The 55,413-nt window shown below is 71.9% G+C and carries 58 protein-coding genes (2 of these 58 only partly in view); 37 read left to right on the top strand and 21 right to left on the bottom strand.

What is annotated here, in order from left to right; genetic code table 11:
• Positions 1-536, bottom strand: partial view of an FKBP-type peptidyl-prolyl cis-trans isomerase gene (locus ACQPY0_RS27695; protein WP_432994268.1) — the 5' portion only. Its footprint begins 157 nt before the window's first position; only the first 536 of its 693 coding nucleotides appear in the window; its start codon is at positions 534-536; the stop codon falls past the left edge of the window.
• Between the two features lie 66 nt (positions 537-602).
• On the opposite strand from ACQPY0_RS27695, the gene ACQPY0_RS27690 reads away from it, so the two are divergent.
• Positions 603-923 (top strand): hypothetical protein, encoded by a 321-nt coding sequence (locus ACQPY0_RS27690; protein WP_432994266.1) that lies wholly within the window; start codon positions 603-605, stop codon positions 921-923.
• On the opposite strand, the gene ACQPY0_RS27685 is transcribed toward ACQPY0_RS27690, so the two are convergent.
• From ACQPY0_RS27685 to ACQPY0_RS27675, 3 genes are all read right to left on the bottom strand, one after another.
• Entirely contained in the window at positions 889-1,983 is a 1,095-nt protein-coding gene (locus tag ACQPY0_RS27685; RefSeq protein WP_432994264.1) for a glycosyltransferase, read from the bottom strand. The two genes, ACQPY0_RS27690 and ACQPY0_RS27685, sit on opposite strands and share 35 nt — an antisense overlap.
• Positions 1,984-1,985: 2 nt before the next feature.
• Complete coding sequence (locus ACQPY0_RS27680; protein ID WP_432994262.1) at positions 1,986-2,570, bottom strand: TetR/AcrR family transcriptional regulator; 585 nt, start codon at positions 2,568-2,570, stop codon at positions 1,986-1,988.
• A 102-nt stretch (positions 2,571-2,672) separates the two neighbouring features.
• Complete coding sequence (locus ACQPY0_RS27675) at positions 2,673-4,331, bottom strand: protein kinase domain-containing protein (RefSeq protein ID WP_432994260.1); 1,659 nt, start codon at positions 4,329-4,331, stop codon at positions 2,673-2,675.
• A gap of 213 nt (positions 4,332-4,544) precedes the next feature.
• On the opposite strand from ACQPY0_RS27675, the gene ACQPY0_RS27670 reads away from it, so the two are divergent.
• The 11 genes from ACQPY0_RS27670 (at position 4,545) to ACQPY0_RS27620 (ending at position 13,024) form a co-directional block, all read left to right on the top strand.
• The gene (locus ACQPY0_RS27670) at positions 4,545-5,042 is read left to right on the top strand and encodes an O-acetyl-ADP-ribose deacetylase (protein ID WP_432995413.1); all 498 of its coding nucleotides are present in this window, start codon (positions 4,545-4,547) and stop codon (positions 5,040-5,042) included.
• A 136-nt stretch (positions 5,043-5,178) separates the two neighbouring features.
• On the top strand, positions 5,179-5,685 hold the full coding sequence (locus ACQPY0_RS27665; protein ID WP_432994258.1) for a SigE family RNA polymerase sigma factor: 507 nt from the start codon (positions 5,179-5,181) through the stop codon (positions 5,683-5,685).
• Positions 5,682-7,106 carry a hypothetical protein gene (locus ACQPY0_RS27660; protein ID WP_432994256.1) on the top strand — a complete coding sequence of 475 codons (1,425 nt, stop codon included), beginning with the start codon at positions 5,682-5,684 and terminating at the stop codon, positions 7,104-7,106. Before ACQPY0_RS27665 ends, ACQPY0_RS27660 begins: the two co-directional genes overlap by 4 nt.
• 136 nt (positions 7,107-7,242) lie before the next feature.
• Positions 7,243-7,575 (top strand): YciI family protein, encoded by a 333-nt coding sequence (locus ACQPY0_RS27655; RefSeq protein WP_432994254.1) that lies wholly within the window; start codon positions 7,243-7,245, stop codon positions 7,573-7,575.
• Positions 7,572-8,792, top strand: coding sequence for an RNA polymerase sigma factor (locus ACQPY0_RS27650; RefSeq protein WP_432994252.1), 1,221 nt, complete (start codon positions 7,572-7,574; stop codon positions 8,790-8,792). Before ACQPY0_RS27655 ends, ACQPY0_RS27650 begins: the two co-directional genes overlap by 4 nt.
• Positions 8,793-8,913: 121 nt before the next feature.
• Positions 8,914-9,264 (top strand): hypothetical protein, encoded by a 351-nt coding sequence (locus tag ACQPY0_RS27645; RefSeq protein WP_432994250.1) that lies wholly within the window; start codon positions 8,914-8,916, stop codon positions 9,262-9,264.
• On the top strand, positions 9,261-9,368 hold the full coding sequence (locus ACQPY0_RS27640) for a hypothetical protein (RefSeq protein ID WP_432994248.1): 108 nt from the start codon (positions 9,261-9,263) through the stop codon (positions 9,366-9,368). The genes ACQPY0_RS27645 and ACQPY0_RS27640 overlap by 4 nt, the downstream gene beginning before the upstream one ends.
• A gap of 126 nt (positions 9,369-9,494) precedes the next feature.
• Complete coding sequence (locus ACQPY0_RS27635; RefSeq protein ID WP_432995377.1) at positions 9,495-10,319, top strand: transposase family protein; 825 nt, start codon at positions 9,495-9,497, stop codon at positions 10,317-10,319.
• 42 nt (positions 10,320-10,361) lie between these two features.
• The gene (locus ACQPY0_RS27630; protein ID WP_432995411.1) at positions 10,362-10,508 is read left to right on the top strand and encodes a DUF4839 domain-containing protein; all 147 of its coding nucleotides are present in this window, start codon (positions 10,362-10,364) and stop codon (positions 10,506-10,508) included.
• Between the two features lie 747 nt (positions 10,509-11,255).
• A complete protein-coding gene (locus ACQPY0_RS27625) occupies positions 11,256-12,086 on the top strand; it encodes an SDR family oxidoreductase (protein ID WP_432994246.1) in 831 nt (276 codons plus the stop codon).
• Positions 12,087-12,481: 395 nt separating this feature from the next.
• Positions 12,482-13,024, top strand: a complete 543-nt coding sequence (locus tag ACQPY0_RS27620) for a dihydrofolate reductase family protein (protein ID WP_432994244.1) — start codon at positions 12,482-12,484, stop codon at positions 13,022-13,024.
• A gap of 516 nt (positions 13,025-13,540) precedes the next feature.
• On the opposite strand, the gene ACQPY0_RS27615 is transcribed toward ACQPY0_RS27620, so the two are convergent.
• Complete coding sequence (locus ACQPY0_RS27615) at positions 13,541-14,002, bottom strand: SRPBCC family protein (RefSeq protein ID WP_432994242.1); 462 nt, start codon at positions 14,000-14,002, stop codon at positions 13,541-13,543.
• 301 nt (positions 14,003-14,303) lie between these two features.
• Between ACQPY0_RS27615 and ACQPY0_RS27610 the strand changes: the two genes are divergently transcribed.
• From ACQPY0_RS27610 to ACQPY0_RS27600, 3 genes are all read left to right on the top strand, one after another.
• Positions 14,304-14,687 carry a hypothetical protein gene (locus tag ACQPY0_RS27610; RefSeq protein WP_432994240.1) on the top strand — a complete coding sequence of 128 codons (384 nt, stop codon included), beginning with the start codon at positions 14,304-14,306 and terminating at the stop codon, positions 14,685-14,687.
• A 128-nt stretch (positions 14,688-14,815) separates the two neighbouring features.
• Entirely contained in the window at positions 14,816-15,625 is an 810-nt protein-coding gene (locus ACQPY0_RS27605; RefSeq protein ID WP_432994238.1) for a hypothetical protein, read from the top strand.
• Between the two features lie 1,053 nt (positions 15,626-16,678).
• Complete coding sequence (locus tag ACQPY0_RS27600) at positions 16,679-17,329, top strand: DUF4240 domain-containing protein (RefSeq protein WP_432994236.1); 651 nt, start codon at positions 16,679-16,681, stop codon at positions 17,327-17,329.
• Between the two features lie 188 nt (positions 17,330-17,517).
• Here the strand turns inward: ACQPY0_RS27600 and ACQPY0_RS27595 are convergent, their stop codons facing one another.
• Together ACQPY0_RS27595 and ACQPY0_RS27590 are read right to left on the bottom strand one after the other, a co-directional pair.
• Positions 17,518-18,039, bottom strand: coding sequence for a hypothetical protein (locus ACQPY0_RS27595; protein ID WP_432994234.1), 522 nt, complete (start codon positions 18,037-18,039; stop codon positions 17,518-17,520).
• A 122-nt stretch (positions 18,040-18,161) separates the two neighbouring features.
• Positions 18,162-19,175, bottom strand: coding sequence for a PQQ-binding-like beta-propeller repeat protein (locus ACQPY0_RS27590; protein ID WP_432994232.1), 1,014 nt, complete (start codon positions 19,173-19,175; stop codon positions 18,162-18,164).
• Between the two features lie 525 nt (positions 19,176-19,700).
• On the opposite strand from ACQPY0_RS27590, the gene ACQPY0_RS27585 reads away from it, so the two are divergent.
• Both ACQPY0_RS27585 and ACQPY0_RS27580 read left to right on the top strand, forming a co-directional pair.
• On the top strand, positions 19,701-19,835 hold the full coding sequence (locus tag ACQPY0_RS27585; protein WP_432994230.1) for a hypothetical protein: 135 nt from the start codon (positions 19,701-19,703) through the stop codon (positions 19,833-19,835).
• Positions 19,836-19,972: 137 nt separating this feature from the next.
• The gene (locus tag ACQPY0_RS27580) at positions 19,973-20,155 is read left to right on the top strand and encodes a hypothetical protein (RefSeq protein ID WP_432994228.1); all 183 of its coding nucleotides are present in this window, start codon (positions 19,973-19,975) and stop codon (positions 20,153-20,155) included.
• Between the two features lie 2 nt (positions 20,156-20,157).
• Here ACQPY0_RS27580 and ACQPY0_RS27575 read toward each other — a convergent pair whose 3' ends face one another.
• Both ACQPY0_RS27575 and ACQPY0_RS27570 read right to left on the bottom strand, forming a co-directional pair.
• The gene (locus ACQPY0_RS27575; protein WP_432994226.1) at positions 20,158-20,433 is read right to left on the bottom strand and encodes a YggT family protein; all 276 of its coding nucleotides are present in this window, start codon (positions 20,431-20,433) and stop codon (positions 20,158-20,160) included.
• Positions 20,424-21,665: a wax ester/triacylglycerol synthase domain-containing protein gene (locus tag ACQPY0_RS27570; RefSeq protein WP_432994224.1), complete on the bottom strand. Its 1,242-nt coding sequence runs from the start codon at positions 21,663-21,665 to the stop codon at positions 20,424-20,426. Before ACQPY0_RS27570 ends, ACQPY0_RS27575 begins: the two co-directional genes overlap by 10 nt.
• A 144-nt stretch (positions 21,666-21,809) precedes the next feature.
• On the opposite strand from ACQPY0_RS27570, the gene ACQPY0_RS27565 reads away from it, so the two are divergent.
• Positions 21,810-22,445: a hypothetical protein gene (locus ACQPY0_RS27565; RefSeq protein WP_432994222.1), complete on the top strand. Its 636-nt coding sequence runs from the start codon at positions 21,810-21,812 to the stop codon at positions 22,443-22,445.
• Positions 22,446-22,508: 63 nt separating this feature from the next.
• Here the strand turns inward: ACQPY0_RS27565 and ACQPY0_RS27560 are convergent, their stop codons facing one another.
• Positions 22,509-24,116: an FAD-binding oxidoreductase gene (locus ACQPY0_RS27560; RefSeq protein WP_432994220.1), complete on the bottom strand. Its 1,608-nt coding sequence runs from the start codon at positions 24,114-24,116 to the stop codon at positions 22,509-22,511.
• A 441-nt stretch (positions 24,117-24,557) separates the two neighbouring features.
• Here ACQPY0_RS27560 and ACQPY0_RS27555 point away from each other — a divergent pair, with 441 nt between their 5' ends.
• The 11 genes from ACQPY0_RS27555 to ACQPY0_RS27505 are packed head-to-tail and all read left to right on the top strand — an operon-like array spanning position 24,558 to position 34,859.
• Entirely contained in the window at positions 24,558-25,457 is a 900-nt protein-coding gene (locus ACQPY0_RS27555; RefSeq protein ID WP_432994218.1) for an ABC transporter substrate-binding protein, read from the top strand.
• A gap of 1 nt (position 25,458) precedes the next feature.
• On the top strand, positions 25,459-26,280 hold the full coding sequence (locus ACQPY0_RS27550) for an ABC transporter ATP-binding protein (RefSeq protein ID WP_432994216.1): 822 nt from the start codon (positions 25,459-25,461) through the stop codon (positions 26,278-26,280).
• Entirely contained in the window at positions 26,277-27,065 is a 789-nt protein-coding gene (locus tag ACQPY0_RS27545; RefSeq protein ID WP_432994214.1) for an ABC transporter permease, read from the top strand. Before ACQPY0_RS27550 ends, ACQPY0_RS27545 begins: the two co-directional genes overlap by 4 nt.
• Complete coding sequence (locus tag ACQPY0_RS27540) at positions 27,062-27,745, top strand: cysteine hydrolase family protein (protein WP_432994212.1); 684 nt, start codon at positions 27,062-27,064, stop codon at positions 27,743-27,745. Before ACQPY0_RS27545 ends, ACQPY0_RS27540 begins: the two co-directional genes overlap by 4 nt.
• On the top strand, positions 27,742-28,896 hold the full coding sequence (locus tag ACQPY0_RS27535) for a M24 family metallopeptidase (protein ID WP_432994210.1): 1,155 nt from the start codon (positions 27,742-27,744) through the stop codon (positions 28,894-28,896). Before ACQPY0_RS27540 ends, ACQPY0_RS27535 begins: the two co-directional genes overlap by 4 nt.
• A complete protein-coding gene (locus tag ACQPY0_RS27530; protein ID WP_432994208.1) occupies positions 28,883-30,331 on the top strand; it encodes an amidohydrolase family protein in 1,449 nt (482 codons plus the stop codon). The genes ACQPY0_RS27535 and ACQPY0_RS27530 overlap by 14 nt, the downstream gene beginning before the upstream one ends.
• A 31-nt stretch (positions 30,332-30,362) precedes the next feature.
• Entirely contained in the window at positions 30,363-30,941 is a 579-nt protein-coding gene (locus ACQPY0_RS27525; RefSeq protein ID WP_432994206.1) for a 2-hydroxymuconate tautomerase, read from the top strand.
• Positions 30,942-30,992: 51 nt separating this feature from the next.
• Positions 30,993-32,162, top strand: coding sequence for a mandelate racemase/muconate lactonizing enzyme family protein (locus ACQPY0_RS27520; RefSeq protein ID WP_432994204.1), 1,170 nt, complete (start codon positions 30,993-30,995; stop codon positions 32,160-32,162).
• Positions 32,159-33,259: an NAD/NADP octopine/nopaline dehydrogenase family protein gene (locus ACQPY0_RS27515; RefSeq protein ID WP_432994202.1), complete on the top strand. Its 1,101-nt coding sequence runs from the start codon at positions 32,159-32,161 to the stop codon at positions 33,257-33,259. Before ACQPY0_RS27520 ends, ACQPY0_RS27515 begins: the two co-directional genes overlap by 4 nt.
• Positions 33,256-34,146: a dipicolinate synthase subunit DpsA gene (locus ACQPY0_RS27510; protein ID WP_432994200.1), complete on the top strand. Its 891-nt coding sequence runs from the start codon at positions 33,256-33,258 to the stop codon at positions 34,144-34,146. Before ACQPY0_RS27515 ends, ACQPY0_RS27510 begins: the two co-directional genes overlap by 4 nt.
• Complete coding sequence (locus tag ACQPY0_RS27505; RefSeq protein WP_432994198.1) at positions 34,143-34,859, top strand: FadR/GntR family transcriptional regulator; 717 nt, start codon at positions 34,143-34,145, stop codon at positions 34,857-34,859. The genes ACQPY0_RS27510 and ACQPY0_RS27505 overlap by 4 nt, the downstream gene beginning before the upstream one ends.
• 41 nt (positions 34,860-34,900) lie before the next feature.
• Here ACQPY0_RS27505 and ACQPY0_RS27500 read toward each other — a convergent pair whose 3' ends face one another.
• Entirely contained in the window at positions 34,901-35,791 is an 891-nt protein-coding gene (locus ACQPY0_RS27500; protein WP_432994196.1) for a M48 family metalloprotease, read from the bottom strand.
• Between the two features lie 41 nt (positions 35,792-35,832).
• Between ACQPY0_RS27500 and ACQPY0_RS27495 the strand changes: the two genes are divergently transcribed.
• Together ACQPY0_RS27495 and ACQPY0_RS27490 are read left to right on the top strand one after the other, a co-directional pair.
• The gene (locus ACQPY0_RS27495) at positions 35,833-36,213 is read left to right on the top strand and encodes a BlaI/MecI/CopY family transcriptional regulator (protein WP_432994194.1); all 381 of its coding nucleotides are present in this window, start codon (positions 35,833-35,835) and stop codon (positions 36,211-36,213) included.
• 46 nt (positions 36,214-36,259) lie between these two features.
• Complete coding sequence (locus ACQPY0_RS27490) at positions 36,260-36,775, top strand: PadR family transcriptional regulator (RefSeq protein WP_432994192.1); 516 nt, start codon at positions 36,260-36,262, stop codon at positions 36,773-36,775.
• Positions 36,776-36,839: 64 nt separating this feature from the next.
• Here ACQPY0_RS27490 and ACQPY0_RS27485 read toward each other — a convergent pair whose 3' ends face one another.
• Positions 36,840-37,598: a hypothetical protein gene (locus ACQPY0_RS27485; protein ID WP_432994190.1), complete on the bottom strand. Its 759-nt coding sequence runs from the start codon at positions 37,596-37,598 to the stop codon at positions 36,840-36,842.
• 173 nt (positions 37,599-37,771) lie between these two features.
• On the opposite strand from ACQPY0_RS27485, the gene ACQPY0_RS27480 reads away from it, so the two are divergent.
• Positions 37,772-40,189, top strand: coding sequence for a phosphoketolase family protein (locus tag ACQPY0_RS27480; RefSeq protein WP_432994189.1), 2,418 nt, complete (start codon positions 37,772-37,774; stop codon positions 40,187-40,189).
• On the opposite strand, the gene ACQPY0_RS27475 is transcribed toward ACQPY0_RS27480, so the two are convergent.
• The 4 genes from ACQPY0_RS27475 to ACQPY0_RS27460 all read right to left on the bottom strand — a co-directional run bounded on the left by ACQPY0_RS27475 (position 40,190) and on the right by ACQPY0_RS27460 (position 44,534).
• A complete protein-coding gene (locus ACQPY0_RS27475; RefSeq protein ID WP_432994187.1) occupies positions 40,190-40,666 on the bottom strand; it encodes a (2Fe-2S)-binding protein in 477 nt (158 codons plus the stop codon).
• A 4-nt stretch (positions 40,667-40,670) separates the two neighbouring features.
• The gene (locus tag ACQPY0_RS27470; protein WP_432994185.1) at positions 40,671-41,528 is read right to left on the bottom strand and encodes an FAD binding domain-containing protein; all 858 of its coding nucleotides are present in this window, start codon (positions 41,526-41,528) and stop codon (positions 40,671-40,673) included.
• Complete coding sequence (locus ACQPY0_RS27465; protein ID WP_432994183.1) at positions 41,525-43,738, bottom strand: xanthine dehydrogenase family protein molybdopterin-binding subunit; 2,214 nt, start codon at positions 43,736-43,738, stop codon at positions 41,525-41,527. Before ACQPY0_RS27465 ends, ACQPY0_RS27470 begins: the two co-directional genes overlap by 4 nt.
• An 82-nt stretch (positions 43,739-43,820) precedes the next feature.
• Positions 43,821-44,534, bottom strand: a complete 714-nt coding sequence (locus ACQPY0_RS27460; RefSeq protein ID WP_432994181.1) for a hypothetical protein — start codon at positions 44,532-44,534, stop codon at positions 43,821-43,823.
• A 221-nt stretch (positions 44,535-44,755) separates the two neighbouring features.
• On the opposite strand from ACQPY0_RS27460, the gene ACQPY0_RS27455 reads away from it, so the two are divergent.
• Positions 44,756-45,286: a hypothetical protein gene (locus ACQPY0_RS27455; protein ID WP_432994179.1), complete on the top strand. Its 531-nt coding sequence runs from the start codon at positions 44,756-44,758 to the stop codon at positions 45,284-45,286.
• A 140-nt stretch (positions 45,287-45,426) separates the two neighbouring features.
• Entirely contained in the window at positions 45,427-45,816 is a 390-nt protein-coding gene (locus ACQPY0_RS27450) for a hypothetical protein (protein WP_432994177.1), read from the top strand.
• A 51-nt stretch (positions 45,817-45,867) separates the two neighbouring features.
• Here the strand turns inward: ACQPY0_RS27450 and ACQPY0_RS27445 are convergent, their stop codons facing one another.
• The gene (locus ACQPY0_RS27445) at positions 45,868-46,500 is read right to left on the bottom strand and encodes an NADPH-dependent F420 reductase (protein ID WP_432994175.1); all 633 of its coding nucleotides are present in this window, start codon (positions 46,498-46,500) and stop codon (positions 45,868-45,870) included.
• A gap of 56 nt (positions 46,501-46,556) precedes the next feature.
• On the opposite strand from ACQPY0_RS27445, the gene ACQPY0_RS27440 reads away from it, so the two are divergent.
• Together ACQPY0_RS27440 and ACQPY0_RS27435 are read left to right on the top strand one after the other, a co-directional pair.
• Positions 46,557-47,351, top strand: coding sequence for an MEDS domain-containing protein (locus tag ACQPY0_RS27440; protein ID WP_432994173.1), 795 nt, complete (start codon positions 46,557-46,559; stop codon positions 47,349-47,351).
• Positions 47,348-48,289 carry an anti-sigma factor RsbA family regulatory protein gene (locus ACQPY0_RS27435; protein ID WP_432994171.1) on the top strand — a complete coding sequence of 314 codons (942 nt, stop codon included), beginning with the start codon at positions 47,348-47,350 and terminating at the stop codon, positions 48,287-48,289. The genes ACQPY0_RS27440 and ACQPY0_RS27435 overlap by 4 nt, the downstream gene beginning before the upstream one ends.
• Positions 48,290-48,293: 4 nt before the next feature.
• On the opposite strand, the gene ACQPY0_RS27430 is transcribed toward ACQPY0_RS27435, so the two are convergent.
• Entirely contained in the window at positions 48,294-50,663 is a 2,370-nt protein-coding gene (locus tag ACQPY0_RS27430) for a putative bifunctional diguanylate cyclase/phosphodiesterase (RefSeq protein WP_432994169.1), read from the bottom strand.
• Positions 50,664-50,859: 196 nt separating this feature from the next.
• Positions 50,860-51,561, bottom strand: a complete 702-nt coding sequence (locus ACQPY0_RS27425) for a hypothetical protein (protein ID WP_432994167.1) — start codon at positions 51,559-51,561, stop codon at positions 50,860-50,862.
• A 120-nt stretch (positions 51,562-51,681) separates the two neighbouring features.
• On the opposite strand from ACQPY0_RS27425, the gene ACQPY0_RS27420 reads away from it, so the two are divergent.
• Entirely contained in the window at positions 51,682-52,863 is a 1,182-nt protein-coding gene (locus ACQPY0_RS27420; RefSeq protein WP_432994165.1) for a chitosanase, read from the top strand.
• A gap of 40 nt (positions 52,864-52,903) precedes the next feature.
• On the opposite strand, the gene ACQPY0_RS27415 is transcribed toward ACQPY0_RS27420, so the two are convergent.
• Together ACQPY0_RS27415 and ACQPY0_RS27410 are read right to left on the bottom strand one after the other, a co-directional pair.
• Entirely contained in the window at positions 52,904-53,152 is a 249-nt protein-coding gene (locus ACQPY0_RS27415; RefSeq protein ID WP_432994163.1) for a mersacidin/lichenicidin family type 2 lantibiotic, read from the bottom strand.
• A gap of 12 nt (positions 53,153-53,164) precedes the next feature.
• A protein-coding gene (locus ACQPY0_RS27410; RefSeq protein WP_432994161.1) for a type 2 lanthipeptide synthetase LanM family protein crosses the window boundary here: on the bottom strand, positions 53,165-55,413 show its 3' portion. 568 nt of this gene lie beyond the right edge of the window; 2,249 of the gene's 2,817 nt are visible here — the last part of the coding sequence; the start codon falls outside the window, past its right edge; the stop codon is at positions 53,165-53,167.

Here is a 55,413-nt window from a genome sequence, read left to right as displayed (position 1 = left end):
TTGCCGCCGCCGAGCTTGAAGCTGAACGCCTGCTTGCCGTTCCAGGACGCGTCGAACTCCTTGCCGTCGGCGTAGGTGACGCCCACGTAGTTGACCGTGATCGTCTGGCCCTGCTGGGTCTGCGGGCCCTTGCCCTCGATCAGCGTGGTCTTCACGAGGTTGGCCAGGCTCCCGCCGCCGGCCTTCACCTCCGGCCTGGTGGACAGGGCCGGGTCGGCGTCCGCCGGGACCGGCGGGAACGGCGCCTCGGTGGCCGCGGCGGTGTCGGCGGCACTGGACGGTGCGGCGGTGCTGTCCGCCGGCGACGACGAACCGCCGCCCCGCACCACCAGCACCACCACGAGGGCGATGACGGCGACGGCGGCCACGGCCGCGCCGGTGACGGCCAGCACCTGGCGGCGTTTGGCCGCGGCGGCGGCCCGCGCCTTGGCGGCCTTGGCGGCGGCGCGCTTCTCGGCCTTGGACAGCGGGCTCGAACCGGCGTCGGGGCGCGGACGGGCGGTCGTGCGATCGTTCACCGGTACACCGTACGACATCACCGCCGCCCCTGGACGTATCCCTCGCAGCGCATCGATCCGTCACCGACGGCGAGGCAGTCTCGCGTGCTGGAGACTGGGGCGGTGGACTGCGACACCGGGGCGCTGCTGGCCGTGCTCGCCGACGTGCGAGCGATGCTGGCCAGGCCGGACAACGACTACGCGTGGTCGTCCTTCCGCGACACCGACGCGGCGCTCGCCGAGCTCGACGAGCTGGCCGCGGCCGTCCGCGCCGGCACGGTGCCGGCCGCGCTGAACATCCTGTTCGCGCCGACGGGCCCGATCCAGGAGGTCGCGATCTCCAGCGGCTGGGGCGCGGAGTTCCTGGTCCTGGCCGATCGCTTCGACGCCGTCAGGAGAGCGGAACCACCGACTCGAGGAGGGTGACCGCGGTGTCGGCGCCGTCGCGGGTGCGGATCTGCGCGCCGAGGCGGACGGCGGCCTCGCGGTGCGGGCCGTCGGCCAGCAGGTCGGTCACGGCGGCGCGGATCGCCTCGGGCCGGGCCGAGCGGGGCAGCATCCGGCCGGCGCCGTGGCGGGTCAGGGCGCGGCCGATCGCCGACTGGTCCATCAGCGGGTGCATCGGCAGGACCAGCAGCGGGATGCCGTGGGCGAGGGCGCGGGCCGTGGTGCTGTGGCCGCCGTGGCCGATGACCAGCGACGTCGCCGGCAGGACCGAGCCGTGGTCCAGGTGCCGGTGCACGGTGGCGTTGGCCGGGGCACGCAGCGCCGCCGGGTCGATCGTCGGGCCGGTGGTCACGACCGCCTCGACGTCGAGGGTGGCGAGCGCGTCGAGGATGCGTTGCAGCGTCTTGTCCTGCCCCGGGAACCGGGTCGTGCTCAGGCTGACCAGCACGCGCGGGCGGCCGGGCACGGGCTCGGCCGCCCGGGGCGGGTCCTGCCAGACCGGTCCGACGTGGCGGACGCCCGGGGGCAGCGGCGGGCGGCCCGGGGGCTCGAAGTCGGCGCGGACGGTGACCAGGCTGAGGGCCGCCGAGTGCAGGACCGGCCGCATGCGTACCCCGCGCAGGCGCAGCAGGGCCCCGACGGGTCCGCGGGCCTCGCCTTCGAAGAAGCTCCACAGCGTGTGCACGAGCGAGACGGTCGGGCGGCCGGAGCGCACGAGCACGTCCAGCGCGCCGAGCAGCAGGCAGTCGACGACCACCAGGTCGGCGGCGATGCGCAGCGCGTCGGCGCCGATGCCGCGGTCGGCGAAGACCGCGGTCAGGTCACGCAGGCCCGAGACGGTGCCGCGCGGTGCTGCCGCGTCGTAGGGCCGGCCGTCGCGGACAGCGGTGAACGAGAAGCCGGCGCGCTCCACGGCGGCGCGCTGCGGCTCGTGCCCCAGGAACTCGGCGGCGCCGCCGCGCCGGACGATCTCGCGGGCGATGCCGAGCGCGGGCGGCAGGTTGCCGCCGCCGTCGACCGTGACGAACAGGGCGCGCATCGTCAGCCTCCGGCGAGCAGTGCGGTGACCAGGGTCTGCATCCGGGCCCGGGTGGTGTCCGGGTCGAGGCCGCGGTCGCGGCGCAGCAGCTTCCACGTGTAGAGGTCGGTGGCGACCACGAGCAGGTCGGCCAGCGCCTCGCGGGCGTCGGGCGGCCGGGCTTCCAGCTGCGGCCGGAACGTCTCGCAGACCCAGCGGCGGTGCAGCTGCTTGCCCGGACCGACCACGGCGGCGATGCGGGGGTCGTGCTCCTGGCCGAGCAGCCGCAGCACGAAGTCGCCGCGCCGCTCGTAGTGGGCCACGACCGCGTCGATCGCGCCGGCGACGTCACCGGCGGGCACCCGGCGTTCCTGCTCCACCTCGGCGGAGGCGAGCCGCACCGCCTCGTCGAGCAGGGCGTCGCGGCTGCCGAAGTGGCGCAGGACCGTCTGTACGCTCGTGCCGGCGCGGGAGGCGACCTCGTCGAGGGTGATCTCGATCGTCATCTTCTCCTCACTCAGCTCGAGCACGGCGCGCAGCACGCGCAGCCGGGTCGCCGCCTTCGCGTCGGCCCGGGCTCGCATGGTGTAGCTGCGGGGAGCGCTCATCCGCCACCACGCTAACCGCGCCGCATTTTCGTGTCAACGGCCACTAACACGAAATTGGTGAGGCCAGTCGGTCAGGTCCAGGGTGCGGGCCGGGCGCAGGTGTCAGGAGGCCGGGGTCGTGGTGCAGACCCAGCTCTCCTGCGCCGCCGGGTCGTAGGCCGAGACACCCGAGGAGCGGTACGAGCGGACCTTGAAGCACATGTACGTGCCCGGTGCCAGGCCGTCCCAGGTGTACGTCGTCGCGTTCGCGCCGGTGTTGCGCGACGTGGTGCCGTTGATGACCGTGAAGCCGGTCTCGTCGGTGGAGTTGTCCGTCCACTGCAGACGGATGGCGGCGGGGCCGACCGGCGTCGCCGTCAGGCCGGTCGGGGCCGCCGGTCCGGTGCCGGCCAGGCTCGTGGCGCAGACCCAGTCCTGCTGGGCGGCCGGGTAGTAGGCCGAGGGGCCGGCCGCGTTGAACGCGCGCACCTTGAAGCACATGTACGTGTCCGGAGCCAGGCCGTCCCAGGTGTACGTGGTCGCGTTGGCCCCCGCGTTGCGCGACGTGGAGCCGTTGATGACGGTGAAACCGGTCTCGTTGCCGGAATTGTCCGTCCAGTTCAGGCGGATGGTCGTCGCGCTGAGCGGCGTCGCGGTCAGATTTGACGGTACGGCGGGTGCGCCGGCGGCCGCCCGCGCCGAGCCCGTCGGGGCGGCGAGCGACACCGGGCTGGTGGCGTGCGCCGACGCCGGCGGGCTCGAGGTGCTGGGGCCCGCGACGAGGCCGTTGAGGCCGGCGTCCTCGACCGGGTTCGTGGCACCGGGATTCGCCACCGGATCGGGCGGCTTCGGGTCGTCGCCGCCGCGCACGAGGACGACCACGCTCGCCGCGACGAGCGCGACGGCCGCCGCGGCCGCCCCGGCGACGAGCAGCCGGCGGCCGCCGAGGAGCGGTCGCCGGGGCGGCGCCGAGGCCATCGCGTGCCGTGCCGCCTCGGCGAGGGCGGCGGCGGACGGCCAGCGCGCGGCCGGATCCTTGGCCAGGGCCCGGGCCACGACCTCGCGGGCGGCGGGCGGCACGTCGGCCGGCAGCGGCGGGGGCTCGTCGTTGGCGTGCCGCAGCGCGATCTGCAGCAGGCTCTCGCCCTCGAACGGCAGGCGGCCGGCCAGGCACAGGTAGGCGACGACGCCGAGGGAGTAGATGTCGGACTGGGCGGTCGCGGGCCGGCCGCCGGCCCGCTCGGGCGCGATGTACGACGCGGTGCCGAGCAGCAGCCCGGACGCGGTCTGGTGGGTCGCCGTGGCCGAGCGGGCGACGCCGAAGTCGGTGAGCACCGCGCTGCCGTCGGGGCGCAGGAGCAGGTTGCCCGGCTTCACGTCGCGGTGCATGACGCCCTTTTCGTGGGCGGCGTGCAGGGCCTCGGCCGCCTCGGCGACCAGCCGCATCGTCGTCTCGGCGCTCAGGCGCTCCTCCCGGTCCAGGGTGCGCGCCAGCGACTCGCCGTCGATGTACTGCATCACCAGGTACACCCCGGCGGCGGGGTCGTCGCCGAAGTCGTACACATCCACCACGCCGGGGTGGCTGATCGTCGCCATCGTGCGCGCCTCGGCCCGGAACCGCTCGACGAACTCCGGCTCCCCCACCGGCGCCCGCAGCAACTTGACCGCAACGGTGCGGCCGAGCACCATGTCGTGCCCCTGGTACACGTCGCCCATGCCACCGCTGGCGATGTGCCGCTCGATCTCGTACCGGCCGGCCAGCACCGTTCCCGCGCCGATCAACCCGCCTCCTTCAGCATGGACCAGTGTTTCCTAACCTGCTTGCCGCCTGGCCGCAAGCCCGTGACCAAATCGCGACGGCGGCAACGAACGCTGTGCGGCCGGCCAGCATGACCGGCATGATCGACTTGATCACGGCCGGGTCCAGCCCGCCGGTGCGGTTGCCGGTCGGGGGGTCTCGCCGTCGACGGCGCGGATGGCATCATCGTCGCTGTGATGATTGAGGTCGTGCTCGGGGACATCACGGAAGAACACGTGGACGCCATCGTGACGGCGGCCAACGAGTCGTTGCTGGGTGGCGGGGGCGTGGACGGGGCGATCCACGCGGCGGCCGGGCCGCGCCTGGCCGAGGCGGGCGCGGCGATCGCGCCCTGTGACCCCGGCGATGCCAAGGCCACGCCGGCGTTCGAGCTCGACCCGCCGGTGCGGCACATCATCCACACGGTCGGGCCGGTGTGGGAAGGCGGCGCCGACGGCGAGGCGGACGTCCTGGCCTCCTGCTACCGCCGCTGCCTGCAGGTGGCCGACGAGCTCGGGGTGCGCAGCATCGCCTTCCCCGCGATCGCCACCGGTGTGTACGGCTTCCCGTCCCGGCTCGCGGCCACGATCGCGGTGGAGACGATCCGCTCCACCCCGACGTCCGTCGAGCGCATCCGCCTGGTCGCGTTCGACGCGCAGGCGCGGGACCTGCTCGCCACCGCCGTCGGCCGATGAACCGCTACTGAGGTAGGAGCGGAACAGCACCTCTGCGGCCCATCAGTCCTGGCCGTCGGCGGTGACTAGCCAGCATGCCCCTCGGCCACCCACCCGCACGCGGGTCTGCGAGCGTGTGTGCGGATAGGGAGGTGTGGTGGGGGCGGAGGAGTCGTTCCACGCGTATGTGTCGGGCCGTTTGGCGGCGCTGTCCCGGATGGCGTACCTGCTGTGCGGCGACCGGCACACCGCGGAGGATCTGGTACAGGTGACCCTGGTCAGGGTCGCCCGGCACTGGGAGCGGGTGATCGCCGGCGGCGATCCGGACCCGTACGTGCGGCGGACCATGGTCAGCCAGCACGTGTCGCTGTGGCGCCGGCGCTGGCGGCACGTGCAGCTCACCGAGCAGCCGCCGGACCGCCCGGTGCCGGACGGCGCGGACGCCGTCACGACCGCGCTGGCGGTCCGGGCCGCGCTGGCGAAGCTGGCGCCCCGTCAGCGGGCGGTGCTGGTGCTGCGGTACTTCGAAGACCTGACCGAGACCGAGACGGCCGAGGCGATGCGCTGCTCGGTGTCGACGGTGAAGAGCCAGACCCGCGACGCCCTCGCCGCGCTGCGTGCCCGGGCGCCCGAGCTGGCCGAACTGGCGGAGGTGATGTCGTGACGGTGCCGTTGCGTGACACGCTGCGGGAGTTGGGCGAGCAGATGCCACCCGCCCGGCTGCCGGAGGATCTCTGGCGGCGCGGAAGACGGCAGCGGCACCGGGGGAAGATCATCGCCGCCGTCGTCGCGGCCCTGTTGTGCGCGACCGCAACCGCGGTGCCGGGCCTGCGTCTGGAGTCCCAGCCGGCCGAGGGCGGCCCGGTCATCCCCCGCAGTGTCGAGCTTCCGTACTTTTGGCAGGCGACGGTCGACATGGCACCGCCCGGCCCGGCCACGGTGCTGTTCGGCGGCGACAGTTGGGGGCTGGCCGGCGACCCTTTCGAGGACGAGGGAGACAAGCTCGCCGCCGTCGGGCGCAACGGCGCCTACCGCATGCTGCGCTATCCGGTTGATGGGCTGCGCGCCGGGCAGGACGTGCGGCTGTCGCCGGACGGCAACCTCGTCGCGCAGAGCATGCTGACCGGCGGCCCGGCGGGATGGCTGGTGGTCACCGACCTGCGCACCGGCCGCAGCCGCGGCTACGGCAACGGGCCGCCGGCCTGCTGCTTCGAGGTCGCGGCGTGGCGGCCGGACAGCGGCGCCGTCCTGGTGCTGCACCGCACCGGCAGTGTCGTGCTGGGAGGAGTCGGCCAGAACGAGGGCTCGCCGGCGCAGTACGTCCTGGTCGACCTGGCCAGCGGCGCGCTGGTGCCGGTCGACGACGTCTTCGTGCGAGACCCTGTCGCCTCGGCGTGGGTGGCGGCGTTCGCGCCGGACGGCCGCGGGTTCGTTGCGACGAGGCCCGCCGCCGGCGGCGGCACCGCGCTGCGTGGCTATGACGCCGCCGGTCGGCGGTTGTGGAGCCGCGACCTCGGCGACCGGAGGCTGGCCGGCGCGGGCGCCTACACGCCGGACGGTTCGGCCGTGGCGCTGCTGTCTATCGACGGCTGTCCGAATGAGTGTGACTACGATCAACTCGCCGCCCGGCAATGGCACGTCTCCTACGTGGACGCCGCCACCGGCGCAGACCGCGAAGGACCGGCGCTACCGGCGGTGACCGGGCCGGCGGTGCGAGCGCTCGGCTGGCACGGCGACACCCTCGTCGTCGTGCAGTACGAGTCCGAGGACGACATCGGGCAGAACCCGGACGAGACGGACGCGTGGGGGACCCGGCACGTCCGCGTGCTGGCGCTGCAGCCGGACGGTACCGTGAGCGTCGTGCTGGACCCACCCGCCGACGTCAGCTCCATCGACATCGCGCAGGACCTGCTCCGCGACGGGCGGTTCGGCGGCCCGGTGCCGACCCCCGCAGCGCTGCCCGCCCGCTGGTCGGCGGTAGCGCAGAGTGCGCCGTTCCTGCTGGTGCCGGTGCTGCTGGCGGCGGCCGTCGTCGTGGTGGTCCTGCGGGCGGTCCGCCGGCGCCGCGCCGCCGCCCACACATAGCGCCCCCGCACCGCGCGGCGTACGAAAATCCTCGAAGAAACCTCAGCGGAGCGTGTCGGATCAAGGCAGCGGCGTTCGTAGCAGGGATGAGCGGCGGCCCGCGGGGGCGGCCACACGACCACAGGAGATGATCCCGATGGCGCAGTACCTGATGTCCGTGCTCGACGAAATGGGCGACCGCGCCACTGCGGAGGAGATGGCCACGATCGACGTCTTCAACGAGCAACTCCAGGCCGATGGCCACTGGGTCTTCGCCGGTGGCCTCGCCTCGCCCAGCACGGCCACCGTCGTCGACGGCCGGGGCGGGGAGCCGGTGTTCACCGACGGGCCCTACCTGGAGTCCAAGGAGTACGTCATCGGCTTCTGGATCATCGAGGCCCCCGACCTCGACGTGGCGCTCCGGCTCGCCACCCTGGGTTCGAAGGCCTGCAACCGCAGGCTCGAACTCCGGCCGATCCTGGGCGAATGACCTACGTCGACGAGGCGATCGCTCGGGCCCACCGCGACGAGTGGGCCCGGGTGGTCGCGACCCTGGCCCGGCGCGTCGGTGACCTCGACATCGCCGAGGAGATGGCCGCCGAGGCGTTCGCGATCGCCGTCGAGCGCTGGCCGGTCGACGGCGTCCCGCCGAGTCCCGGCGCGTGGCTCACCACCACCGCCCACCGCAAGGCCATCGACCGGGTCCGGCGCGAAGCCAAACGCGATGAGAAGCACAGGGAGGCGCTGATGCTGTTCGACACCCCTGAGCCGCTCGGCGCCATCGACGACGACCGGCTCCGCCTCGTCTTCACCTGCTGCCACCCCGCGCTCGCCCTGGAGGCGCGGATCGCGCTGACCCTGCGCATGGTCGGCGGGCTCACCGTGCCCGAGATCGCCCGCGCGTTCCTGATCCAGGACACCGCCATGGCCCAGCGGATCACCCGCGCGAAGACGAAGATCAAGGCGGCGAAGATCCCGTATCGCGTACCGTCACGTGAGGACCTCCCGACCCGGGTCACCGGCGTACTCACCGTCCTCTACCTGATCTTCAACGAGGGCTACCTGGCCTCGGACCCCGAGCAGGAGGCGGTCCGCGGCGACCTGACCGCCGAGGCGATCCGGCTGACCCGGCTGGTCCATGCCCTGATGCCGACCGACGGCGAGGTCGCCGGACTCCTGGCGCTGATGCTGCTGACGGAGGCCCGCCGGACCGCGCGGGTGTCGGCGAGCGGCGAACTCGTCGCCCTCGACGAGCAGGACCGCGGCACCTGGGACCGCGAGCTGATCGCCGAGGGCCACGCCCTGGTCCGCGCGCGCCTCGCGTCCGGCCAGGCGCCCGGGCGCTACCAGATCCTCGCCGCGATCAACGCCGTCCACACCGACGCCCGCGACATCCGCGACACCGACTGGTCGCAGGTCGTCGCGCTCTACGACCAACTGGTCCGCCTCGACCCCTCGCCGGTCGTACGGCTCAACCGGGCGATCGCGGTCGCCGAGATCGACGGCCCGCAGGTCGCGCTGGCGGAGGTGGACGGTCTGCCGCTGGAGGGCTACCGCGCCTTCCACGCCACCCGCGCCGACCTGCTGCGCCGGCTGGACCGCAGCACGGAGTCGCGGGCAGCGTACGACCGAGCCATCGATCTGACCGGCAACACCGCCGAGACGGCGTACCTCACCCGCCGCCGCGACCAGCTGACCGGCCCGTGAACCACACCGGTCACGGATCCCCGCACCCGACGCTGAGGCGTGCACGCGACCTTGTTTATGGGCGGCTTCGCGGCGGCGGTGTCAGCAACCTCGGTGATCTCGAAGCGCCTATGATCAAAATGTGCGCAAGCGAAGGCCGCCGCTGACCAAGCAGCAGAAGATCGTGTTGCGGGTTGCGGCTGGCCTGCTCCCCATTCTCGCCATCATCATCGCCATCGGAGCGATCAACGAGAAGGACGCGCCGCCGCCTCCGGCTGCCACCACGACGAAAGCCCCGGCAGAGCCGGTAGAGGCCGCGGCTGAGCCGAAACCTGCGCCTGCCGAGTCCAAGGCCGAGGCGGTCCTGACCGTGGAGAACAACAAGGACTTCGCAGCGCTCTTGGCAGCGGTGGACGACCACGACCTGTTCAAGGAGTTCGCGGCCAAGTACCAGGCCGAACCATCGAGTTCGATGGCACCATCGCTGCAATGAACCATCACGGCGATTACAAGACGCGGTACGACATCTTGGTCTTCGCCGGAGATAGCATCGAGTCTGGAGTGACTGAGGTGATCTCAGCGAGGAATGCTGGCTGATTTGGACGACACGGACATTACGTCCAATGTGGACGGTGCTGGAAGAGGGCTGGGGCCCTCGGTAGGCAGTTCTCACCACAAGAACACCCGCCCACGGTGAGGACCCCAGTGATCGCCTATCGTGCCATGCTCGACGTTCCCAGGGAACTGGTCCACCACGTCGCCGGGCTCCTACGCGCCGACCGCCGCAGACGCGGAACACGACGCGGAACACGAGCGTTGACCTGCTGGTATCACGCCCTGCTGGTCCTGGTCTGGTACCGCAAACGCGAGGACCTGACCCTCCTCGCAGCCGGGTTCGGCGTGTCACGCGCCACCGCCTACCGCTACCGCGACGAGGTCACCGCCCTGCTCGCCGCGACCGCCCCGGACCTCCACGACGCGCTGCGCCGCGTGGCCGAGGACGGCTGGTCCCATGTGATCCTGGACGGCAAAGTGTTCACCACCGACCGCTGCGCCCAAACCACCACCAGCGTCAAAGGCAAAACCATCGACGCCTGGTATTCCGGCAAGCACCGCGACTTCGGCGGGAACATCCAAGCGATCATGCGCCCGGACGGCCTGCCGATCTGGACCGCACCAGTGTCACCGGGACATTTGCACGACCTGACCGTCGCCCACGATCACGACGTCCTCGCTGCCCTGTATTGGGCGGCATCGCAACTGGACTTGCCCACCCTGGCCGACTCGGGCTACGAAGGCGCAGGCCGCGGCGTCCACACTCCGGTCAAACAGCCCACCGACGGCAGCGCCCTGGCCATCGACAACCGCGCCTACAACCTCCTGCTGCGATCGATGCGCTGCCGCGGCGAACGCGGCTTCGCACTCCTCACCACCCGCTGGCACGCCCTGCAACACACCACCGCCAGCCCAACCAGAATCGGCGACTTCGTCAAAGCGGCACTCGCGCTCACCCATTTCGAGCACCGCTACCTGCCGATTCCTTGTTGAGATCACCTCACTGGGCCCAACTTCCAGTTCAAGGACGTCAACATCACCAGCGATCTGCGCCTAACGGGCTCGAACATCCCCGACACCATTGGCGTGGGGCAGAAGCTTCGCATCACTGCTGAGGTAGAGGGCTATGCCGGGTACCAAGACCTCTTCCTGCTCGATCCGCTTTCCACCGAGGCGAGATAAGCCCGTGGCCGCAAAGAAGGCGCGCCGAGCACCGTGTCGGCCGGGTCCGGCTGCACCGGCGCACAGCCGTCGAAGAGTTCCTCGGCGAGGCGAGCCCTTCAGAGCATAGCCGGACGCCGCCCAGTCAGCCGGTGAAGAATTCGGGGCCAGTTGGGGGGTCGCCGGGAAGTGTGCCAAGTCGTGCTTACCGCCGAGCTGGTCAGCTCCCGGCTCGGGAACGACATGGAGACGTGCACCGTTCTCGCAGATCCGCGTACCCGCCAACCAGGCTCGCGATCACATTCCGTAGCGCACGGATCGCGGCATGTCCGTGTACTCGTACCGCAAACCGACGTTGTCATGCGTCGCGCGGCGCCGCTCAGGACGGACCGTGAGCTGATCTTGCTCACGGCCATCCGGCGCACGGTTCGGTTTAGCCTGGCCGAGGCGCTGGTCACCGCCGTTCAGTCCCAGCGAGCCGGATCTTCGAGTCTCGGCGTGGTGGCCGCCCACCTCCAGGCGCTCCGTTCGGTGTTGTGATTGGTGCGGCGGTCCAGGTTGTTACCGGTTCGGTCGTAGCGCATGGTGGTGCGCGGGCCGGCGTACCGGCAGCGATCTGGACGTTGCGGCGGCTGACGGCGGCATCGAGGATCGCCAAGGGAACGGGGCGGACCGGGCACGTCTGCTGAAGGCGTCGAGCCACACCTGGTGCCCGGGGCGTCGCCGTGGAGAACAATGGCGCTGCGGCAAGTACATCCGGGAGGGTCAATGACCACGATGTCCGGCAAGGTGTGCCTGGTGACCGGCGGGACCAGCGGGATCGGCCGGGAGACGGCGGCCCGGCTGGCCGAACTGGGGGCCACCGTGGTCGTCGTCGGGCGCGACGCCGAGCGAGGGCGAGCGGCCGTCAAGGAGATCCGACATCGGGCGCCCGGCGCCGAGGTGGACCTCCTGACGGCCGACATGTCGAGCCTGGCCGAAGTGCGCCGGCTGGCCGCCGAGGTGCTGGAGAAGTACCACCGGCTCGACGTGCTCGACAACAACGCCGGTGTGATCATGCTCAAGCGGCAGTTCACGGTCGACGGCTACGAGACCATGTTCGCCGTCAACCATCTGGCGCCGTTCCTGCTGACCAGCCTGCTGCGGGAACGACTGGTGAGCAGCGCGGCGGCCCGCGTGATCACGGTGTCGTCCAATGTGCACAGTTCGGCCAAGCAGATCCCGTGGGACGAACTGGCCCGCGGCGAGCCGAGTTACCCGCTGTCGAAACTGGCGAACATCCTGTTCACCGTCGAGCTGGCCAAGCGTCTGACCGACACCGGTGTGGTCGCCAACTGCCTGCACCCGGGCCTCATCCGCACCCAGTTGGGCCGCGAGGTCCGCGGCGTCGCCAAGCTGCTCGTCGCGGCTGCCAAGCCCTTCATGGGTACCGTCCAGACCCGCGCGGCCACCCCGGTCTACCTGGCCAGCGCCCCGGAAGCGGCCGAGGTCACCGGAGGCTACTTCCTCCGCGGCAAGCAGATCGAGCCGAGCCCCCTGGCCCGCGACCCCGAAGCCGCCGCGCGTCTATGGACCCTCAGCGAGGAACTGGTGGCGTAAGCCAGGCCAAGATCATCACCATGTGGCACGCTCGCCAAATTGGCGATCAATGGCCCGCGGAGCGGCGTACGGACCGTGACGATCGACGTGAGCCACAGCACCGGCTCAGCGGCAAATGAGATGCCTTGGACTGAACCGAGTCACAGCGTTCTGGTGACGATCATCGATCATTCCGATGATGGCGTGGGCGAAGGGCTGAGACGCTCGGGTTTCCGGCCAGCACTGTCGGTGGTGCACCCACGGCCGCCCGGACGAGATCGACCACCGCAGCGAGGAGGCGCTTGGCCGCATATCATTGCGCCTCATCATGCAGCTCGCTGGCCCGGCGGCGCATACGCTAAGGACGGCCACCGCAATCGCGGCGGTCGTCCTCACGGAGGCGAAGGAAGCGACGCATGCGGAAAGTTGTGCTCTACGAGCTGCTGTCCCTCGACGGAATTGCCGAGGAGCCCGGGAACTGGATGTTCGATGTCGATCAGCACGTGTTCGACAATCTCTCCCGCATCATCAGATCCCAGGACGCAGTGCTCATGGGACGCGGCACCTACGACTACTGGGTGGATTACTGGCCCAGCTCCGATGTCGAACCGTTCGCCAGCTTCATCAACCACACAACCAAGCACGTCGTCACGTCGAGCCAGCCCGACAAGCAGTGGGATGACACGGTGTTGGTGGACGTACCAGTCACTGACTACGTCTCGGGACTCAAGCTTCAGGACGGCGGCGACATCGGGATTCATGGCAGCATCAGCCTGGCTCAGTCCCTCCTCGAAGCCGGGCTGGTCGACGAGTTGCGGCTGGTCATCACGCCGACGCTGGCCCATGACGGACGAAAGCTGTTCGACCACAAGGACGCGCTACGTCGGCTGACCCTCCTCGATGCGCAGTCCACGCCCTCCGGACATCTCCTCCTGGGGTATCGCACACTCCCGACCTGAGCAGTGATCGACGGCATCCCGACCGTGCCGAAAGATCAGGTCGAAAGCGTAGCTGCAAGATCGTGCCACCGGCCGCACCGCGCTCGGGGGCATCGCCGGGTAGGCGGGACGCATTGCTGCGCCCCGCCTCCTAGAACCGTGCATGCGCCTCATCGGCGCACACGGCTCAAGCAAGCCCCTGGGGGCGTCTTCAGGAGTGCAGAGCTGCTGGTTCCCTGCGTGCGCCGGCTGTTCGGCGTTGGCAGTGGGAGTGCACGAGTCGGGTTTCGTCCGGTGTGCCTGTCCCGTGGGCGATGATGTGTTGCCTGGTGATCGCCTTGCGGGTGGTGCGGTGCCACTGTTCCCATTCACGGGGGCTTCGTGGCTCGCGGTAGCTGGGCAACCGTCCGTGATCGGCGGCATTTGCGTGCACCCGGTCACGCAATCCTGACGGCGGTGCCTAGTTGGAGACGGCGCATCTGTGCACGTGTGGCCCATCGAAGAGAAGATCCGGTCATCGCCTGGGCGCGGCGCTGGCTATTTGCGGTCCACCGCCTCGCATGCCCGGGCGAGATCGGTCAGATCCTGAGTGTTGTTCTCCACCACGCACTCACGAATTCTGCGCGCCGCCAAGAACTGCCCAAGACGATGAACAGCGCTCCCACCTGTCGTTTGGAAGGTGACACGGATCAGGGTGCGTCGACCGTCGTCGACCGGTGTGAACACGAACTCTGTCGTCGCCCGAGCTCCGGCATGGGCCTCCGTAACGTAGCGCAGCGGCACCTCGGCATCGATCACGTTGAGTATCAAGGTGGTGGGCCGCCCGTACACCGTCCGTGTCTCACGCCATCGGGTACCGATACCGAATGGACCTTCGGTCAGCAAGGTCGCGGCGTCGACGCCTGAGAATCGCTCGGCGTACCTCCGCACGTCCGTCATGACCGACCAGACCGCTTGTACGTCGACCGCGATCGTTCGCTCAAAGGTCATCGGCTTCATGCCGCGATGGTATCCACAGGCGGAGCACCGTAACCGACCCGCGAGCGCCGCTGCAAGAGCGCGCATGTCAAGCATGAGCATGCGGCCCCGGGGCCGATGTGCATCCTGGCGGTCGCAAGTAGGCTAGCGGGTGCGCCGGGCAAAGGCGGATGAAAATCCGTTACTAGCTTCTTGCTAACGACCGTAAAGGTATGAGCCGGTTCGAGTCCGGTAGCCCGGCCCGCCCCGGCCAGCGGCGTGGCAGGATGCGCTGCGTGCATCCGGCTGACGAAACCCTCGGATATCGATCAACGACGGCGGCTTGGTACTCGTCAACAACAGTGCAGGCGAGTGGCTCATCGTCGGCGCGTCGGACGGGTCGGTTCACGCCGCCAGTGATCGCCTCGCGTGGTTGCTGCCACTGCTCGAGCGCAGTCCGACCTACGTTGTCGCGGCACTATCGCCGGCCGGCTCGAAGTTCGACACACCGCTGCCGGCGCTGCTCCGATTCGCGTTGACCGACGCATGGGGCAGCTACTGGCCGGCCCGTGCCCTCGAGTGGCTCGAATCCAGCTGGCCAAGCGATGGCCTACTTGACGTGCTGGCCAACATACGAAACTCCCGGTTGCCGCAGCCTCTCCGTCACCGCGCCTTGCGCCTGTGGCGGGCCCAAACTCAAGCCCCGTCGCCAGACGAGCGGCTGTAATCGCGGCACATGGGCGCGCAGCTGATCAAGCACTGCCGATGGTGGCAGGCCGCAGACCGCTGGGGCGGACGGCGGCGATAACGGCGCATTCTGGGCATTGGTCCTGGCCGCGGCTCAGGAGGGCAGCCGTGGGGGTGGTGCCGGTAGAGGATGATCTGCCTGTGGGTACGCATACATCCCGCGAGCCGGCGGAGTTCGTGGTCGGCGATCCGGACGCCCCCTGGGCTCTGCGGCTATGGCGCTGGTGGTGGCTTTTTCCGCCGCTCGGCCTGGCACTGTGGCCGATCTCGCCACTGCTGGCGATCGGTCTGACAGTGTTGCTATACGGGTTTGGCATCAGCACCCGCGGGCTGGCGCCGTATGCGCTCCGTCCGCGACGCGGGCTGGTCTTCGTGCCTCAGAACGAGCGGGGTGCGTGGCACGAGGCCAGGCAGTCGATCGGGCGCATCCGCTCGGCATGGCCGGCCCTCGGCGTGATGGCCGACCCCGCCCGCATCGGTCCGGCACTGGACCAGGCCCGGTGGGGCCTTGCCGTGCTGCTGTTCCGGCGGGCCGAGGTGACCCGGGCACTGGAGGAGCTTGACGAGGCCGTGCGTGGCTTGGTCGCGTCGGCACCGTTACGTGCGGAGGTTGCGGTCCGGCGGGTCAAACTCGAGGGCCGGCGCGAGGATCTGAGCGAGCGGATAGCCGAGCGGCTCGGGGCGCTGCGCAGGCTCGCCGAGGTTTCCGGCGAGCATGCTCACCAGCAGCACCGCGCCGAGCAGGCCCGCAGGGCGCTGCGCCGGGCCCGATGGGCGGACGAGGGCGCTACGGACAGGCCTGACGTGGTCGCCGAGGTCGCGGAGCGGACCGCGACGGTACTCGCCGCGTACCGCGAGTTGTCCGCGCTGTCCCGCCCGGACGCAGCGCCGGGAAACATGGCCGGTACGACGCCGTGATGTGCCGCATGACGTTCCGGTGATTGGTCAGCCGACGTTCGCCGCTGGGCGCTGCTGTCGACCGATGTCACACGTCCTCGCCCTCGGCAGCCTCCCGTTCGTCGAACGGGATCATCCTGGCCGAATGCGCTCTCATCGGCATGTCCGCGAGCCTGGCGACCAACTCCCCTTGACGTCCCGTAGCGAGCTGATCGCGGCAGATGTGCGCACTCGACCGCTATTAGGTCCACTCCCCGAACGCGTGCTCAGAGCGCTCGGACTTCGGCGAGCCGCTTGACTGCGTACTCGTCGTCCCAGCAGACAGCGGCTTCCCATGCGGCCGACGCTTGCGCGGCGATGTCGTAAGGACCGTCATCGACGGCCGGCGGCGTTGCCGGGCAGCACGAGGTCGAGGTCGGGCACATCGACGTGCGCCTCGTCCCAGTCGATCAGCGCGACCTGATTCACGGTCATGCGGACGTTGCCAGGGTTTGTTGGGGTTGCCGTGCACGACGCAGGTCTGACGTCCGGCGAGCCGCGCCCACGCTGCCCGGCATCGAGCAACGCTCTCAGGGGGCATCGCACCAAGGTCGATCTTCGTGCCGGTCTCGGCGTGCAGGAGGTCGGTCGACGACCGCCAGCCTAGGCGCTGCGGCCAGCCCTGCGTCAACCGATGCAGCTCGCGGAGCGCGCCGGCCACGCGACGCCAGTCGGCCTGCGTCTCGGGCGGCCCGCCCTCCAGGTAGGTCATCACCACCAGACCGCCGGCGAACAGCCGGCCGCCCGTGGTCGGGATCGGCACCGGCACGGTCAGACCTTGACGGTCGAGGTACTGGATGAGCTCGGTCTCCCACGCGAGATCAGCGTCGCTCCTGGTGCCGAGACGACCGACCGCGAGGCGCCCGCTCCACACGTCGTTGGCGACTCCGCCAGCGAGCGGCTCGATGCGAGTGACGTCTTCACCCCACTGTCCGGGTGCCTCCACCCCACCGGCCGCACCCTCCGGGTCTCCGAACATCACTGTTCTGGCGTGATCGAACGCCGACTCTCGGAATCCGGTGACGCTGGGTAGCGGTGGACCAGCAGCAAATCCGGATGACAGCGATCGAGGTCCGGTCGGCGCGTAAGGTCATCGCCGTGGACGTGGAGGAATTCTGGCAGTTCGTGGAGCACTCAGCCGAGGAGGAAACCCACCCGCAGCGTAGGGCTGACTGGCTGGAGCATCGGCTCAGCCGTATCGCCCTGGATCACATCGTGGACTTTCAGATCCACCTCGATGCCGCTCGCCACCCGATCGACACCTGGGACATGCTGGGAGCCGCCAACCTCATCATGGACGGTCTCTGCAGTGGAGACTCGTTCTGGTATTTCCAGCCATGGCTCATCGGCCAGGGACGGCGCTGGTGTCAGCACGCCGCTCAGGACCCCGACAATCTCGTCGACCTACCCACCGTGCAGGCCCTCGCGGGTCGCCGCCCGCAGCAGTGGTCCGATGCTGACTGGCCCCACTGGGAGGACCTGAACGCCGTGGCCTCTCTCGCTTACGACCGGCGCACCGGCCAGGAGGACGGTATCGACGACGCGCTCCGCGAACGCGGTCACCGCCGCCCCTCAGATCCGCAGACCGCCGGCAGGACGTGGAACACCGACAGCGCAGCTGAAATCGAACGGCGTCTACCACGACTCAACCGGCTGTTCCCCCGTGAACGCTATCTGAGGCCCTGAGCGTGCGGGGACATGACCGGCGATACCTCCCAGGACGCTCGCTCAGCGGCATGTCGGCGAGCCTGCCGACCAACTCCCGATGACGTCCCGTAGCGAGCTGATCGCGGCATGAGCGCGCAGCTGATCAAGACGTCTGTCCCGGTGGATCGACGCTACGCGCGGTTGACGAAAGGTTCGCACGCTCCGGATTACTGTTGATCAGTTCGGCCGAAGTTCCACTGTGCAGGCAGGGGGCTGTCACAACAGGCACAGGTGAAGTCGTTGTCCCGCACGACGTTGCGCTCGCCGCAGGCCGGGCAGCATCGGAATGTCACCTTGTCGGTAAAGTCGTCTGGGTGCCGTACGCCGATTCGGTCGAGCGCTTCGCCGACGGCTGGCCAGGAGTCCGGATCGGGGCAATATCCGGTCGACTGGTTGGTCACCTCGATCACGTGCCAGCCGGAGGCGGCAGGGGCGAACGCGATTTCGCCAGCTGCTAGGACGTCGCGTCCGCCGGCCAGGGCGATGTGTTCGGAGCGCCGGGGTGCCAACCTGAGTTCGCTGTTGAGCGTCACGACGTAGGTGAAGGGCTCGACGAGTTCACCGCGCTTACGCCCGGCGAGCCAGCGTGCGAGGGCGGCAGCGGTATCGACGGTGACGGTGTCCGCCCTCACCACCCGATCGCGCAGCTCAGGCGGCCCAACATAGCTGTACCGCCTGGCATGCGTCACCGGGCGACGGTATCTGCTGGCAGCTGGACACGTCCACACGAAAACCCGGCCGCACCGCTCATGGTCAAGCAGCGCCCGGTCGACGGCAGATGTGGGCAGCCGATCGAGCCGGGCGGTCACTGCTACATGCTTGGGACGTTGAGCGTGGTGAGGTGCCCTTTGCCGATGGTGTGCGCCAGGTAACTGCCTGCGGTGAACAATTGGTCGATGCGGGTTGGCAGCCGCACGCGGGCGCGGATTCCACCAGCGCGGTCGATCCTGACGAGGTTGCCGTCAGATCGGGCGAACAGCGCACCACCAGGAATGGGAACGGGAGCGCAGGATGCGCCGGGCGACAGGGACGTGACCTCGGTACGGCTGCCATCGATCAGGTCGACCACCGTGATGCAGGCGTCCTCGGCCAGCAGGAGCCTGCCTTCACTCAGCACCGGTGCCAGCGGTGGTAGGTCTCGTTCGTGCTGCCACAGTATTTCCACCCCGATGGCGGGGCGGAAGGCCATGACGGTGCGCCTGCCGCTGATGAACACTATGCGGCCGTCGTCGCCGAGTCTGTACGCGTGGCCGGAGTCAGGAAAGCGCACCGGCGCGGGCAGCGGCCACGCACCCAGATCAACTCCCGTTCGGGTGTCCAGAAGTCGGAGTTCCGGCCGGCTGGCACTGGCGAGGAGTACCGCGTCGGCGGCAGAATTCGGCTCCGGCATGAGCCTTAGCGGCAGAGGCCAAGCCAACGAATCGCCTGGGGCGTACGGCGAATCGTAAGGGGCAGGCATGCCGTCCGCGAGGTCAACTCGCATCAGTGGGTGGTAGCCGCGCCAGCCGCCCAGCAGAATGACGGCTCCGCTGAGGCTGGCGTAACGATGGAATCGCAGACCGGGTGTCGACCACATCCGGCGCCCACTGTGCAGATCGAAGCAGTGCAGAACACCCATCTGGCTCAGATAGAGGCAGCGTTCCTCCGCGACGACGGTCGTGCCCCAGCAGTCCTCGACGCGCTGGTCCCAAAGCAGCGCACCACTGCTCGGATCCAGCCGCACCAGACGCGAGTGTCGCTCCGCCACGACCAGAGCATCGGAGGTCGCCGCCACTGCCGTCGGGCTGGACCGCAGGCGCAAAGGCCGCGACCACAGAACCTCCATGGATTGATCCACGATCCCAGTGTTACGTACTGCGCAGGCGTGACCGGACCCCCTTGCCCGTCCGACGCACTCATCTCGGCGTTTGAGCGCGCTCGTCGGCACGCCGTCCGATCCGCGCTTGACGCAACGCTGTTGCAGCACGTCGGCCGCCTGGCGCTTCGAGAGGCCCCAATTGTCAAGGGGCTCTCACCGGCACGGAGCTGGTCCACGTAGATTGAGCACTCCCTGCCGTTGGGCGCCTTGCCCTTGCCCGCGTACAGCGCCTCCTCCGCCTTCGTACGGAGATGCCCCGGGCAGCCTTGTCGATCGTGCGCAACTGGACCCGCTTGAAGCCGTCAACCTTGATCAGGCCGAGCATCTCCTCCTGGGTCTGATACACCTGGGCCTCGGGACTCTTCTGACATGCCCCGAGAACGCGGGTCAACCTGGATCACGGCATGCACAGGGATCTTATGGTCATGCTTTTCCCGTACGCTGACGCCACACGGGACGACGGGGCGATGCGGTCGAAACGCGATGGGTGTCGTGAAGATGAGTGAGGCGCGGCAGTCGATGGCTCATCTGCTCGAGGCGGTCGAGATGCTCGAGGACCGGTCGTGGGAGCTGGTCAATGTCTTGGCCAAGGAGAACTTCTACGCGGTGATGCGCCGCCGGCCCTGACTCGCCGGCTGGTCACTGCAGGAGAATGCCGGCGAGGTGCGCACGGGCCGGCGCCCGGGCTCGGCGAACCGGTTGACGGCCATCAGCGCTCGCCGGGTTGAGATGCCGGACCCGGCCGCCGGGCCCATACTGAGATCATGGCTGACGCGGACCACCTGGATCCCGAGCAGTACCCGCCGATCAACCCCGCCGAGCCGGTCCCCGACGACGCCGGCGAGCTGCTGCCGGACACGCCGGACACGCTGCCGGCGGCGCTGGTCGAGCGGAAGCCGGGCGACGACGGGGACGACGGCCGGGGCGGTGTCCACGAGCCCGCGTAGGGTCAGATGATCGCGCGGATCACCAGAATCCCCACGAACACCACGATGAAGGCCAGGTCGAGCGAGACCCCGCCCAGCCGCACCGGCGGCAATGCCCGGCGCACCGGCGCGAGGACCGGCTCGGTGACCCGCCACACGGCGGCGGTCAGCCGCGCCCGCACCGACCCCGTCGTCGACGGGCCGGCCAGCACGGCACTCCAGTCGAGCACGGCCCTGGCGATCAGCAGCAGCTGGAACACCAGCAACGCCAGGCTCAGGATGCCCAGAATCAGTCCCACGGAAACCCTCCGCTCCCCGTTACCTGGCTGCAACTGTGCGTCGGAAAACTGTGAGCCGGCTGAGTACGGGGTGCGAGGGCGGACCACTCCCGCTCCATCCCGGCCAGCAGCACCGGCAGGTCCGGGAAGCGGTCGCGGTCGGCGACCACGGTGACGGCGAGGCGGCCCGCGTAGGACAGGGCGACGAACGCCACCATCAGATTGCCCGCGATCGCGCCGAGCGGGATCAGGTCGAGCACCGGCACTCCGCAGGCCCGCACCGGCGCCGGCGGCCCGGTCACGTCGCTCTCGACCAGGTTGACGAGGCGCTGGCCGCGGGCGAGGCGGCGGGCCAGTCCGGTCCGGGCGGCGAGGACCATCAAGCGCGGCTGGGCGGCGGCGGCCTGGCCACGCTTGGCGCGGTTCGTCTCGGCGACGACGGCCCGCAGGCGCTCGGCGGGGCTCGCGTCGCTCAGCGCAAGCCGCACGACGACGCTGCCGTTGCGGTTGCCGCCGGTGCTCTCCTCCCCCGGCTTGCGCAGCGAGACGGCGACGGCGACCCGCAGGTCGACGCCGGCGACGGGTTCGCCGCGGGCCCGCAGCAGGTCGTGCAGGCCGCCGATGATGACGGCCAGGATGACGTCGTTGGCCTTCCCGCCGGCCGCGTGCGCGACCGCCCTCGCCTCCGCCAGGTCCATGCGGGTCACGCCCAGGCGGCGGCCGGCCCGGACCGGGGCGTTGAGCGAGGTGCGCGGCGCGGCCCAGGCCTGCCGCAGCGTCCGCCAGGCGCCCGGCACGGAAGGGCTCGGGAGCGGCCGGTTCGGGGGCGGCACCGGGGGCATGGACGGGTCCAGCAGCTCGCCGATCAGGCGGATGGCGGCGGTACCGTCGGCGAGCGCGTGATGCAGCAGGACGATCAGCGCCGCGCGGCCCCGCGGCAGCCCGGTCACGACCCAGAGGTGCCACAGGGGCCGGGAGCGCTCCAGCGGCGTGGCGATGAGACGCTCGGCCAGGCGCAGCAGCTCGGCCTCGCCGGCCGGCGGTTCGAGCGCCACCTCGGTGACGTGGTTCTCCAGCCGGAACGCGTGGTCCTCGACCCAGCACCCGCGGTACAACTTCCGGCGCAGTTTCGGCCCGGGGCGCAGGCTCTGCGGCGCCGGGCGCCCGGCGAGGATCAGGATCGCCCCGACGTGCATCGGCGACTCCGGTGCTTCCATCGCCACGCTGGTCAGATCGACGGCGCTGAGCCTCATGCCACCACTGTGCGTCCGATGGGCGGGCCGCGGCAGGGGCCAAGGTCCCGGGCCGTTCGGGTGGTTGTCCTCTACGGGCCGGGGCGCGTGACGAGGAGGCTGAAGGCGTCAAGGACATGAGCCATTCAGCCCCGGAGGGCCGCCATGAAGCGTAAGACACTCGACGTCATCGTCGGCTTCGGCCTGGTGCTGCTGGCCGGGCTGCTCCTGATCGCCGGCGTCGTGCTGACCAGCAACGCGAACTTCGCCGACGACTACGTCAAGACCCAGCTGGCCCAGCAGCAGATCACCTTCAAAACCGCCGGCACCCTCACCGCCGAGGAGCAGAAGTCCGCATGCCTGGTCCAGTACGCCGGCCAGCAACTCAACAGCGGCAAACAAGCCGAATGCTACGCCAACGAATTCATCGGCCTGCACCTCAAGTCCATCGCCGGCGGCAAAACCTACGCCCAGCTCGGTGACGTCCAGACCGACCTGAAGAACCAGCTCACCACCGCCCAGACCGCCGGCGACAGCGCCAAGGCCACCGACCTGCAGAAGCAGCTCACCGACGTCAACGCCCAACGCGAAACCGTCTTCAAGGGCGAAACCCTCCGCGGCCTGCTCCTCACCTCCTACGGCTTCAGCGAATTCGGCACCAAGGCCGCCCAGGCCGCCATCGTCGCCTACACCGCCGCCGGCCTGCTCTTCCTCCTCGGCGCCGCCGGCCTCATCCACGCCGCCCGCACCCCGAAGAGCCAGGGCTTCGCGGTCCCCGAGCCCGAGCTGGCCAGGAACTGACCGATCCCCGGCGAAGGACCGGACCCCGCGACCGGGGTCCGGTCCTCAGTGTTGCAAACGGACTCAGCCTGGTTGAACGGACAACCGGTGCTGGAACACGTTGCGGGGGTCCCAGCGGGCCTTCGCCCGTTGCAGGCGGGGATAGTTGGCGCCGTAGTACAGCGTGTGCCAGGGCACGCCGGAGGTGTTCCACGCCGGGTCGGCGAGGTCGACGTCCGGATAGTTGATGTACGAGCCGTCGTTGATCGCACCGGGCACCGGCACCCCGCCGGTGCCGGCGTAGACGTCGCGGTAGAACTCGCGGATCCAGGCCAGATGCCGGGCGTCCTCGGCCGGGTCGGCCCAGCCGGCGAGGTAGAACAGCTTGACCACCGAGTCGCGCTGGGCCGTCGCGGTCGCCGCCGGTGACACGGCGTTGATCTGCCCGCCGTACGTGTTGAGACTCAACGACCCGACCGGGTTCTCGTAGTCGGCGCGGGTCAGGTGGTGGTGGACGGCGGCGAGCTGCCGGTCGGTGAAGCCGCCGCGCAGGTACCCTGCCTTGGTCTTCAGCCGCCACTGCTTGCCGTCGTCGCCGTTGCCCCGCAGCGCCGACGCGAGCCACGGCACGGTCTGCCGGGTCACGACCGGTGTGACGCCGACACCACGGCTCAGCGCCGCGACGTGCTCGTCGAGCAGCCGCGCACCGTCGGCGCCGCCGGCCACCTGGCCGATCAGCGAATGACCGCCGGCGGGCCGGCGCGACAGCACCAACTCGCCGTACAGTCTGGCCTGCGGCCCGCCGGGTGCGCCGTACTGCACGCACCAGTCGGTGAAGTTCCGGGCCAGCCTGGCGAAGTCCCGCTCGTCCATGCCCTCCCACGGCCACCACACCGTGAAGGTCAGCACCGACGCGGGCGGCCGGGGCAGCAGGCGGCCCGGATCGTTGCCGGTGACACCGGGCGAGCGGAACCAGTATCGCGTGACGACGCCGAAGTTGCCGCCCCCGCCACCGGTGTGCGCCCACCACAGGTCCCGGCCGGGGTCCGACGGCTCGCGGGTGGCGACCACGGTGCGGGCCGTGCCGTCGCGGTCCACGACCACCACCTCGACGGCGTACAAATGGTCGACGACCAGGCCGTGCAGGCGGGACAGCGGCCCGTACCCGCCGCCGGCGACATGGCCACCGGCACCCACGCCGGGGCACGAGCCGCCCGGCAGGGTCACGCCCCAGCCGAGGTGGAGCCTGCGGTACACCTCACCGAGCGTGGCGCCCGCCTCGACGGCGAATGCGCCCCGCAGCGGGTCGTAGTGGACGCCGGTCATGCCGGACAGGTCGATGACCATCCGGACGCTCGGGTCGTCGACGAAATCCTCGAAGCAGTGCCCGCCGCTGCGGACCGCGATGCGCCGCCCGGTACGCACCGCTTCCTGTACCGCCGCCGCCACCTGCGCCGTCGAGCCCACCACCCGCACCTCGTCGGGGGTGCCCACAAACCGCCGGTTGCCCCGGCTGACCAGATGTTCGTAGCGCGGATCGTCCGGACCCACCCGGACCGGGCCCAGCGGTGGCGGGCAGTTGCCCGGTGGGGCGGCGGACGCGGGCGCCGCGCCCCGATCGGTGACCACCCCGGCGGCCACGGCCGCGGCGGCGGTGGCGCGGAGCAGGTCTCTACGGCGGTGTGCAACCATGTCGCGGACACTCCGTTCCAGTTGTCGGCGCCCCGCTGCGTCGGGGCCCGCCGACAACGCTATGGACGCCGGTCGACGCACGACATCCCGTTGACCACCGCGTCCGTGCTGAGGAAAGCCCCACCCCGAGCCCTGACAGCTCAACGCAGGAGCGCCGCGTCGACTGCGCAACGGCCTGCGGGCCGGCTGGGTCCTGAGCATCTCAGACATGTCGTACACCGGAAATCTCGCCGAAATAGAGGTCTGACAACTTACATCTGACCAACAGAGCGACTGTGTCCGATCGCCTCGGACATCCCCCAACTCGGAGGCATCGCTATGAGTACATTCGGTTGCTGGAGACGTGGCGCTGGCATCGCCTTGACCGCCGCCCTCGCCGCGGGGATGCTCGCCGGCTGCGGCGATGGCGAATCGGGCTCGGAGCCGGCCGGAGCGACCAAGGTGAAACTGCTCCTGCCGGCCGGCGTCGGCCTCAACTGGGCTGCCTTCCTCGTCGCGCGAGACCGGTACTGGCCCAAGATGGGCCTGAACGTGGAAGGCGTCGGCACCAATGGGTCGTCGGCCGTGGTGCAGCAACTCGTCGCGGGCAACGGCATGTACGGGATCGCGGGAGCCTCGGCCGTCTACTCAGCCGCCGTCGAGGGAGCCAAGATCACCGGCATCGCCACCACGACCCACGACGACGTCGCGCGGCTGAGTGTCCCGGCGAACGACACCAGCATCCAGTCCCCGGCCGACCTGCGGGGCAAGGCTGTCGGCATCACCTCGGCCGGTGACGGCTCGCTGCCCGTCGTGGCGGCCGTCATGAAGGCCGCCGGGGTCACCGACTACGAGAAGCCGATCGTCGGGGACGGCGGGCCGGCCGTGGCCAACGCGTTCCGTACCGGCAAGATCCAGGCCTTCGCCCACGGTGTCAGCGACGTCGCCGGTATGGAGATCACCGCGGGCTTCCCGCTGCGCTCCATCATGCCGAAGGAATTTGTCGGACTACCCGGCAATGTCCTCGTCGTTCCGAGCGCCGCACTCAACGACGCGGCCCGGAGCGAGGTCGCCTTCAAGCTTGCCAGCGGGTGGCTGCATGCTGCCGAGTGGCTCATCGACAACCTCACCGAGGGCACCAGAATCGCCTGTGAACAGGTCCCGGAGGCCTGCACCGACCAGGCCACCGCCGACCTCGCCGTCAAACTGGCGTCGCAGACCACCGAGCCCCTCGACGACCAGCTCGGCTACATCGACCCGGGAAAGGCCCGCACCCTGCTCACCGCCGTCGTCGGTGAGGTCACCGTGCCGATCGATGACGTGCTCACCAACGAGTATCTCGACGAGATCGCGGGATACTGACGTGCATCAGGCCACCAGCTCCGTGGCGGTGCCGGCGGGTACGGCCGACACCGCCATCCGAGTGGACTCCGTCACCAAGACCTACCGGGCCAAGGGACACAGTGTCCTGGCCTTGTCCGACGCCGACCTCGACATCCGCCGTGGCGAGTTTGTCGCCCTGGTCGGGCCGAGCGGCTGCGGCAAGTCCACACTGCTCAAGATGCTCGCTGGACTCGAGGAGAGCGACTCCGGCACGATCACCGTCAATGGCGAGCCCGCCTCGGCCGGTCGGCGGGACACCGGCATCATGCTGCAGTCCGCCACCATGCTGCCATGGCGCAGCGTCCTGGAGAACGTGCTGCTGCCGATCGAGGTGCTTGGCCTCGACCGGACGGCAGGCCGGGACCGGGCCCGGGATCTGCTCGCCCTCGTCGGTCTCGAAGGATTCGAGCATCGGCACACCTGGGAACTCTCCGGTGGGATGCAGCAGCGGGTCAGCCTGGCCCGACTGCTCGTGTTCGAGCCCGACATCCTGCTCATGGACGAGCCGTTCGCGGCGCTCGACGAGTTCACCCGAGAGCGGCTCGACCTGCAACTGCAGGAACTGCAATCCACCCTCGGCCGCACCGTCGTCTACGTCACGCACAACATCGGCGAGGCGGTGATGCTCGCCGACCGGATTGTCGTCATGACACCGCGGCCCGGCCGCATTGTCGCGACGCTGCCCGTCGAGATGCCACGACCCCGCAGCGGGGAGACGCTGTCGCATCCGGAGGCGCTCGCGCTCATCGCACGCATTCGTGCCGAACTGGGCTTCCGCGCCGCGTCGGAGAACCTGGCATGAGCGCGATGGACGTCGGCAAGGCAACCCGCCGCCCCTTCGGCTGGCTGCTGCCGCTGGCTACCCTCGCGGGAGTTCTCGCCCTGCTGGAGATCCTCGCCCGGACGGATGTGATCAACAAGCTCATCTTTCCCGCACCGACCGCCGTTGTCGAGGCGCTGATCACCCTCGGCGGCCGGGAGTTCTTCTGGCGCAACCTGTGGGTCACGGCGATCGAGGCGCTCTCCGGTTTCGCCATCGGCGGCAGCCTGGGCTTCCTGTCCGGCACGATTATCGGCCTGAGTGGCTTCGCCCGCCGCTCGCTGTATCCGCTCGCGGTAGCGATCCAGAGCACGCCGCAGGTCGCCATCGCGCCGCTGTTTCTCATCTGGTTCGGCTTCGGGCTGGCGCCACGGATATTCTTCGCGGCGACCACCTGCTTCTTCCCGGTCCTGGTCGCCGTCGTGGTCGGCCTGAACGCCGCGGACCAGGATTCGCGTACGCTGCTGCGCTCACTCGGGGCCTCCCGCCTCACGACGTACCGGCGCCTGCTGCTGCCCGCGTCGTTGCCCACCACCTTCTCGGGCATACGCACCGCCGTGCCGCTGGCCCTTGTCGGCGCGATCGTCGGCGAGTTCGTGGGCGGCAACCTCGGACTCGGGGTACTCATCACGACGTTCAACGCGCAACTGCACGTCGCCTCGTCGTTCGCCGTCGTGCTGGTGCTGGCCGTCATGGGGTTCGGCGGGTACGCCCTTGTCGAACTCGTCGACCGCCGCCTGCTCGGCTGGCACCACCGCCGCTCATGAGCGCCGGGAAGCCACCGCAGGCGGGCGCCGACCGCCTCGCCGCACTCGACCCGGCGGCCACCGCGCTGCTCGTCATCGACATGCAGAACGCCTTCGCCCACCCTGGGGGCACGCTCGGCGAGTCCGGTGTCGACCTCGGTGAGGCCGACGCGGTGACCGCAGCCGTGCGTGACCTCGTTGACGCCGCCGGCGCGTGGATGCCGGTGATCTGGACCAAGCAGGTGCACCTGTGGCCCGACCGTGGTCGGGAGGCCAAGCGGCTGAGCCCGCACACCAGCAAACGCACGCGCGTCGCCGCGCTGGATGGCACCTGGGACGCCGCGCTACGCGACGAGTTCGCCGCGTACGACGACGGCGGAGCCGACGTCGTCGTGAAACACCGCTTCGGTGCCTTCTACGCGACACGGCTGGACGCGCTGCTGCGGATGCGAGGAGTCCGGACATTGATCATCGTGGGAGCGACGGCGAACGCCTGCGTCGACACCACCATTCGCGAGGCGTACATGCGCGACTTCGACATCGTGGTGCCGCTTGACGCCGTCATCGCTGTCGACCCCGAGTGGAAGCGCCTGGCCGCCGCGACCTGGAACCACTACTTCGCGGCGGTTACCGACACCGCCACCGTGCTCGGCTGGCTCCGCCACACGCCGCGGCACCACCCAGGAGGAGCAGAATCTTGAGCATCAGGGTCCAGCCCGGTGAATGCATCGACCAGCCGGCGCGTACGACGGTCGACCGGATCCGCGAGGCCGCCGGCGCGCTGCGGCTGGACGGGACGGTCCTGCTCTCCCCGCAGGGCTTCACCTACGCCACCGGCCTGCGCATCGTCTCCCACCCGTTGATGCGCTGGCGGCACGCGGCCGCACTGGTCGGACCCAACGGGGTGGACGGGGTGCTGGCGATCGACATGGAACGGGCTTTCGTGGCCGGCGCCCTCCCGTCGGCGCGGCTGGCGGTCTGGAAGGAGTTCGTGGACGAGCCGATGGAGGTACTGGCCCGGCTGGTGACGGATGTCTGGGGGTCGGGACCGTTGCGGCTCGGCATCGAACTCGACTTCGTGCCCGCCGGACGGTTCGAGATCCTGCGCTCGCGGCTGCCCCAGGTGCAGTGGGTGGCGGCCGACGCGGCGCTGGAACAGGCCCGGGCCCGCAAGAGCTCCCAAGAACTCGACATCGTCCGCATGCTCTCCCTCGCCGCCGACCGCGCCCTGCTGACCGCGTTGCGGTCCACGGCAGCCGGCGATACCGAGGCCCAGGTCGGCGAGCGGATCATCTCGGCCCTGTACGCCACCGGCGTCAGCGAGCACCGGTTCCTCATCGCGGCGACGGGCGAGGGCAGCCAGTACGCCAACGCTGGTCCCACCGACCGCGTCGTGCGGCCCGGCGACGTCGTACGCGTCGAGGTGTTCGCCAGCCACCACGGGTACCAGGCCGGCGTGGCCCGCACCGCAGTGGTGGGCCGCGCCTCCGACGAGGTGCGGTGGCACTGGGACGTCGTCAGCGCAGCTCGCCGCGCCGGCCTCGACCTGCTGCGCCCCGGCGTCGACCCACGCGCGGTGTACGCCGCCTACGTCGAGGCGCTGGGCCCGCTGCGCGAGCACGCGATCGCTTTCTTCGGCCACGGCATGGGGCTTGACATGCACGAATTGCCCTACATCAGCGCGCACTCCACCGACGAGATCTCCGAGGGGGCCATCATCGGCATCGAACCGTTCGCGATGATCCCGGGCCGGTTCGGCTTCCAGGTCAAGGATGTCGTCGCGGTCACCGCTACCGGTTACGAGATCGTCTCCGACCTGCTGGACGGGGGTGAGCTCTATGTCATCGACTGAGCCGATCCGCACGTACTTCGAGGGCCTGGACTTCGTCGCCACCGTCGACGCGGCGGACCGGCTGCTGCGGGCCGCGACGGTGGTCGTCGTCGCGGACCGGATCGTCGCGGTGGGCGACCGGGCGCAGGTGCGCGCTACGCTGCCGCCACGCCCCGGCGATGTGGTGCGCGACGGGTCGCGGCTCGGCATGGTGCCGGGCTTCATCGACACCCACGTGCACCTGTCCGAGACGCTCTCGCGCGCCGCGTTCCCGGACAACCTCAATACCCGTGCCTGGGTGTTTCACTGGGCCAAACCCTTCTACGCCCATGTGAGCGACGCGGACGAGTCGGTCAGCGTGAGCCTCGGCGCGGCCGAGTTGCTGCGCAGCGGCACCACCTGTTTCCTCGACATGGGGGCCCAGAACGACCCGGGCATCACCGCCAGGGCGGCGGCGGCCACCGGCATCCGCGGTATCACCGGACGGCACGCCGCCGATCGCAAGCCGGATCAGATCCCGGCGGGGTGGTCACCGGAGATGATCGACCACCACTTCTTCCCCGACGCGCGCACCGCGCTCGACGTGCTCGGGCAGGCGGTGCGGGACTGGAACGGCTACGCCGAGGGCCGGATCCGGTGCTGGGTCAACATCGAGGGCAAGGAGCCGTGCTCGCTGGAACTGCATGTCGGGGCGCGGCAGCTCGCCGAGGAGCTGGGCGTGGGCACGACCTACCATCTGGCGTCCAGCCGGCAGGAGGCCGAGGTCTCACAGCGGCACCACGGGATGTGGCCGATCAGCCGGATCCATCAGCACGGCGGGTTGGGTGCCAACCTGGTCCTCGCCCACGCCGTCGCGGTGCGGGACCACGAGGTCGGCCTGCTGGCCCGCACCGGCACGAGCGTGGCCTTCTGCCCCTCGTCGTCGATCAAGCTCGCCAAGGGCGCGGCGGCCATCGGGAAGTACCCGGAGATGCTCGATGCCGGCGTGACCGTCGGACTCGGCACGGACGGTGTCGCCGCTGCCGGCAACCTGAACCTGATGCGCCAGATCCACCTCATGGCCGGGCTGTTCAAGGACGCCCGGGTGGACGAGAACCTGGGCGGCGCCCGGCGCGCGCTGCGCATGGCCACCATCGACGGAGCCCGGGCACTCGGTTGGGATGACGAGATCGGCTCCATCGAGGCCGGCAAGAAGGCGGACTTCGTGCTCTTCGCCCTCGACCACCACGAATGGGTCCCGTTCCACGACCCGGTCCAGGCACTCGTGTGGTCGTCGAGTCCGGCCAGCATCGCCGAGACCTGGGTTGACGGCCGCGCTGTCTTCGCCACGGGCCGGGTCGCCGCTATCGACGAGGTGGCGTTGCGCGCCGAGGCCCGCGAACGCGCCGCCACGATCGTCAGCCGCGCCGGACTGCGCGCCGCTGACGTTCCAGTCACCACGTCGCTCTACGACTGAGCGCACCGCCAACCGGCTGAAGGGATCCACGATGCCGTTCGTCAACGTCAAGCTCTGGGAAGGGCGCACGCCCGAGCAGAAGCGCCGGCTCGTCAAGGCGATCACCGACGCGATGGTCGAGCACGCCGGCGCCAACGCCGAGCATCTGCACGTCGCGATCGACGACTATCCGCGCGAGTCCTGGGCCCGGGCCGGGGTCCTCGCGCTCGACATGCCGGCCACCCACCCGACGCTCAACAGCGAGAAGCCCCCGCTGCTGTTCGGCTTGGGCCACCTGCTGCTGCAGGTGCGGGACCTGCGCCGGGCTGAGGCGTTCTACCTCGACTTCCTCGGGCTCACCGTCCGCAAGCGTGAACTCTTCCGCGACGGCCGGCCGCTCATCGTGACCGAGCAGGGACTCGGGCTCACCGAAGGCCGGCCGGACGGGGAATCCGTCGTCGAACATATCGCCTTCCGCGCCCGCAACATCCGCACGATCGCCGAGCGCGCGGCGCAGCGGGGGGTCTCGATCGTGCACGGTCCTGAGCCGAGCGGGTACGGCCTCAGCCTGTACCTGCTCGACCCGGATGGCAACAAGATCGAGGTGTTCGGCGACGCCGCCGGCACCTGAGGTCCCCGACCCGTCCCCGTCTTTGCGTCCACCTCCGGCGAAGGAACCATCATGCGGATCACCGGCTGTGAGATCTTCATCGTCACGCCTCCCCTGCGGCGCGCCCACGTCTGGGCGGGCAACACCCGCCGGCGGATCGGGCGCCACGCCATCGTTCGCGTCGACACTGACGAGGGAATCAGCGGCTGGGGCGAGTCCCCGGCCATCCCAACCTGGGGCGGGTCGCAGATGCGCTACGGCGGGGAGACGCCCGAGACGGTGGCGTTGCTGGTCCGTGAGTATCTGATCGAGGCGGTGCGGGGGGCCGACCCGCGGCAGCTGGGTGTGGTGCACGCCCGGATGGACGCCGTCGTCAAGGGCAGCCCGTACGCGAAGGCGGTCATTGACATCGCTTGCCACGACATCGCCGGCAAGGCGATGGGGGTGCCCGTGCACGTCCTCCTGGGCGGGAAACACCGCGATGGCCTGCGGATCACCCACTCGCTCGGGATCATGCCGATCGAGGAGGCTCTCGCCGAGGCCGAGGAGGCGGTCGCGGAGGGGATCACCGCTTTCAAGATCAAGACCGGGGTCGACGGTGAACGCGACGTCGAGATCATGCGCGAACTCCGTCGGCTCGTCGGGCCGAACGTGGAGATCCGGGTCGACGGCAACGAGGGATACGCCACCGTCGCCGAGGCCATCCGCGTCACCCGCCGCCAGGAGGAGTATGACCTGCTGCTGTGCGAGCAGCCCGTCGCCGGCGCGGACGCCCTCGCGGCGGTGGCCCGCGCCATCACGGCCCCTGTCATGGCCGACGAGTCCGCGTGGACCACCCACGACATCCTCGAACTCCACCGCAGGGGGGCCGCGGAGTCGTTCAGTTGCTACGTCACCAAGCCGGGTGGTCTCTTCCAGGCCCGCCGGCAGGCCGAGATCGCCGCGGACCTGGGGATGTACCACGATATCGGTGGCTCCATCGAGTTCGGAATCGGCGTGGCCGCCAACCTGCACCTCGGCGTCGCGACACCGAGGATGCTGCTGCCCAGCGTGTGTCCCGTCCCCTCGGTGGCCGGCCAGACCGGCCCGCGTATCGCCGGGGTCTACTACCTGGACGACGTCATCGCCGAACCGATCACGTACCGCGACGGCACGTTGCTCTGCCCGACCGGGCCGGGCCTCGGCGTCACCGTTGACGAGGAGCGACTGCGCCGGTACACCGAACAATCGGTGACGGCGTGAGCACGGTCGCGATCCTGGGTGCTGGGGCGGGCGGCTGCGCTGCCGCCGTCGAACTCGTCGCTGCCGGGCACACCGTGCGGCTCTGGAACCGCGGCGCCGCTACGCTCGCCCCGCACCTGGCAGCTGGCGGGGTGCGGGCCCGTGGAGTGCTCGGGGCCGGGCTGACCCGGGTCGTCACCGTCACCACCGACCTCGCCGTCGCCCTTGATACCGCCGACGTCGCCGTGGTCTGCCTGCCGGCGCTCGCCCACGAGGCGCTCGCCGACGATCTCGTCGCGGCCGGCGCGGACATTCCCCTCGTGCTCAACCCGGGCCATACGCTGGGCGCCGCACATGTCGCCGCCCGCTACCGGGCCGCCAGCACGAGTCCGCCGCCCATCGCCGAGTTCTCGACCCTCACCTACGTGGCGCGCAAGGACGCAGACGGCACCGTCCATGTCACCGGACGCGCCGGGCGGGTCCGGGCCGCCGCGTTCGGCCCGGACCAGCGGGCGCTCGCCCACGCCCGTGACCTCTGGCCGGCCGCCGCGCCGGAGCCCGACGTGCTCGCCACCAGCCTCGCCAACGTCAACCTCGTCCTGCATCCGCCCGCCGCTGTCCTCGCCGCCGCCTGGGTGGAAGCCACCGGCGGCGACTTCCGGTACTACGCGGAGGCGACCACGCCGGCGGTCGCTGCCGTCATGCACGCACTCGACGAGGAACGCCTCGCCGTCGCCCGCGCTTACGGCCACGACCTCGACCCACTCGTGGCCGAGATGCACGCGATCGGCACCGTCGACACCGTGCCCGCCGGCCGCCCGGACGTCGAGACCCTCCGTGTCGCCGTCGCGACGGGTGCCGCCAACGCCACCATCCGCGGACCCGGCTCGCTCACCCACCGCTACTACCGCGAGGACTTCCCGTACGGCGTCGTTCCCTTCCTGGAACTGGCCAGGATCGCGGGTGTCGCCGCCCCCACCGCCTCCGCGCTGCTCACCCTGGCCGACACCGCGCTCGGCGGGACGGCCACCCGCGACGGTCTCACCCTCGCCCGCCTCGGGCTGTACCCCGACGAGCCTGACGCCCTCCGCGGCCTCGTGACGGAAGGAACACCATGAACTGGCAGGACCTCGTGATCGCCGTCGTCGGCGGCGACGAGCGGGAGCAGGAGATCAGCCGCCTCGCCGCGCGAACCGGCGCGACGGTACGCACGTTCGGCATCCCCGAGCCCGACGCCCCGATCGACGGGGTCGCCCCCGCGGGGACCCTCGCCGCCGCGATCGCCGACGCCACCCATCTCCTGCTGCCCATCCCCGGCATGTCGCAGGACGGCTCGATCTACGCGCCGGCCGCGGCCCAGCCGATCCACATCGATGTACATGTGTTGAAGTCGATGCGTGCGCCGCGACTGGTCATCCTCGGCGCCGCCGACGACAGGCTACGCACGGCAGCGGCGGCCGGCGGTGCCACCCTCTACGAGTACGAGCAGAACCAGGAGCTCATGCTGCTGCGTACTCCTGCCATCGTGGAGGGCGCGATCCGGGCGGCCGTCGAGGCGACCCGGTTCACCATCGATGCCAACCGCGCCGTCGTGGTGGGCTTCGGTAACATCGGTGCGCGGCTAGCGGTCACACTCGCCGCACTCGGAGCCCGCGTCACGGTGGTCGCGCGCAACCCCGTACAGCGGGCCGCGGCGCGCGCCGCCCACCTCGACGCGGCCCCGCTGGACCAACTGGACACCGTCACCGAGGACGCGCCGATGCTCTTCTCCACCGTGCCCGCTCCTGTCGTCGGCCCCCACACCCTCGCCCGGCTCGCCCCCCGGGCCCTCGTGATGGATCTCGCTGCCCCACCCGGCGGCGTCGACCTCGCCGCCGCCCGCGAGCTGGGCCACAACGCTGTCTGGGCGCGCGGGCTCGGCCGCCGGGCACCGGTCACCGTCGGCGCCAGCCAGTGGGGCGGCATCCGCCATATGATCGAGCGCACGGGAGGCGACCCGCGATGACCGGCCCGGCCCCCTTCACCCGGCTGACGCCACGATCCCGCGCTGACCACGTCCGCGACCAACTGGCCGCGGCCATCCGCCGGGGCACCTACCCGGTCGGCAGCAAACTGCCCACTGAGCGGGAACTGACCGAGATGCTCGGGGTCAGCCGGGTGAGTGTCCGCGAGGGCATCCGCTCGCTGGAGGCCGTCGGCCTCGTCGAGGTGCGTCACGGCAACGGCTGCTACGTCATCGAACCGAGCCGGCGCCCCACCCTCGACCTCATCGACTGGCTCGGGGCACACCGCAGCGAAGTGCTCGAGATGCTTGTCGTGCGGGGTGCCCTCGACGAGGTTGCCGCCCGTGAGGCCGCCCGGCGGCACGACCCTCGATACATCGAAGCGATCCGCGCGGCACACGCCGGGTTCGTGGCGGAGACGGAGCAGGCCGAGCCGGACCTCGACCGGCTCGCGGAGCTCGACATCGCCTTCCACCTATCCATCGCCGACGCCAGCCGCAGCGCGCTGCTCATCGACCTGCTCGGCGAACTGCACCAGCACCTGACCCCGGCCCGCCGGGCCGGCTTCGAGCACGACGGCCAGGTCCGGCGCTCCGCCGAGGAACACCACGCGATCCTCGACGCGATCGCTGCGGGCGACGAGGAAGCGGCCCGCCGCTGCGTCGCCCACCACATCGAACGGGTTCGCGACATCCTCCGGTCCCACGAGCAATGATGCCGCCACCAGCAAGCGGCCAGGACACGCCGGGAAGCAGGTCACCGGGCAGCGGCCTGCAGCAGCTCGATGAGGTCCAGCAGGCCCTCGCCGGTCCAGATCACGGAGAAGGCGGCAAGGGCCGGCGGTAGCACGGCCAGGACCGCCGGGACCGCGTGCGGGCCGGGGCTCAGCAGGCGGCTCACCCGGCGCAGGACGACGCCGGCCGCGGCGTGCAGGGCCGCCGGGCGCGGCGTGGCGCGGCCGGACAGGGCCGCGGTGCCGATGGCGTGGGCGACGATGCGTCGGTTGCCCAGCACGGCCGCCGCGCGCTCGTCGGCGGCCCGCTCGACCAGGTAGTCGACGTGGCGGCCGACCCACCACAGGGCCGGGTGCGCGGCGACGGCGAGCTCGGTGACGCGGACCAGGCGGTGGTGGCCATCGGCGAGGTGGGCGCGCTCGTGGGCCAGCAGGGCCTCGAACTGCCGGTCGCTGAGCAGGTCCCGCATCCCCGTGGTGACGACCACGTGGCCGGGGCGCCCGGGCACCGCGAACGCGCCTGCGGCCGGGTCGGGCACGATGACGACCAGGTCGGGGCCGCCGGCCGGGAGCAGGCCGAGGATCCGCCGCTGCCGCCACCATCGGTACGCCACCGAGGCGACGGCGGCCACCAGCAGCGCCGCGCTCAGGGAGGACACCCACGGCTCGGACGCCGTGTCGCGGGCGACGACGGCGGCGGACCAGCCCAGCGCCCGGCCCACGGACGGCTCCTCGGCCACGGCCTTGGCCGCGAACACCGCGAGGCTGATCGTGCTCGCCACCGCGGCCACCGCGGCCGACCACGCCACGGCCCGGGCCGCGATCGAGGGCGCCAGCCGGTCGGCCAGCAGCCGGGCCACGAACACCATCAGCGGCGGTACGACAACGACGGAACAGACGAAATGATCGAACACCGACCCCACCTCCGCATCGCGACGGTCGATACAGTCTGACGGTGAGCCGACCCCAGCCAAGGCGCCGCCCCGGCCAGCTCGAGGCCGAGATCCTGACGGTACTCGGTGCCGCCGCCGCCCCGCTGACCCCGGGCGAGGTCCGCGACCGCGTCGACCCGGGCGGCCCCCTGTCCTACAGCGCCGTGGTCACCACGCTCACCCGCCTGCACGCCCGCGGCGCCGTCACCCGCGAGCGGGACGGGCGCGCGTTCCGCTACGGCGCGCTGAGCGACCCCGCCGGCCTGGTCGCCGGCCGCATCAGCCGCCTGCTGGCCGCCGGGCCGGACCGCGCCTCGGTGCTGCGCCGGTTCGTCAGCAGCCTCGACGAGCACGACGAGCGCCTGCTGCGCGACCTGCTGCGGGAGCACCCCGACGAGGATTGACCACCCTGCTAACTTCTACACGGTTGTAGAAGCTGGCGGAGGCACGATGACGGTGGTCCTGGACGATGTCGTCCTGGCGCTGCTGGCGGCTGGTCCCAGCAGCGCGTACGAGATATGGCACCGCCACCGCGAAATCTTCGGCGACACCCGCCGCGTCGACCTGAGCCGGGTCATGAACAGCGTCACCCGGCTGGAGCGCGCCGGCCTGCTGCGCGTCGAGGCGCCGGCCACGGCCCAGCGCGGCAGCGGCAACCGCCTGTCGTGCCGGCTGACCCCGGCCGGCCGCGCCCGGCAGGCCGCCTGGCTGTGCGAGGTCGGCCCGGACATGCAGAGCGAGGATCTGTACGTGCGCGGCATGCTCGCCGTCGACGCTGCCAGCCCGGCCACCTTCGAGGAGTTCCTGAGCAACAGCCTCGCCGCGACCCGCCTGCGCATCACGCGGCTGACCGCGGCCGGCGGCACGGATCCGGCCCGCCGCGCCCGGACGGCCTTCGACCAGGAGTCCGCGCGAGCCCTGGCGCTGTGGCTCAACCAGCTCCCCGAGCACCGCCGCCCGTCCTGACCTTCCCGCCCGGCCGGCTCCGCGATCTGCTCTGGACGCGGCCGGCCGGGGCGGGGTGTGGGCGTCAAAAGCGGGCGTCGGCGTGGCGGATCGCGCCAGGGTCGCGGTCGTCGTCGACGCGGCCCTCGTCGGTCATGCTGAGGACGGTCAGCGCGATCGCGCGGACGCCGAGTGTCACCGCCGAGAAGAAGATCAGCTGGATCGCGCCCAGGCCGGATTCGTCGTCGACCGCGGCCGTCGGGTCCGTCGTCACCTCGCCGGCGATGAGGTACTGCGCCAACGTCAGGCACGCCGCCAGCACCATGATCGGTGTGGCCATCGCCCAGCGCGCGGTCGCGCCGGTCGCCAGCCACACCGACACCGCGGCGACGGCGGCGAAGCCGACCGCGATCGCCGCGGCGCGCGGGGCATCGATCGACAGCGCGAAGCCGGTGCGGCCCGACAGCGTCGACTGCACGATCATCCCGGCCGTCAGCAGCCCGACGGTCACGCCGGCGCCGATCTTCCGCGGCGCCGTCGGGTTGGCCGCGGCGAGCCCGAGGACCGCGACCGCGATCAGCATCGACACGACGGTCAGGACCAGCCCGGGGGCGAGAAAGAAGCGCACCCGGTCGTCGCGCAGGTGCACGGCGGTGGCGACGACGAACAGCGCGTCGTCGCGGGCCGCCTCGATGATCCCCCAGGCCGCGCCGGCCACCAGGACGGCCCGGTTGGCGTTCGAGCGGCGCCGGTCGGTCATCCGGACCAGGCAGAACACGGTGAGCACGCAGCCGATGCCGTTGGCGAGGAACACGCCGACGATGAACCAAAAGCTGTAGACCATCCCACTCCAGCCAACCCGGCGGTCGCCTCTCCGCTGCGCGGGCACCCCCGCGAACGGCCGCGCGAAGCATACCGGTCCCCTGTGCGAGGTAGCGCACCGCCAGGTTGCACGTGCAGGGTCGGGATGCCGAGCGGAACGTTATACGCGGTGCCGCAGCGGGTAGCGCGGTCACCATGACGGATGTGACCACGGTCGCCACGCGGGATCGTCCGCTCGGCGACGCCCCCGGTGTGCTGGACCGGGAGCGGCTGGAGCGGATCGACGCCTGGTGGCGGGCGGCCAACTACCTGGCGGTCGGGCAGATCTACCTGCTCGACAACCCGCTGCTACGCGAGCCGCTGCGCGCCGAGCACGTCAAGCCGCGCCTCCTGGGTCACTGGGGTACCACCCCGGGACTCAACCTGGTGTGGGCGCACGCGACCCGGCTGGTGCGCGAGCGCGACCTCGACGCGGTGTTCGTCACCGGCCCCGGGCACGGCGGGCCGGGCCCGAACGCGGCGGCCTGGCTGGAAGGCACGTACAGCGAGCTGTACAGCCACATCACCCGTGACGCGGAGGGGATGCGGCGCTTCTTCCGGCAGTTCTCCTTCCCCGGCGGTGTGCCCAGCCATGCCGCGCCGGAGACGCCCGGCTCCTTCCACGAGGGCGGGGAGCTGGGGTACTCGCTGCTGCACGCGTTCGGAGCGGTGCTGGACAACCCGGACCTGCTCGCGTTCTGCGTCGTCGGCGACGGCGAGGCGGAGACCGGGCCGCTGGCCACCAGCTGGCACGTCGGCAAGCTGCTGGACCCGGCCCGCGACGGCGCGGTCCTGCCGGTGCTGCACCTCAACGGGTACAAGATCGCGAACCCGGCGCTGCTGGCCCGCATCCCCGAGGACGACCTGGTCGCGCTGCTGCGCGGATACGGCTACGACCCGCTCGTGGTCCGCGGCGACGACCCGGCCGGCGTGCATCAGCAGCTCGCCGCCGCCTTCGACGGCGCGGCCGACACGATCGCCGGGATCCGCTCGGCCGCCCGCGGCGGGGGCGGCGCGCCCCGCCCGGTGCGCTGGCCCATGGTGGTCCTGCGCACCCCCAAGGGCTGGACCGGCCCGGTCGAGGTCGACGGGCAGCCGGTGGAGGGCACCTTCCGCGCCCACCAGGTTCCCCTGCCCGGCGTGCGCAGCAACCCCGCCCACCTCGAGGCCCTGCAGCGGTGGATGCGCTCCTACCGGCCCGAGGAGCTCTTCGACGCGCGGGGCCGCCCGGTCGAGGCGTTGCTCGCGCTCAACCCGCCCGGCGACCGGCGGATGAGCGCCAACCCGCACACCAACGGCGGGCGGCTGCGCAAGGACCTGGAGCTGCCGGACTGGCGGCGCTACGCCCAGCCGGTGCCGGGCCCGGGCAAGATCGCCCACGAGGCGATGCGGGTCCTCGGCCGCTGGCTGCGCGACGTGGTGTCGGCGAACCCGTCGTCGTTTCTCGTCACGGCCCCCGACGAGCTGGCCAGCAACCGGCTGGACGACGTGCTCGCGGTGACCGGCCGCCGGTGGGGCGCGGCCGTCGAGCCCGGCGACGACCACCTCGACCCGGCCGGCCGGGTGATCGAGATGCTCTCCGAGCACGTCTGCCAGGGGGTCCTGGAGGGGTACCTGCTGACCGGCCGCCACGGGCTGTTCACCTGCTATGAGGCGTTCATCCACATCGTCGACTCGATGCTGAACCAGCACGCCAAGTGGCTCGAGTCGAGCGCGCAGATCCCGTGGCGCCGCCCGCTGGCGTCGCTGAACTACCTGCTCTCCTCGCACGTGTGGCGTCAGGACCACAACGGCTTCACCCACCAGGACCCGGGCTTCCTCGACGTCGTGCTGAACAAGAAGCCCCAGGTGGTGCGGGTCTACCTGCCGCCGGACGCCAACACCCTGCTGTGCACCTACGACCACTGCCTGCGCAGCCGCCACTACGTCAACGTCGTGGTCGCCGGCAAGCAGCCCGCGCTGTCGTACCTCGACACCGAGCAGGCCGCCCTGCACTGCGCCCGCGGCCTGGGCATCTGGGCCTGGGCCGGGACCGAGCCGGCCGGGGTCGCCGACACAGAGCCCGATGTCGTACTCGCCTGCGCCGGCGACATCCCGACGCTGGAGGTCCTCGCGGCGGCCGCGATCCTGCGCGATCGGCTGCCCGCGCTGCGGGTGCGGGTCGTCAACGTCGTGGACCTGATGCGCCTGCTGCCGGAGACGCGCCATCCGCACGGGCTGCCGGACCGGGAGTTCGACGCCCTGTTCACCGCGGACCGGCCGGTCGTCTTCGCATTCCACGGCTACCCGTGGCTCGTGCACCGGCTCACCTACGCGCGCGGCAACCACGAGCAGATGCATGTGCACGGCTATCAGGAGAACGGCACCACCACGACGCCGTTCGACATGGTGATGCTCAACAACCTCGACCGGTTCCGGCTCGTCATCGACGTGATCGACCGGGTGCCGGGGCTGGCGGTCCGGGCGGCGGCGCTGCGCCAGGAGATGGTGGATGCCCGGCTGCGTGCCCGCACGTACACCCGCGAGCGGGGCGAGGACGCGCCCGACATCGCCGGCTGGACCTGGCCGGGCTGATCAGCCGGCGCGCTGCTGCCGGGCGGCGGCGACCACGGCACGGCGGATGGCCTCGTACCCGGTACAGCGGCACAGGTTCGAGGTGAGCAGCTCCCGCAGCCGCTCGGGGTCCTCGGCGATGCCCGGATCCGCCTCGATCGCGCCCGCGGCCAGCATCAGGAAGCCGGGGGTGCAGAAGCCGCACTGCAGCGCGTGCTCGGCCGAGAACGCGGCCTGCAGGGGATGCGCGGTGCCGTCGGGGGCGGCGAGGCCCTCGACGGTGCGGACCCGCGCGCCCTCGCACTGCACGGCGAACATCAGGCACGAGCGGACCGCGTCGCCGTCGACGAGCACCGTGCAGGCGCCGCACACGCCGTGCTCGCAGGCGAGGTGGGTCCCGGTCAGGCCGCAGTCCTCGCGCAGCGCGTCGGCGAGGGTGCGGCGGGCCTCGACGTCGATGTCGTACCGGCGGTCGTTGACGCTCAGCGAGACGCGCACGCGGTCAGCCTCCGTCCCGGGCCTGGCCCAGCGCGCGGCGGGTCAGCACCGCGACGGCGTGGCGCAGGTAGCCGGCGTCGGCGTACGGCTCGGGGCGGGGGTCGGCGTCCTGCCCGGCGGCGACCCCCGCCGCCTCGGCGATGGCCGCGTCGTCGAGCGGGCGGCCGATCAGCACGCGCTCGGCGGCGCGGGCCCGCACCGGCCGGTCGGCGGCGTTGACCAGGCCGAGCGAGGCCGCCGCGACCCGGTCGCCGGACAGGGTGACCGCGGCCGCCACGGCGAGCTGCGCGAAGCTGGCGTGGGTGCGGCGCAGCTCGGCGAAGCCGACCCGGCACCCGGGCGGCAGCAGCGGCAGCCGTACCTCGGCGAGCAGTTCGTCGGGGCGGCGTAGCGTCGCGAACGGCCCGGTGAAGAACTCCTCGGCCGCGACCGTGCGTCGCCTGCCGCGGGCCACGAGGTCGATCCGCCCGCCCAGGGCGGTGACGACGGCCGGCCACTCGGCGGCCGGGTGGGCGAACGCGAGGCTGCCGAGCATGGTCCCGCGGGCCCGGATCGGCGGGTGGGCGATGTGCCGCGCCACCCGGCGCAGCAGCGCCCCCAGCGGGCCGGGCACCGCCTGGGACTCGAAGGCCCGGTGCCGCACGAGCGGACCCACGCGCAGCGTGCCGTCCGCCGCCTCCAGCCGGTCGAGGCCGGCGATCCGGTTGATGTCGACCAGCCGGCGGGGCCGGGCCCGGCGGTAGTTCATCTCCAGCACGAGGCTCTGGCCGCCGGCGAGCACCTGCGCGCCGCCGTCGGCGAGCGCGGCCACCGCCTCGCCGGCGCTGCGCGCGGCGAGATAGTCGAACGGCGCGGGTTTCATCGGACGGCCTTCCAGCAGGCGTACGGCGTGAGCGGCATCTGCGGCGCGGCGCGGCCGGACGGGCGCAGCGCGTCGGCGACGGCGTTGACGATCGCCGGCGGCGCGCCGATGCAGCCCGCCTCACCGGCGCCCTTGGCGCCCAGCGGCGTGTTCGGGTTCGGGGTCGCCGTCGCGGCCAGGCCCAGCGGCGGCAGCTCCGACACGGTCGGCAGGAGGTAGTCGAGCAGGCTGTCCGCGGCGGGGCGGCCGCCGGCGTCGTAGCGGGCCTCCTCGTAGAGGGCCTGGCCGATGCCCTGCACGATGGAGCCGTACCCCTGCCCCTCGACGATGAGCGGGTTCACCACCACGCCGCAGTCGTCCACCGCGACCAGCCTGAGCACGCCGACGATGCCCAGGTCCGGGTCGATCTCGACCACGGCCGCGTACGCGCCGAACGGGAACGACTCCGGCGGGGCGAGAATCTCCTGCGCGTAGAGCCGGTCCGTCGCGGCCAGCTCGGCCATGGTGATGCTCCGCGCCCCGGCGCTGAGCGTGCCGGCCCGGTACTCCACCGCGTCGGCCGCGACCCCGCCGGCCTCGGCCACGCGCCGCTTCGCCGCGTCGATGAGCTTCTCGGCGGCCCGGTACAGCGCGGCGCCCCCGGTCTGCATCGAGCGGCTGGCGAACGAGCCGATGCCCTGCGGCACCAGCGCCGTGTCGCCCTCCACGAGCCGGACCAGATCCGCGTCCACGCCCAGCACGCCGGCGACGACCTGCGGGAACGACGTCTCGTGCCCCTGCCCGGTCGAGCAGCAGCCGGACCGCGCCACGAACGTGCCGTCGGGGCGGGCCTGCACGGAGCCGAACTCCTCCCCGACGCCCGCGCGCTCGACGTACGTGCACAGGCCGATCCCGATCGGCGCCTCCCCGCTGCCGCGGCGGCGCGCCTGCTCGCGGCGCCAGCCGGCGTAGCCGACCTCGTGGAGGGCGACCTCGAGCGCCGTGGCGTAGTCGCCGCTGTCGTAGGTGAAGCCGGTCGGCGTGCGATACGGGAAGTCCGCCGGCGCGATGAAGTTGCGCCGGCGCAGCTCGGCCGGGTCGATGCCCAGCCGGGCCGCGACGGTGTCCACGGTGCGTTCGATGGCCGCGGCCGCCTCGGGCCGCCCGGCACCGCGGTAGGGGCACGTCGGGGCGGTGTTGGTCACGACCGCGCGGGTGCGCACGTGGACGTGCGGGATCGCGTACGCGCCGCCGGCCATCATCGACGTCGCCATCGGCACGAACGCGCCGGCGTGCGGGTATCCGCCCACGTCGGCGTCGATGTGCAGCTCGTAGGCGAGGATCCGCCCGTCGGCCGCGGCGGCCATGCGGACCCGCTGGTTCTGGCCGCGGCCGTGCGGCCCGGCGGTCAGCGCCTCGGCCCGGTCCTCCACCCAGCGCACCGGCCGCCCGAGCCGGCGGGCCGCCGCGACCACGACGAGGTACTCCGGCCACGTCTCGCTTTTGCCGCCGAACGCCCCGCCCACGTCCGGCACGCTCACCCGGATCTGCTCCTGCGGCAGGCCGAAGGCCGTGGCGAGGTCGCGGCGCAGCCGGTGCGGCGCCTGGTGGGACACCCACACCCGCAGGCCGCCGCCGGGCTGAGGGCTGACGAGGATCGCCCGCGGCTCCAGGGACGTGTGCGACAGCAGCTGCTGGCGGTAGCGGGCCTCCACGACGACCGCCGCGTCCCGCCAGACCGCCTCGCCGACCGGCTCGCCGAACTCCCGCTCGCTCGCCACGTTGCCGGCCCCGGGGAACAGCCGCACGCCGTTGCCGGCCGCCTCGGTCGCGTCGAGCACGACCGGCAACGCCTCGATGCGGGCCCGGGCCAGGTCCCGGCCGTCCTCGGCCGCGTACCGGTTCTCGGCCACCACCACCGCGAGCGGCTCGCCGGCGTAGCGCACCCGGCCGGTTGCCAGCGCCGGCCAGGGCCGCCCCCGCGCGGACGCGGCGTCCAGCATCGGCGGTACCTCGGGCAGGAACGGCAGGTCGGCGGCCGACCAGGCGGCCACGACGCCCGGGGCCCGGCGGGCGGCGTCCAGCTCCACCCCGGCGAGGGTCCCGTGGGCGACGCCGCTGCGCACGAACACCGCGTCGGCGCAGCCGGGGAACCGCAGGTCGGACACGAACCGCCCGGCGCCCCGGACCAGGCGCTCGTCCTCGCGCCGGGGCACGCGCGCTCCGATCATCGGCGGGGGCTACCCGGGCTCGTCGGCGGCAAACGACCCGCCGGCGGCAGGCGCGCGGATTCAGGGCGCTGCGCCCGCCGCCCTACGCGGCGAGGACGGCGTCGGCGGCCTTGCGGTCGCGGCCGACCCGCACCAGCGCCGCCGACAGCCGCGGCAGCTCCTCCGCCGGGACCAGCGCGGCGAGGTCGTCGGGGGCGGCGGGCAGGTTGAGCCGCTCGGCGCCGTCGGTGACCTTGCGGTCGGCGTACGGCGCGATGTCGGACCAGACCGCCTGGGCCTCGCGCAGGAAGATGTCGGCGCCGGTCGGGCCGACCCCCGGGAACTCGGTGAGCAGGCGCCTGGCCGTGGCCGGGTCGCCGCCCGCCTCGCGGTGCAGGCGGCGCAGGTCGCCGCCCCAGCGCTGCCGGCACCGCTCGGCGGCGTCGCCGAGCGCGGTGGCGGCGCTCTCGTCGTAGCGGCGGTACTGGCCGCGGTCGAGCGCGTCGACGCGATCCTGCCAGCTCGCCTCGCCCATCGCGCGCGGCGAGCGGTAGCCGGCGGCGAACAACTCCTTCGCCGCGGCGACCCCGGCGCCGGCCGAGATCCGGGCGCTGAGCAGCGTCGCGAGGACCAGCAACTGGTACAGCGGGCCGGGCTTGTCGGTGAGCCTGATCCCGGCCTCCTCGGCGTACGTCCGGCCCTGCTGCTCGAGCAGCGCCTCGACGGTGTGCCGCTCGTCGTGTGCCTCGGCGTGCGTATCTTTTGCCTTCCTGGGCGACCGCTTGGGCGTGCCCGGCAGGTCCTGACGCGCTGACATGACAGCCCTCCCTCCAACGGGGTCTGTAAGCACTCAGTGCCCGGCGCGTCCACGCTCAAACGACGCCGGGCTGCCCCGCGGGTGCGCGGTAGCCCGTCGACGTGCGGCTTTGTGGGGCTTCGTTGGCAAAGGGGGGTTCTTTCGGTTTTCTGTTTGATCCCCGCGGCTCACCGGTACTGGGTGGCGTTGAGGCAACCCGAAGGGGGATCATCATGCACCGCGTGCGAATGGTACTGGCGGCGGCGGCGACCACCGTCGCCCTGGCGATCGGAGCACCTGTTGCGGCCGCGGCCCAGCCGTCGCCGACACCGCCCGGTGGCACCTCCGGGCCGGGGCAGACGCAGACCAGCCCGATGCCGCCGAGCGGCACCGAGATGCACGGAATGCCCGACGTCCTGCACGGCGAGGGCATCGTGCAGACGACGAAGGGCCCGGTCCACGTCGCGATCCAGCACGGCACGGTCAGCCAGATCACCGGCTCGACCGTGACGGTGCGCTCGTCGGACGGGTACACCAAGACCTGGCAGACCAGCGACCACCTCAAGGTGCTGTCGATGCGCAACAGCCTGCAGCCCGCCGCGGTCAGCCAGGGATCAAAGGTCTTCATCGGCGGCGTGATCCAGGGCATCGGCGGCAACGCGAGGTACACGGCGCGGATCGTGCTGCTGCACGACATGCAGAGCCCGGGCATGGGCTCGCCCGGGACCGGCAGCCCGACCAGCATGCCGACGCCCGCGCCCACAACCAGTTGACCGGCGCCGTCCCGGCCCACCCACTGTGCCCGCGAGCCGCACCTGAGGGCACGGCGGCGCGATGCCGGCGGCGGACGGTGTTTCCGGGCAACCGCCTCGGGTAGCGCCACAAGGAGACGATCGACGCACCGGAGGCTCTGATGGACACGCACGACCGCGATGCGCGGGCCAGGGTCGAGGAAGAGCTCGGCCACGGCAACTACGGGCCAGGCGCGTTCGACGAAGTGACCGACCCGTCCGACCCGGCGCGGGAGGTGCTGCGCCGCGGCGCCGGTGAACCGACCGGCGCCGTGGCCAGGGACCCCGCCGACGCCGCGGCCGAGGCGGAGATCCTGCGCAACGGCGGGCCCACGACCTCGGAGGGCCTGCGCACGACGACCGGTTCCCACGCGGGGCCGGGCGGGCCGGGCAGCGCCCGGCACCACCGCCGGGTGCAGCCGGGCGCCGCGCCGGCGACCACCGGCGACGCGACGACCGGGGGCATGACGAGCCCGGCCGCCGCGGAGACGGGCGAGCTCAGCGACCGCTGACCAGGCACGCTGGGAGGAGCCTGGGAACCAGGCGTGGGGTGATGCGGCACGTCAGGCTTCGACGCCGATGCGGTCGCGCAGGTCGTCGGCCCACAGGTCGGCGGTGTACACCTGCGTGCCGGGCTGGTGCTTGCGACCGCCCTCGGCCAGGTTGCCGGCGTCGACCGGCTCGTAGCCCAGCTGCTCGACCAGGTCGAACACCTGCCGCTTCGCGTCCTGGTCGTCGGCGGAGACCGGGATGCCGTAGCGCAGGTACGCCCCGGACGAGTGCCCGTACTCGCGCAGGTGGTCCCAGCGCATCGCGTTGAACGCCTTGACCACGTGCGCGCCGGCGAGATGGCGCTGCATCAGCTCGCTGCTGGTGACGCGGTCGTCGTCCAGGTCCGCCACGTGGCCGTCGCGCTGCGGGTAGTAGTTACAGGCGTCGATCACCGTCTTGCCGTCCAGGGGCGCGGCGGGCAGGTCCTGGTAGTGACCGAACGGCACGGCGACGACCACGATGTCGCCGAAGCGCGCGGCCTGCTCGACGGTTCCGGCCCGCGCGTGCCCGTCGAGATCCAGCTCCAGCTCGTGCAGCGTCTCGGGGCCACGCGAGTTGGCGATGACCACGTCGTCGCCGGCCGCGGTGCACAAATGGGCGAGCGTCGAGCCGATGTGACCCGCACCGATCAGACCGATCTTCATGCGGCCCCGGCTACCCAACCGGGCGCGGTTCACGCAACCGGGGTTACGCTTCGTGCGTGACCTCCCCGGTTTCACAGCGGCATGTCTGCTGGTCGTACGACGATCCGGCGGAGCTGCACGCCTGCGCGCGAGACTACCTCGGCGCCGGACTCGCCGCCGGGGAGCGCGTCTGGTTCGCCGCGGCCGGCGGCCCCGGCGAACTGGCCGGCTGGCTGGCCGACGCGGCCCGGCACGACCCGGGGGCGGTGCGGTTCGTGCCGCTGGAGATCGCGTACCCGTCCGGCGTCGTCGCCGACCCGCGCGCCCAGGTCGCCGCGTATGCCGCGGCCACCGGCGAGGCCCTCGCGGACGGCTACGCCGGGCTGCGGGTCGTGGCCGAGTGCACGCCGCTGGTGCGCACCGCCGAGGGCCTGGAGGCGTTCGCGCGATACGAGGCCCTCGTCGAGCCCTACATCGCGACCTCGCCGATGCGGGCGGTCTGCGCCCTGCACCGCCCCGAGCTCGGCGACTTCGCCGTTGGCGAGCTGGCCTGCCTGCACCCCGCGACGAACGCCGCCGGCATCCACTTCGCCCTGCACGGCGACCCGCCGTGCCTGACCGGCGAGCTCGACATGGCCGCCGAGCCCTTCTTCCCCGCGGCGCTGCGCCGCGTGCAGCCGCCGCCGCAGGACGGGCGGATCGTGATCGGCGCGGACGACCTCCGCTTCATCGACCACCGCGCCCTGCTGCACCTGCAGCATTACGCCGAGGAGCACGACACCGTCGTGGTGCTGCGCACGGCGCTGGGCACCGCGGCCTGCCTGGCCGAGCTGCTGGGCCTGTCCCGGGTCCGGATCGAGGCGACGCGGTGAGGACGGGCGCGGCGGCCGGGCACACCGGATACTTCCACGAGGCGGTCTGCTACGACTCCGACCAGCACCTGCTGGACGTCGTGGTGCCGTTCCTGCTCGGCGGGGCCGCGGCCGGCGAGCCGACCCTGGTCTCGTTCGGCGAGCGCAACGCCGCCCTGGTGCACGCCGCCCTGCCCGCCGGCTGCCCGGTGACCTTCCTGCCCGGCGGCTCGGTCTACACGCGGCCGGCGGGGGCGATCCGCTCGTATCGCGAGTTGCTGGCCCGGCACGTGAGCGCCGGCGCCGGGCAGATCCGCATCGTCGGCGAGCTGTCGCCGTCCGCCTTCGGGCCGACGTGGGACTGGTGGGCGCGCTACGAGTCCGCCATCAACCACGCGTACGACGAGTTTCCGCTGTGGAGCATGTGCGCGTACGACACCCGGACCACGCCGGCCCCGATGCTCGCCGACGTGCTGCGCACCCACCCGCGCACCGCCCGGCCGTCCGGGCGGCATGTGACGAACCCGCAGTACACCCCGCCGGAGGAGTTCCTGCTCTCCGACCGGCCCGACGTTCCCGACCCGATCCAGGCCACCGACCCCGCCGCCGACCTGGTGGGCGCGGCGCCCGACGAGGCCCGGCGGATCGTGCGCGCCGTGAGCGCCGGGTGCGTGGGCGCGGCGGCACTGGACGACATGACGCTCGCGGTGAGCGAGATCGTGGCGAACGCGTACCGCTACGGGCGGCCCGCCGTGCGCACCCGGGTCTGGACGACGTCCGGGCGGATCGTCGTGACCGTCGAGGACACCGGACCGGGCCCGAAGGACCCGTTCGCGGGACTCCTGCCCGCGGCCAGCGAGAGCTCGGCCGGGTTCGGCCTGTGGATCGCACACCAGCTCTGCAGCTACGTGCGCCTCAACCGCGGCCCGGACGGCTTCACGGTCCGCCTGGTGATCTGAGCCTTCACCGATACGACAGCGCGGACTCGCCGAGCAGCTGCTCGAGGTCCCCGGCTGCGAGGGGGCGGGCGTAGAGGAAGCCCTGGCCCAGCTCGTACCCCTGGCGGCGCAGCGCCTCGGCCTGGGCCTCGGTCTCGATGCCCTCCGCGACCGCCTGCAGCTCCAGCGTCCTGGCCATCGCGATAACCGCCTGCGCCACCGCGGCCGGGCGGCCGCCCGCGGTGATCTCGGCGACGAAGCTGCGGTCGAGCTTCAGCGTGGTCACCGGGCACGTCACCAGCAGGCCCAGCGACGACGCCGCCGTGCCGAAGTCGTCCAGGGCGATGCGCACGCCCAGCGCGCGCAGCTCGTGCAGCGTCGCGATCGCCTGGCCGTCGTTGAGGACCGCGGTCTCGGTGACCTCGACGAGGAGACGGGCCGCAGGCAGGGCGGACGCGGCCAGGGCGGCGCGAACATCGTCGACAAACCCGGGGTCCTGCAGCTGGCGGCCGGCGACGTTGACCGCGATCGAGCGCAGGGAGTCGGGGCCGAAGCGCTGCAGCCACGCCGCGGCCTGGCGGCACGTCTCGTGCAGCGCCCAGCGGCCCAGGGGCACGATCATGCCGGACTGCTCGGCGACGGGGATGAACTCAGCCGGCGAGACCGGGCCGCGGGTGGGATGGTCGAAGCGCATCAGGGTCTCGACGCCGAAGACGGCGCCGGTCGCGAGGTTCATGATCGGCTGGTAGCGCAGGAACAGCCGCTCCGTGCCGATCGCGTCGCGCAGGTCCGCGGCCAGCTCGGCATGCGCCTGGATGCGGGCGGCCAGGTCCGGGGTGTACTCGACGGCGCTGCCCTTGCCACGGTCCTTCGCCGCGTACATCGCGATGTCCGCCTTGCGCAGCAGCGTCCCCAGATCGTCGCCCGGGTGGGCGGGCGCGACGCCGATGCTGGCGTGCACGAGCAGGTGGTGGCCGGCCGCCTGCACCGGCGGGGCCAGCAGCGACAGCATCCGCTCGGCGGCCCGGTCGGCGTCACCGGCGGGGGCGTGCCGCAGCAGTACCGCGAACTCGTCCCCGCCGAGGCGCGCCACCACGTCACTGGCGCGCACCGCGGCCCGCAGTCGCTCGGCGACCGCCACGAGCACGTCGTCGCCGACGGCGTGGCCGAGGGTGTCGTTGACCTCCTTGAAGTCGTCGAGGTCGATGAGCAGTACCGCGGCGCAGTCCTCCCGGGCGAGGATCTCCCCGACGAGCGCGGCGAAGCCGGTCCGGTTGGCCAGGCCCGTGAGCGCGTCGTGGGTCGCCTGGTGCTGCAGTTGCTGCTCGTGGCGGCTGACCGAGTCCAGCAGGTGCGCGTTGTCACGCAGCGCCACCAGCTGCCGGGCCACGACGATGCCGGTGATGAAGATGACGCCGCAGGCGACGGGCGCGATGTCGGTGCCGCCGCGCCCGGCGCGGAAGCTCTCGACCGCGAGCAGCAGGGCGGTGGCGCCGACCGCGAGGTACGGCAGGATCGAGAAGTGACGATTCCGCCGCGCCTCCGCCTCCTGCGCCGGGGCCGGCTCATCGGGCCGGCGCCGCTGGACGTGGGCGGCCCAGGACACGACGAGCATGTTGACGATGATGCTGATGGGCTGCAGCCCAACCCACCGCGGCTGGTTCGTGATCGGCGCGCCGGCCGAGGCGAACACGCCGATGAGGATCGTCAGCGCCAGGAGCCGCAGCGATCCGCTCGACACCGGCCCGCTGCCGACCAGCACCACCTTCATGACGGCGACCAGGGCGAGCAGGCACAGCAGCGAGATGAACAGCATGCCCAGAAACTTGGGCACGTCCGTGTGCCTCTGCACCAGCGGCCGCAGCACGAAGTGCCACAGGAACAGCGCCGCCCCGGCCGTGACGGTGGCCCCGTCGAGCGTGAGCCGGATCCATTCGCTGCGGCTGCGGTGCCCGACCGGCAGCCGCAGCAGCGCCCACATGACGACGAGCAGAGCCAGCGACAGCAGCGGCACCGCGGACGCGACGAACACCAGCGGCCGGCTCGACCACTGCCCGAACGTCCCGGCGGTCATGAGCGACGCGCCGACCAGCACCAGCACCTCGACGACGGCGATGTGCGCCCAGAACCGCCGCGCGGCCCGCGGCAGCCCCGGCGTCCGCGCCACGCGCAGCGTGGTGAGCCCGGCGAGGACACTGGTAGCGGGCACGGTCAGCCACATGATCACCCGCGGCGCGGGCAGCCCGGCGGCGAACAGCGCCGTCCAGACCAGCCCGAACCCGAAGACGCCCAGGCAGGCGAGCAACAACGGCCTGGTATCCGCGCGTTCGCCGCCCTTCATCCGACCCACTCCCCCCTCACCCGGGTCCACCGTGCCGACGCTCAGATCGGTCACCGAGCCAGAATATGAAGGAAAGCCATACAGCCACATCAGTCAATCCGGCAACACCCGACCCAGCACCGGACCGGCGGAGGCCCTGGATACGCTCGTCCGGTCGGTCCGGGTGGATCTTCAGCAGCTGGGGGTGTGAGCGGGTCGCGCGGAACGGGCTGGAGTGCGGTCTGCCGTCGCTCTGCGCCGAAGCAGCCCGCTACGCGGGGCTTCGATACCACCAGGACTCGAGCTCGTCGCCCAGCGCGTCGAGCTCGTCGTCCGTGGGCCGGTAGCCGTCGGGCAGCTCCACCGCCCACGCGCCGCTGCGGTCCATGACGCGCCGCAGCCGCGCCACCGCCGGGTGGTTCTCGAGGTCGTGGACGTCGAGGACGGAGTCGCCGAGCAGGGCCGAATACCCCATGCCGTGCCAGCCGGCGATCAGCTCGGCGTCGCCGTCCTGCTCGGCCGCCTCCGCCACGGCGACGACGACGTCGATGAGCGCGACCTTCCGCGGGGGTACGGCATCCGCGCCCGTCAGCCGCCCGGCGTCGACCATGCGCCGCCACAGCGCCGTGCCGGCCTCGCAGTAGAGCCAGGGCGGGTCCACGTAGCCCTCGTCGACGCCCTCGCCGGGCTCCTCCTCGTCGTACTCGCCGAGCTCGGTGAACTCGGTCAGGTCGTCGAACTCCTCCCGGCGCGAGGCGTAGTCGGGGTGTTCGGCGATCGGGAAGCGGTACGTGTGCCGGCGGCGCAGCAGGATGTCCTCGACGCGGCCCATGGTGTGCGAGCAGTCGTAGCCGCGCTGGAAGTCGTACAGCACCGGGAACCAGTCCCGCAGCCGGTCGTCGTCCTCGGCGTGGTGGGCGTCCAGCGCCAGCACCGACAGGTGGACCAGGTCCTCGATCTCGTGCATCGACACGGCCACAGGCTACCGGCCGGGTGCAGCCCGCTTGCTGGACGGTTGCCGGCATCAGACTCCGGGCCCGGTGTGCCGATGCTCACCCCGACCAGGTTCCCGACACGGATGGGCGGCGATGGCATGGCGGCACGGCGAACGACCTTCGTACTGGCGGCGGCGGTGACGGTGGTGGCGGCCGGATCGGTCCTCGGGGTGCCGAGCGCGTACGCGGCCGACACCGTGATCTCGAAGGGCCGGCCGGCGACGGCGTCGGCCGGGGTGGCCGCGAAGGCCTTCGACGGCAAGACCTCGACGCGGTGGACGGTCAAGGGGCGAGCCGCGCAGTGGCTGCGGGTCGACCTCGGCGCCGCGAACCTCGTGAGCCGGGTCCGGCTGACGTGGGGGTCCGCGCGCCCGTCGGCGTACCGGGTCGAGATCTCGGCCGACGGGACCGCCTGGACCCCGATCGCCGCGACCGCCGGGCTCAATGCGACCGGGCGGTACGTCCGGCTGACGGCGACCCCGCGCGGCTCGGCCGGGCTCGCGCTCGGCGAGCTGGAGGTGTTCGGGCACAGGGCCGCCGAGTCGACGCCCGTCAAAGCGACGCCCGGCCCGGATTTGAACGATCCGGCCAAGAAGGACGTCGCCATGCGGCTGGTGTCCTCGGCGGAGAACTCCAGCCTGGACTGGAAGGCGCAGTACCAGTACATCGAGGACATCGGCGACGGCCGCGGCTATACCGCCGGGATCATCGGCTTCTGCTCCGGCACCGGCGACATGCTCGAACTCGTCGAACGCTACACCCAGCGAGCACCCGGCAACGCCCTGGCCAAATACCTGCCCGCACTACGCAACGTCAACGGCAGCGCCTCCCACACCGGCCTCGACCCCACCTTCACCAACGACTGGCGCACCGCCGCCACCGACCCCGCCTTCCAACAGACCCAGAACGACGAACGCGACCGCGTCTACTTCAACCCCGCCGTCAACCAGGCCAAAACCGACGGCCTGCGCGCCCTGGGCCAGTTCATCTACTACGACGCCATCGTCATGCACGGCCCCGGCACCGACCCCGCCAGCTTCGGCGGCATCCGCAACGCCGCCATGACCAAAGCCAAAACCCCCGCCCAAGGCGGCGACGAAACCACCTACCTCAACGCCTTCCTCGACGCCCGCGTCGCGGCGATGAAAACCGAGGAGGCCCACAGCGACACCAGCCGGGTCGACACCGCCCAGCGGGTGTTCCTCCGGGCGGGCAACCTGGACCTGAACACCCCGCTGTCGTGGAAGGTGTACGGCGACCCGTACACGATCGCGTCCTGAACGCCGGGCCGGGCCGGGTCGCGGCCCGGCCCGGACGCGGTCAGTTCGTTGACTCGGCCAGGGTGCTGTAGCAGTTGACCGTCGTGCAGATGTACGGCCAGCTGGTGAAGCAGTTCTGGATGATGCTCAGGCACAGCGCGTCGAAGGACAGCGTCGGGTACTGGTTGGCGTCCGGGGTGATCGGGGACAGGTCGATCTTGCCCGCCGGGTGGTCGGCCAGGTCCAGGCCGAGCTCCTCGCGGTAGTCCTCGTCCTTCCAGGCGCGGATCTCGTCGATGGTGCCGATCATGCGGGGCTCCTCTCAAGCCGGGTGCGCGGGGGGTTGTACCAGCAGCAGCGCCGCGGTCCGGTCGGGCGCTGCCAGCCTCAGCAGGCCGTGGCCGATGCCGGCCAGGCCCGTCATCAGGCCCGGGCTCTCGACCTCCAGCGGAGTGCCGCAGCGCGGGCCGTGCTCGCCGAGCCGGGCCAGGACGGCCCGGCCGACGTCGTCGCGGCGGGGGTCGCGGGTGGCGAGCAGCAGTTCGGCGTTGCCGAGGTCGCCGTGGCACAGGCAGTGGTTGTGGCCGAAGCCGTGGCTGACGGTCCGGGCGAGGGCGGCGGCCAGGTCGTCGCGCAGCCCGGGGTCGTCGACGATCGGCAGGACGCCGGCGCGGGCGAGGCCGATGCCGGCGGCGCCGTGGCACCACGCGGTCATCGGGCCGATGGCCGCGGCGCCGTCGCGCAGGTCGGGCCAGTCCCCCGCGGACGGTTGGAAGAGGGAGCGCTCGTACCGCAACGCCGCCAGCCCGGCCGCGACGAAGCGCTCGTCGCCGACCGCGTCGCCGAGGCGGATCAGGGCCCAGCCGATGCCGGCCGCGCCGTGCGAGAAGCCGGTCAGCGCCGCGCCGTCCAGTGTGGACCAGGCGAGGGTGTCCGCAATGGACTTCGCCGACTCCAGCAGCCGTTCGCCGCAGCGGCGGGCGATTGCCAGCGCCTCGTCGGAGCCGATCGCGAGCAGCGCGGCGATGGCTCCGGCCCGCCCGGCGAGGATGTCGTCGGCGTCGTCGGCGTCGACCAGGGGCCCGCACAGGGCCACGGCCCGCTCGGCGTCGTCGAGCCGGCCGAGGTGCAGCAGGGCGTAGGCGAGGCCGGGCAGGCCGGTGAGCCCGCTGCCGGTGAACGTGCGGCGGCCGAGCTCGTCGAGCAGCCGCGGCACCGGGAGCACGGCCCGGGCCGCGAGCTCACGGTAGGACGCGGTCCCGGTCAGGCGGCCGGCGGTGTCGAGGAAGACGGCGACGCCGGCGACGCCCGAGTACAGGTCCCAGCCCAGCGCCCGGACCTGCCAGCCGGTCTCGCCGGACGGGGCCAGGCCGAGCCAGTTGACCCGCTCGCCCGGTCCCTCGATGGCCAGCTCCGCCAGGCGGTCGGCGATGGTGCGGGCCGCGGCGAGGTAGGCGCCTTCCGGCGGTACCGCCGAAGCGTCCACCGTGGACAGTGGCGGGCCGCCGAGCGCGACCGCGTCGGGGCGGGTCACCATCGCCGCCTCGATGATCCACTCCTGGCGGCGGCGGTCGGTGTCGCCGAAGGCGGCGACCTTCGCGCGGGCGGCGTCCAGGCCGCCGGCGTCGAACACGGACGGCAGGCGTTCGCCGCGGGAGGTCCACAGGTCGCGGGAGCCGGGCCGGGTGGTGAACAGTGGCACGTCGCCGGCCCACAGGTCGGCCAGCTCGTGCGGGACGATCGCGGCGAGGGCCGGCTGCTGCTCGCAGTCGGCCCACAGCAGGCCCAGGTGCCGGTCGAAGTCGAGGGCGTCGCGCAGCACGTCGGGGTGGTTGCCCTCGCTGAGCAGGGTGCTGTACGTCTGGGTCGGCCGCAGGACCATCCGGACCTCGACGGCGGCGAAGGACTCCAGCCGGGCCGTGAACCCGGCGCGGTTGCCCTCGATCGCGCGGTACGACTCCCGGAAACCGGCGATGAGCGCGGGCAGGTGCAGCAGCGGGTTGGCGACCGAACCCCCGGCCGAGGGGCGGTTCTGGCCGCCGGGGAACTCGACGGTCCGCCGCACGACGCGCATCGTGTCGGTGCCGTCGTCCTGCCAGGTCGCCGAGGCGAACGGCAGACTGGCGGCCGGGTCGCCGCCGAGCGCGCCGAAGTCGACCGTGCCCTCCGCGCCGCGCACCAGGATGGGCAGCACGCCGAGGCGCACGACGGAGGCGTCCAGGACGCGCGCGGCCGGATCGTCGGCGTCGAGGCGGCCGGCGGGGACCGGCAGGCGCTGGTGGAACAGGGTTTCGAGGTCGACGACGACGGGCTGGTCGCCGGCGGCGATGAGGTTCTCGAAGTGGATGTCGGCGGCGTCGGTGGCGTGCAGCACGGCCATGAGGGCGCCGAGGCGGCGGTAGTACCGGTCGAAGTCGGCAGGGCCGGCGCAGTCGGCGCGCTCGGCGAACTCGACCCAGCCGTGGGTGCCGCGGTCCACGACGCGCAGGGTGCGCAGGTCCAGGCCCGCGACGGTCGCGTTGAGCCACTCCAGCAGGGTGTTGAAGGCGGCGTGGACGGCCTGCGGGCGCG

The sequence above is a fragment of the Dactylosporangium sp. CA-233914 genome, assembly GCF_050942935.1.
GTDB lineage: Bacteria > Actinomycetota > Actinomycetes > Mycobacteriales > Micromonosporaceae > Dactylosporangium.
The sequence above is the reverse complement of the archived record's forward strand: the minus strand, read 5'-3'. Positions and strand labels throughout refer to the sequence as shown.

What these genes read in the sequence shown, in the direction of transcription:
- ACQPY0_RS27680 (WP_432994262.1), bottom strand. Translation starts at nt 2,570, where the DNA reads ATGAGCGCTCCCCGCAGCTACACCATGCGAGCCCGGGCCGACGCGAAG.
- ACQPY0_RS27655 (WP_432994254.1), top strand. Translation starts at nt 7,243, where the DNA reads ATGGCGCAGTACCTGATGTCCGTGCTCGACGAAATGGGCGACCGCGCC.
- ACQPY0_RS27635 (WP_432995377.1), top strand. Translation starts at nt 9,495, where the DNA reads ATGCTCGACGTTCCCAGGGAACTGGTCCACCACGTCGCCGGGCTCCTA.
- ACQPY0_RS27685 (WP_432994264.1), bottom strand. Translation starts at nt 1,983, where the DNA reads ATGCGCGCCCTGTTCGTCACGGTCGACGGCGGCGGCAACCTGCCGCCC.
- ACQPY0_RS27530 (WP_432994208.1), top strand. Translation starts at nt 28,883, where the DNA reads ATGTCATCGACTGAGCCGATCCGCACGTACTTCGAGGGCCTGGACTTC.
- ACQPY0_RS27570 (WP_432994224.1), bottom strand. Translation starts at nt 21,665, where the DNA reads ATGAGGCTCAGCGCCGTCGATCTGACCAGCGTGGCGATGGAAGCACCG.
- ACQPY0_RS27465 (WP_432994183.1), bottom strand. Translation starts at nt 43,738, where the DNA reads ATGATCGGAGCGCGCGTGCCCCGGCGCGAGGACGAGCGCCTGGTCCGG.
- ACQPY0_RS27620 (WP_432994244.1), top strand. Translation starts at nt 12,482, where the DNA reads ATGCGGAAAGTTGTGCTCTACGAGCTGCTGTCCCTCGACGGAATTGCC.
- ACQPY0_RS27560 (WP_432994220.1), bottom strand. Translation starts at nt 24,116, where the DNA reads ATGGTTGCACACCGCCGTAGAGACCTGCTCCGCGCCACCGCCGCCGCG.
- ACQPY0_RS27450 (WP_432994177.1), top strand. Translation starts at nt 45,427, where the DNA reads ATGGACACGCACGACCGCGATGCGCGGGCCAGGGTCGAGGAAGAGCTC.
- ACQPY0_RS27470 (WP_432994185.1), bottom strand. Translation starts at nt 41,528, where the DNA reads ATGAAACCCGCGCCGTTCGACTATCTCGCCGCGCGCAGCGCCGGCGAG.
- ACQPY0_RS27485 (WP_432994190.1), bottom strand. Translation starts at nt 37,598, where the DNA reads ATGGTCTACAGCTTTTGGTTCATCGTCGGCGTGTTCCTCGCCAACGGC.
- ACQPY0_RS27510 (WP_432994200.1), top strand. Translation starts at nt 33,256, where the DNA reads ATGAACTGGCAGGACCTCGTGATCGCCGTCGTCGGCGGCGACGAGCGG.
- ACQPY0_RS27415 (WP_432994163.1), bottom strand. Translation starts at nt 53,152, where the DNA reads ATGATCGGCACCATCGACGAGATCCGCGCCTGGAAGGACGAGGACTAC.
- ACQPY0_RS27580 (WP_432994228.1), top strand. Translation starts at nt 19,973, where the DNA reads ATGGCTGACGCGGACCACCTGGATCCCGAGCAGTACCCGCCGATCAAC.
- ACQPY0_RS27525 (WP_432994206.1), top strand. Translation starts at nt 30,363, where the DNA reads ATGCCGTTCGTCAACGTCAAGCTCTGGGAAGGGCGCACGCCCGAGCAG.
- ACQPY0_RS27540 (WP_432994212.1), top strand. Translation starts at nt 27,062, where the DNA reads ATGAGCGCCGGGAAGCCACCGCAGGCGGGCGCCGACCGCCTCGCCGCA.
- ACQPY0_RS27565 (WP_432994222.1), top strand. Translation starts at nt 21,810, where the DNA reads ATGAAGCGTAAGACACTCGACGTCATCGTCGGCTTCGGCCTGGTGCTG.
- ACQPY0_RS27445 (WP_432994175.1), bottom strand. Translation starts at nt 46,500, where the DNA reads ATGAAGATCGGTCTGATCGGTGCGGGTCACATCGGCTCGACGCTCGCC.
- ACQPY0_RS27615 (WP_432994242.1), bottom strand. Translation starts at nt 14,002, where the DNA reads ATGAAGCCGATGACCTTTGAGCGAACGATCGCGGTCGACGTACAAGCG.
- ACQPY0_RS27460 (WP_432994181.1), bottom strand. Translation starts at nt 44,534, where the DNA reads ATGTCAGCGCGTCAGGACCTGCCGGGCACGCCCAAGCGGTCGCCCAGG.
- ACQPY0_RS27545 (WP_432994214.1), top strand. Translation starts at nt 26,277, where the DNA reads ATGAGCGCGATGGACGTCGGCAAGGCAACCCGCCGCCCCTTCGGCTGG.
- ACQPY0_RS27590 (WP_432994232.1), bottom strand. Translation starts at nt 19,175, where the DNA reads ATGGAGGTTCTGTGGTCGCGGCCTTTGCGCCTGCGGTCCAGCCCGACG.
- ACQPY0_RS27520 (WP_432994204.1), top strand. Translation starts at nt 30,993, where the DNA reads ATGCGGATCACCGGCTGTGAGATCTTCATCGTCACGCCTCCCCTGCGG.
- ACQPY0_RS27670 (WP_432995413.1), top strand. Translation starts at nt 4,545, where the DNA reads ATGATTGAGGTCGTGCTCGGGGACATCACGGAAGAACACGTGGACGCC.
- ACQPY0_RS27480 (WP_432994189.1), top strand. Translation starts at nt 37,772, where the DNA reads ATGACGGATGTGACCACGGTCGCCACGCGGGATCGTCCGCTCGGCGAC.
- ACQPY0_RS27650 (WP_432994252.1), top strand. Translation starts at nt 7,572, where the DNA reads ATGACCTACGTCGACGAGGCGATCGCTCGGGCCCACCGCGACGAGTGG.
- ACQPY0_RS27505 (WP_432994198.1), top strand. Translation starts at nt 34,143, where the DNA reads ATGACCGGCCCGGCCCCCTTCACCCGGCTGACGCCACGATCCCGCGCT.
- ACQPY0_RS27640 (WP_432994248.1), top strand. Translation starts at nt 9,261, where the DNA reads ATGAACCATCACGGCGATTACAAGACGCGGTACGACATCTTGGTCTTC.
- ACQPY0_RS27490 (WP_432994192.1), top strand. Translation starts at nt 36,260, where the DNA reads ATGACGGTGGTCCTGGACGATGTCGTCCTGGCGCTGCTGGCGGCTGGT.
- ACQPY0_RS27625 (WP_432994246.1), top strand. Translation starts at nt 11,256, where the DNA reads ATGACCACGATGTCCGGCAAGGTGTGCCTGGTGACCGGCGGGACCAGC.
- ACQPY0_RS27420 (WP_432994165.1), top strand. Translation starts at nt 51,682, where the DNA reads ATGGCGGCACGGCGAACGACCTTCGTACTGGCGGCGGCGGTGACGGTG.